Below are 57,324 nucleotides of genomic sequence, written 5' to 3' on the forward strand. Positions count from 1 at the left end.
CAGATGGGCAATTCCGAGGTCGGCCATACGAATATCGGCGCGGGCCGGGTGGTGGCGATGGATCTCGGCCAGATCGACCTCGCGATCGAGGACCGCTCGTTCTTCTCCAATGCCGCAATCTCGGCCTTCATCCAGACGCTGAAGGCCGATGGCGGCACCGCGCACCTGATGGGCGTGGTCTCAGACGGCGGCGTCCACGGCCATATCGACCATGTTCTCGCCGCCTGCGAGATGATCGCGGGCGCCGGCGTTCCGGTTGTGCTACACGCCGTCACCGATGGCCGCGACGTCGCGCCGAAATCGGCCGACAGCTTCGTCGCCGACCTGATCGAGCGCCTGCCCGACGGCGCGAAGGTCGGCACCGTGACCGGGCGCTATTTCGCGATGGACCGCGACAACCGCTGGGACCGGGTGGAGCGCGCCTATGCCGCGATGATGAAGGCCGAAGGTCTCACCGCCGCCTCCGCGCCCGAGGCCATCGCCGCCGCCTATGCGCGGGGCGAGACCGACGAGTTCATCCAGGCCACGGTGATCGACGGCTACCAGGGCGCGAAGGACGGCGACGGCTTCTTCTGCCTCAACTTCCGCGCCGACCGTGCCCGCGAGATCCTGCTCGCCGTGGGCGAGGACGACTTCGCGGGCTTCGCGCGCGGCATCCGCCCGCACTGGAGCGCGATCCTCGGCATGGTCGACTATTCCAAGACCCACGACGCCTTCATGGCCGCGGCCTACCCGAAGCGACCGGTCGCGAACACGCTCGGCGCCTGGGTGGCGTCGAAGGGGCTGAAACAGTTCCGCCTCGCCGAGACCGAGAAATATCCCCACGTCACCTTCTTCCTCAACGGCGGCAGGGAAGTGCCCGAGGAGGGCGAGGACCGCCACATGGCCCCCTCGCCCAAGGTCGCGACCTACGACCTTCAGCCCGAGATGTCGGCACCCGAGGTTTCCGACACGCTCGTCGAGGCGATCGGCAGGGGCTACGACCTCATCGTGGTGAACTACGCCAATCCCGACATGGTCGGCCACACCGGCGATCTTTCCGCCGCGATCGCCGCCGTCGAGGAGGTCGACCGCGGCCTCGCCCGCGCGATGATCGCGCTCGAGGCGGCCGGCGGGGCGATGATCGTCACCGCCGACCACGGCAATTGCGAGATGATGATCGACCCCGAGACCGGCGGGCCGCACACCGCGCACACGACGAACCCGGTGCCGGTCGTGCTGGTCGGCGGACCGGAGGGCGTGACGCTCCGAAACGGCCGCCTAGCCGACCTCGCGCCGACGCTGCTCGACCTGATGGGCCTCGACCTGCCGCCCGAAATGACCGGCCGGACACTCATCGAACGCGCATGAGGCTGCCCGCCCTCCTCCTCGCGCTTGCGTTTGCGCCCGGCCTGGCCCCCGCCGCCTCTGCGGAGGATCCCGCAATCCCGGCCGCCGAACAGGCCGCGGAAAACCTGCGCGGCGCGGTAGAGGCGCTGAACTCGGCGCAAGGGTCGCGTGACCGCGTGGCCGCACTCACCCGGACCATCCAGGCCTACGAGGACGGGCTTGCCTCGCTGCGCGACGCGCTCCGCCGTGCCTCGCTGCGGGAAGCGGAGATCACCGCCGATTTCGACGCCAAGCGCGACCGGATCGGCCAGCTTCTGGGCGTGATGTCGGCGATGGAGCGCGATTCGGCGCCGCTTCTCCTGCTCCATCCCGACGGGCCGGTCGGCACCGCGCGCTCCGGCATGATCCTTTCCGCCGTCGCCCCCGCGCTCGAGACCGAAGCCGACGCGCTTGCCGCCCAGCTCGCCGAACTTGCGCGTCTGAGGCAACTCCAGGCGGAGACGTCACAGATGCTGGCCAAGGGTCTCGAGGGCGCGCAGGGCGCGCGAACGGCGCTCAGCAAGGCGATCCAGGACCGCACCGACCTTCCACAGCGTTTCCTCGATGATCCCGAGGAACTTACCGCGCTGGTGGCCAGCGCCGACAGCCTCGACGCCTTCGCGACCGGCCTCGCCTCGATGGAGACTGACATCGGCGCGCCGATGGAGGATTTCGCCGGCGCGAGGGGCACGCTGCCTTTGCCTGTGCGCGGCACGCTTCTGCGCGGAGCCGGCGCGTCGGACGCCGCCGGCATCCGACGCCCCGGCATCCTTGTCGAGACAAGCCCCGGCGCATTGGTCACCGCACCCTGGCCGGCGACGGTCCGCTACCGCGGCCCTTTGCTCGACTACGGAAATGTGATGATCGTCGAGCCGGCATCGGGCTATCTTCTGGTTCTTGCCGGGCTGGGCACGGTCTACGGAGACACCGGTGACCTGCTCGAAACCGGCGCGCCGATCGGTCTCATGGGCGGCGGCGCGCCCGGTGACGGGCTCATCGCTGCCAATGCCGACAAAACCGGTGGCGGAGAACGGGCGGAAACGCTTTATATAGAGTTGAGACAGGGCAAGGAGCCCGTGGACCCCGGCCCTTGGTTCATTGAGACAAGGAAAGACTGAGCGATGAGGAAATTCGTGATGGCCGCGCTCGGCGGCACGCTTGCCGGCGCAGTGCTGACGACGCAAGTGGCGGGCCCCCTGGTCGCGCAGGAGGCCGACACCGGCGGCTCGGTCTATGAACAGCTCGACCTCTTCGGCGACATCTTCGAGCGGATCCGCGGGCAATATGTCGAGCAGGTCGACGAGGGCAAGCTGATCGAGGCCGCGATCAACGGCATGCTGACTTCGCTCGACCCGCATTCGAGCTACCTGCCGCCCGACGCCTTCGACGACATGCGGGTCCAGACCCGCGGCGAGTTCGGCGGGCTCGGCATCGAGGTCACCCAGGAGGAGGGCTTCGTCAAGGTCGTCTCGCCGATCGACGGCACTCCGGCCTTCGAAGCCGGGATCCAGGCTGGCGATTTCATCACCCATGTCGACGGCGAGAGCGTGCTTGGCCTCACGCTCGACCAGGCGGTCGACAAGATGCGTGGCCCGGTCGGGTCGGAGATCGTCATCACCGTCGCACGCGAAGGGACCGACGAGCCGTTCGATGTTTCGATCATCCGCGACACGATCAAGCTCACCGCCGCCCGCGGCCGGCTCGAGGGCACGACCGTCGTGCTGCGCGTGACGACGTTTAACGACCAGACCTACGACAATATGGCGGACAGCCTGAAGACCGCGATCGAGGAAGCCGGCGGCATCGACAAGATCAACGGCCTCGTCCTCGACCTGCGAAACAATCCCGGCGGGCTTCTGACGCAGGCGATCGAGGTTTCCGACGCCTTCCTCGACAAGGGCGAGATCGTCTCCACCCGCGGCCGCAACCCGCAGGACAGCGAGCGCTTCAACGCCGAGCCCGGCGATCTGGTGCAGGGCAAGCCGATGGTGGTGCTGATCAACGGCGGCTCGGCCTCGGCGTCCGAGATCGTCACCGGCGCGCTGCAGGACCACCGCCGCGCCATCGTCGTCGGCACCAAGTCGTTCGGCAAGGGCTCGGTCCAGACGGTGATCCCGCTCCGCGGCGAGGGCGCGATGCGGCTTACCACGGCGCGCTACTATACGCCTTCGGGCCGCTCGATCCAGGCGCTCGGCATCTCGCCCGACATCGTGGTCGAGCAGCCGCAGCCGAAACCGGAAGAGAGCGCGGAAGCAGAAGGCTCGGCCGCGAGCCGCAGCCGCTCCGAGGCCGACCTGCGCGGCGCGATCTCCAACGATTCGATGACCGAGGACGAGCGCCGGATGCTCGAGGAAGAGCAGAAGAAAGCCGAGGACGCGGCCAAGCTGCGCGTCGAGGACTACCAGCTCGCCTATGCGATCGACATCCTCAAGGGGCTGTCGGCCATCGCGGCGGCGGAATGACGCGGGAAGCGATTGCGCGCCTGCCTTACCGGCCCTGCGTCGGCGTCGTTCTGATCGACGCGCGGGGCCGGATCTTCGCCGGCCAGCGCAAGGACAGCGAGGTCGCTGCCTGGCAGATGCCGCAGGGCGGAATCGACGATGGCGAAAGACCCCGCAAGGCGGCTCTGCGAGAGCTCCGGGAGGAAACCGGGGTCACCGAGGAGCTCGTCGATTTCGTTGCCAAGTCGCCGGACTGGGTGACCTACGACCTGCCGGACCACCTGGTCGGAAAGGTCTGGGGCGGCAGGTTCCGCGGTCAGAAACAGCGCTGGTTCCTGTTCCGCTTTCTGGGCCGAGACGATCAGATCGACATTGCGACCGAGCACCCGGAATTCTCCGAATGGCGATGGGTTACGGCGGACGAGATGCTCGCCGCGATCGTGCCCTTCAAGCGCGCGGTCTACGAGGAAGTTGTTGCTGCCTTCCGGTCGCACCTCGCCTGACTGGAGCGCCATAGTTTCCCAAGGGAGTGCAAAAATCTTTGAAGATTTTTGCCAAGAAAATTGAATTTTCTTGGGCGGGCGGGACCGACGGGTCCACGGATCACGCTCGCACATACCCGCCGAAACGCTGGATTCGAGCTTCGAAATCGCGCACGTTCTGCACCGCCTGACCCGAACGTGCCGCCATCGCCGCGAGCAGCATCTCGATCACGATGAAGGCTGAGTTGAGCGAGGGCATGAACTGCGGCCCCGCCATCGGCAGCGGGATCACCTGCCAAGCGCCGCGGGCGATCGGGGATCGGTGGCTGTCGGTCAGCGCAAGGACCCGTCCACCGCAGTCGCGCGCGATCTGGCAGGCGCGCACCACCTCGGTCGAATAATGCTCGAAGCTGATCGCGACGACGATGTCGTCGGGACCAACCTGTGAGAGCTGGTCCATGATCGCACCCGGCTGGGCCGGCACGGTGGCGAAATTTCCGAACGCCATGCCGCCGACGTAGGAGAAATAGTGCGCGATCGAATAGCAACTCCGGACCCCGATCGAGTGCACCCGTCGCGCCGCCAGCATTGGCTCGATCAACCCTTCGAGAAGGCTTTGCATCTCGGCCGAGAACACCGCTTCGGCATTGGCGCGGTTGGCGGCAATGAGATCGCTGAAGACGTCGCTCCCGGTGCGGTTATGGAGGGCCGCGGCACGCGCCGAATAGTCGATCGTGCGGCTTCTAAGCGCGGTCTGTATCTCCGAGCGGAATGCGTCATATCCGTCGTAGCCCAGCTCCTTGGCGAGCCGGATGACGGTGTTGGAATTGACCCCGGCATGTTCGGCGAGCCCGCGAATCGAGTTGAAGGCGACCTCCGCATAATGGTCGAGCACCCAGGACGCGAAGCCCGCCAGCGCAGGCGTTCCCTCGCTGGCGATCCGGGTCAGGTCGGCATTCAGTTTTTCAAGCGATTTCATTGTCATGGCCGATCTAACGCTTTTCCAGCGGCGGCAACACCCCCGGCGTGACTGCCGCGTCGATAACTCATTTGCGTTACTTTGTTGACAGGCATAACACATATGCATCATTTCTAGGTAAAGCAAATTACAATGGGAGAGGAGATTTCGCATGAAACACGCAGCTTTCGCGGCCCTGGTCGCGTTGGGACTGGCCGCCGCTCCGGGCGTCGCCCAGGAAAGCTTCATCTCGATCGGCACCGGCGGCGTGACCGGCGTGTATTACCCGACCGGCGGCGCGATCTGTCGGATGATGTCCAAGACCCGCGCCGAACACGGCATCCGCTGCGGCGTCGAATCGACCGGCGGCTCGGTCTTCAACATCAACGCGATCCGTGGCGGCGAGTTGCAATTCGGCGTCGCCCAGTCTGACTGGCAGTTCCACGCGATCAACGGCACCTCGCAGTTCGAGGAGACCGGCCCGTTCGAGGACCTGCGCGCCGTGTTCTCGATCCATCCCGAGCCCTTCACCGTCGTCGCGCGCGCCGATGCCGGCATCGCGACCTTCGATGACCTCAAGGGAAAGCGGGTCAACGTCGGCAATCCGGGCTCTGGCCAGCGCGGCACGATGGAAGTGCTGATGGAGGCCAAGGGTTGGACGATGGGCGACTTCTCCCTGACCTCCGAATTGCAGGGGGCCGAGCAGTCCCAGGCTCTGTGCGACAACAACATCGACGCGATGGTGTACACGGTCGGCCACCCGTCGGGCTCGATCCAGGAAGCGACGACGGCCTGCGATTCCGTGCTGGTCGCCGTGACCGGACCCGAGGTCGACCAGCTCGTCGCCGACAACTCCTATTACCGCAAGGCCACCATTCCCGGCGGCATGTACCGCGGCACGGATGCCGATGTGGAGACCTTCGGCGTCGGCGCGACGCTCGTCACCTCGGCAGCCGTGTCCGACGAGACGGTTTACGCGCTGGTCAAGGCGGTCTTCTCCGACATCGACCAGTTCCGCGGCCTGCATCCCGCTTTTGCCAATCTCGACCCGAAGGAAATGGCCAACGACGGCCTGTCCGCGCCGCTCCATCCCGGCGCCGAGAAGTACTTCCGCGAGGCAGGCCTGATCGAGTGACCGGCTCAGCCTGACCGCAGCCCAGTACCGAGGCTGCCTCTCTCGGGGCGCCGCGCCCGGCCCGGCGCCCCGTCTGACTTCCCGCCACCAACGTCCTGCACGCGCGAAGGGGAACGACGATGAGCGAGAATACCGAAGCCAAGACCACCCAGCTCAGCGATGACGAGCTTCAGGATCTGGTCGCGTCGACCGATACCGGGGGGCGGGTGCCCGAAAGCCGCGCGGTGGCGCTTCTGATCTCGGGCCTCGCGCTCGGCTGGTCGCTGTTCCAGCTCTGGATTGCCCAGCCGCAGCTCTGGTTCGGCCAGTACCTGCCGGTGATGAACTCCACCCAGACCCGGCCCATGCACCTGGCCTTCGCGATCACGCTCGCGTTCCTCGCCTATCCGGCCCTGAAGTCCTCGCCGCGCGACCGGATACCGGTCTTCGACTGGATTCTCGCCGCCGTGGGCTTCTTTTGCGCCTTCTACATTTTCGCCTTCTCGAGCCACCTCGCCATGACCGCGCGCTCGGGCTTGCCGACGCAGACCCAGATCATCATCGGCGCCGTGGGCATCGTCGTTCTCCTCGAAGCCTCGCGCCGCGCGCTCGGCCCGGCGCTCACCATCGTCGGCTCGCTGTTCCTGCTGTACGCCTACATGGGACAAGGCTGGCTCATCCCTGACATCATCGAGCACAACGGCCTTTCGTTCACCTCGATCGTGAACGCCCAGTGGCTCGACACCGGCGGTGTCTTCGGCATTCCGCTCGGCGTCTCGACCGCCTTCGTCTTTCTCTTCGTCCTCTTCGGCGCGATCCTCGACAAGGCCGGGGCGGGCAACTACTTTATCCAGCTCGCCTTCGCGGGCCTTGGCAGCTTGCGCGGCGGCCCGGCCAAGGCGGCCGTCGTCGGCAGCGCGATGACCGGCCTCATTTCCGGCTCCTCGATCGCCAATGTCGTCACCACCGGCACCTTCACCATTCCCCTGATGAAGCGCGTGGGCTTCTCGTCGGAAAAGGCCGGCGCGGTCGAAGTGGCAAGCTCCGTCAACGGTCAGATCATGCCGCCCGTGATGGGCGCTGCCGCCTTCCTGATGGTCGAGTTCGTCGGCATCTCCTACGTCGAGGTCATCAAGCACGCCTTCATCCCGGCGGTGATCTCCTACATCGCGCTCGTCTACATCGTGCATCTGGAGGCCTTGAAGAAGGACATGCCGGCGCTCGGCGAGGCGAAGTCGCTTGCCCAGATGTTCCTCAAGATCTTCATCGGCTTCGCCGTCGCAGGTGTGGCTTTCACCGGCCTCATCTACGGGATCCAGGGCCTGCGCGCAGCAGCACCCGGCATCGGCGACTGGGTCGTGCTCGCCGCGATCGCCGTGGTCTACGTCCTCGCGATCCGCACCGCTGCGGGACGCGAGGATCTGGCGCTCGACGACCCCAACGCCAAGGAGTTCCACCTTCCGACCGTGGCGCAGGTCTTCCCGACCGGGCTCCACTTCATCCTGCCGATCCTCGTCCTCGTCTGGTTCCTGATGGTTGAGATGCAGTCGCCCGCGAAATCCGCCTTCTACGCGGTGGCGGCGATGCTCGTGATCATCGTCACCCAGCGACCACTCAAGGCGATGTTCCGCGGCGAGAACGTCGGAGAGGCCACACGCGCAGGTTTCGACGACCTTATCGAGGGCATGATCGCCGGCGCCCGCAACATGATCGGCATCGGGGTCGCCACAGCGGCGGCCGGCATCATCGTCGCCACCGTGACCAAGACCCCGATCGGCACCGAGCTCGCGGGCCTCGTAGAGGTACTATCGGGCGGCAACCTGATGCTGATGCTCCTCTTGATCGGGGTCTTCTCGCTGATCCTCGGCATGGGCCTGCCGACGACCGCGAACTACATCGTCGTCTCCTCGCTCATGGCCTCTGTCGTGGTGACGCTCGGTGCGCAGGAAGGGCTGATCGTGCCCCTGATCGCGGCGCATCTCTTCGTCTTCTACTTCGGCATCATGGCCGACGTGACGCCGCCGGTGGGGCTTGCGTCCTTCGCCGCCGCCGCGGTCTCGGGGGGCGATCCGATCCGCACAGGTTTCACCGCCTTCTTCTACTCGATGCGGACCGTCGCGCTGCCGTTCCTGTTCATCTACAACCCGACGCTGATCCTCTACGGCATCGACCTCGGGACCTGGGCAGGCATCCTCCAGGCGACCTTCGTCTTCATCGTCGCGACCTTCGCGATGCTTCTCTTCGCCGCCGCGACGCAGGGCTATTTCCTCGCCCGTTCGCGGATCTGGGAAAGTGCAGCGCTCCTTCTGGTGGCCTTCACGCTCTTCGTGCCGGGGTTCTGGCTCAACCGGGTCTCCGATCCGTTCCACGAAAGCCCGCCAACCGAGCTTGCCGCCGCCCTCGACGCGGCCGAGCCCGGCGAGCGCATCCGCTTCATCGTCTCGGGCCCCTCCTTCACCACCGGCGGATCGACCCAGACGACGCTGGTCCACACCGTGGCCGAGGAAGAGCCTGCGACCGGCCGCGCCGAGGCGGCGGGTCTGTTCCTTATGCCCGAGGGCGACAAGCTCTACATGGATGAGCCGATGTTCGGCACGCCCTATCAGGAAAAGCTCTCCGGCTTCGATTTCTACACCGAAGAGCGGGTGGAGGTAGTGAGCGTGCTGTCACCGGCCGACCGGCTGCCAAAGCAGGTTTTCTACATCCCGGCGCTCGCGCTTCTGGGGCTGGTGATCCTGCTCCAGCGCCGCCGCCAGACCAAACCCGCCTTCTGAGGCCCACAAACCGAGGAGTGACAGCCATGGCCAAGACGATCCTTCTCGCCGTCGACATCAACAACGAGGAGACGAGCAAGGCGCCGCTCGCCGCCGCGCTCGACCTCGCCCATGACGGCGGCGTGATCCATGTTGTCAGCGTCGTGCCCGATTTCGGCCTTCCGCAGGTCTCGGGCTTCTTCCCCGAGGGCTACGAGCAGAAGATGCTGCACAAGTTCGGCGAGGCGCTTGCCGGATGGATCCAGAGCCATGTGCCGAAGGGGATCGAGACCCATCCCCATGTCGCCCACGGCACCATCTACGACGAGGTCGTCAAGGCCGCCGACAAGCTGAACGTCGATGTCATCGTCATCGGCTCGCACCGGCCGGTGCTGAAGGACTACCTTCTAGGTCCCAACGCCGCGCGGGTCGTGCGTCACGCCCGCCAATCCGTCTATGTCGCAAGGAGCTGACTCTTGCCCAACCACATCTTCGGCCGGTCCACTAAGTGGACCCTGCCAACCGCCGTCAAGGGCGACGGCTGCTATCTGATTGACGACTCGGGGAAACGCTATCTCGACGGCTCGGGCGGCGCTGCGGTGTCCTGCCTCGGCCATTCCGACGCCAAGGTCCGCGCGGCGCTCCATGACCAGCTCGACCGCGTGGCCTTCGCCCATACCGGATTCTTCACCTCCGACCCGGCCGAGGCCCTGGCCGACCGGCTCATCGCCAAGGCCCCTGAGGGCATCGACCGCGTCTACCTCGTCTCCGGCGGCTCCGAGGCGGTGGAGGCGGCGCTGAAGCTTGCGCGCCAGTATTTCCTCGAGACCGGCCAGCCCTCCCGCCACCGCGTCATCGCCAGGCGGCAGAGCTACCACGGCAACACGCTCGGCGCGCTGGCGACGGGCGGCAACGAATGGCGCCGCGCCCAGTTCCGGCCGCTGCTGGTCGAGACCACCCACATCGCGCCCTGCTACGAATACCGCGACCGCACCGAGGTCGAGACGCAGGAGGCTTACGGCCAGCGCGCCGCCGAGGAACTGGAGGCGGAAATCCAGCGGCTCGGCCCCGAGACGGTGATGGCCTTCGTCGCCGAACCCGTGGTCGGCGCCACAGCCGGCGCGGTCCCGGCCGTGCCGGGCTACCTCAGGCGCATCCGCGAGATCTGCGACCGTCACGGCATCCTGCTGATCCTCGACGAGGTGATGTGCGGGATGGGCCGGACGGGCCACCTCTTCGCCTGCATGGAGGACGGGGTCGCGCCCGACATGATCACCATCGCCAAGGGGCTCGGCGCCGGTTACCAGCCGATCGGCGCGCTGCTCTGCACCGAGGCGATCTACGAGGCGATCAAGGCCGGCTCCGGTTTCTTCCAGCACGGCCACACCTACATGGGCCACGCGATGGCCGCGGCGGCGGCGAACGCCGTCCTCGGCCGGATTCTCGACGACGGCCTCCTGCCGCGCGTCCGCGAACAGGGCGCGAAGCTCGACGCCGCGCTCCGCGACCGGCTCGGCCAGCACCCCCATGTCGGCGACATCCGCGGCCGCGGCCTCTTTCGCGGGGTGGAACTGGTGGCGGACCGCGAGACCAAGGCCCCGTTCGATCCCGCGCGGAAACTAAACGCGCGGATCAAGGCCGAGGCCTTCGCCGAAGGGCTGATCTGCTACCCGATGGGCGGCACGATCGACGGCCAGCGTGGCGACCATGTCCTGCTCGCGCCGCCCTTCATCATCTCTGACGCCGAGATCGACGAACTGACGACCAAGCTCGCGACCGCAATCGACCGGGCGCTTGCGGCATGACCCTGCCGCGGATCATGGTCGCCCCGAACGGCGCCCGGCTGACCAGGAAGGACCATCCCGCGCTGCCGATGACGATCCCCGAGATCACCGCCACCGCCCGCGCCTGTCAGGCGGCCGGCGCGGGTGGCCTCCATGCCCATGTCCGCGATGCCGAGGGCGCGCATGTGCTCGACGCGGGTCTCTATGCCGAGCTCCTCGCCGAGCTCGAGCGGGAAACCCCCGGCCTCTATGTCCAGATCACCACCGAGGCGGTCGGCCGCTACAGCCCCGCTGAGCAGCGGGCGCTCGTGGAAACACTTCGCCCTGCTGCCGTCTCGATCGCGCTCCGCGAAATCACCGCCGAAGAGGACGACCGGCTCACCGCGCGCTTCTTCGCCACCTGCGCAGAGGCTGGGACCGAGGTCCAGCACATCCTCTACGATGCGGCCGACACCGAGCATCTCGCCCGGCTGGTCGCGAGTGGCACTATCCCGGCCAGGAACCTCGCCGTCCTGCATGTCCTCGGCCGCTACACGGCGGGCCAGGTGTCGAGCCCCGCCGATCTCGACGCGCCCCTGGCGGCGCAAGAGGCGGCAGGCCTCGCCCCGGACTGGGCGGTCTGCGCCTTCGGCGCGGCCGAGACCGACTGCCTCCTCGCCGCGCTCAGGCAGGGAGGCAAGGCGCGGATCGGCTTCGAGAACAACCGTCTGAACCGCGACGGCAGTATCGCCGCCGACAATGCCGAGCGTGTCCGCGACCTCGTGGCGGCCGCCCGTGCCGAGGGGCTTTCGCTATAGCCGCGAGATCCCCTGCGCCTCGCGCAGGAGTGCGGCGAGAACCGGGGTGTGCGGCTCGCGGTGCGGCGCGATCAATCCGATCGCATGGCGCGCCGCGACATCCTTGAGGGGAATGATCCGCACCGGTTTTCCGGCGCCGAGGAACTCGGCCATCTCCACCGGCAGGATCGTCGCCCAGCGCCCCGTCGCGACATGCGAGATCAGCACTACGGTGGAGTTCGACTCCACCGCGCCAGTGACCGTTCGCCCGGCCTCCAGGAAATTCTGATTGATGATCCGCCGGTTCTGCATGTCGGGGGTGAGAAGGCAGAGAGGCTCATCGGCGATCTCGTCCCAGCCGACCTCGTCCCGGTCGGCGAGCGGAGAATCTTCGGCGCAGACGAAGGTGTAGCTCTCGCGGTAGAGCGGCACGGTGACGACCCGGCCCAAGGGCTCGTTGTCGAGATAGGAGATGCCCGCATCGACCTCGAGGTTCTCGATCATCGACAGGATCTCGATCGAGGTCCGGGACAGGATCGTGAAGCGCACGTTGGGATGGGCGCGCCCGAACCGCCCGGTAAGGTCCGCGACCGTCGTGAGCGCGGTCGGGATCACGGCGAGCCGCAGATTGCCCGCGAGGCCCTGCCTGACCGCCCGCATCTCCTCGCGCATGGTGCGGGTGTCGGCGACGATCTGGCGCGCCCAGACCAGGACCCGGCTGCCCTCGGGCGTCAGCCCGCCAAAGCGCGAGCCGCGCCAGACGAGCTGCACGCCGAGCTGTGCTTCAAGCGCCTTGATCCCCGCCGAGAGCGTCGGCTGGGTGATCCCGAGGCTCTCCGCCGCGCGGCCGAAATGCCCCTCGCGCGCCAAGGCGATGAACATCTCCAGCTTGTCGATCATGCGCGACCGAGCCCCTCATCTTGCCGCAAATATCCCCGCCGGAGGCATCCGACCGCGCCGGCAAAGTCCGTCAATCCTCGTTGATGTCCCGGTCCCAGAGCTTCACCTGCCCCTTGCGCACGCCCACGACGCGTCTGAGCACCAGCCAGGCCACGAGAGAGGCGACCGCGAAGACCAGCACCAGCGCCGCCAGCGAGCCGCCGAGCAGGCCGAGCCAGAGGCCCAGCCCGGTCACCACCGCGCCGCAGGCGAAGCCGAGGAGGATGAAGCCCGGGATCACCACCTCGAGGATCGCGAGCACCGCGCCCGCGATCATCCAGACCCACCACGCCTGCCAGAGCATCACGCGCGTCCCTTCAGCATCCGGAACGCATCCCCGAACGCTTCGAGCGCCTGCGCCGGGACGATCACCACTTGCTTGCCCTGCCCCTGGCCGACCGAGGTCAGCGCCTCGACCTGTTTCAGCGCCACCTGGTACTGCGCCGCCTCGATCCCGTTGTCCTTGATCGCGCGCGCCACCACCTCGGTCGCATAGGCTTCGGCCTCGGCCGAGATGCGCCGCGCCTTGGCTTCCTGCTCGGCGGCGTAAAGCTCGGCATCGGCGGCAAGCTCCACCGCGCGCTTCTTGCCCTCGGCCTCGGTCACCTGCGCCCGCCGCGCGCGTTCGGCGTTGAGCTGCTGCAGCATCGCCGCCCGCGTCGCCTCGTCGAGGTTCACGTCCAGGACCTCGGCCCGGGTCACCTCGATGCCCCAGTCATCGACCATGGCCGCGACCTGCTCGCGCACCTTCGCGATCAGGTCCGAGCGGTTCGACTGCACCTGGTCGAGCTCCATCTTGCCGATCTCGCTCCGCACGATGCCGGCGACGGTCGTGGCGATCGCCGCATCGACGTCGCGGATCCGGTAGACGGTCTTTTCCGGCTCTGTGATGCGGTAGAAGACCGAGGTTTCCACCTTCACCAGCACGTTGTCGGCGGTGATCGCGTCCTGGAGCGCGTTCGGAAGCTGCCGCTCGAGGATCGAGATCTTGTGCGCTACCCGGTCGAGGAACGGCACGATGAAGTTGATCCCCGGCCCGAGCACCGCGCGCAGGCGCCCGAACCGTTCAACAACGTGCTTTTCCGACTGCGGCACGATCCTGACGCCGAGGAATACGCAAAGAATGATGAAGATCGCAAAGGCCAGCAACACGCCGTTGCCGCCGATCACCTCACCGATCACCTGTCCCAGATCCATGCCTGCCTCCTGCCGGTTTTGGAGCCGAACTATGCCCGTGGGCGGGGCCGGAGAAAACCCCCTTCGGTTGCGTCAGCCCGCGCGGTCGAGCCCCGCCGCCGCCGCACGCAGGAGCATGCCGTAAAGATCGCGCGGCTCGTCCGGATCGGCGACCATGTCGAGCGGCTGGAAGAGGCCGGTCGCGGCGACACGCTCGCTCAGGTAGCGCAGCGCGCTGAAATCCTCGATCGCGAACCCGACCGAGTCGAAGATGGTGATCTGCCGGTCCGATGTCCGCCCCGCCGCCCGGCCGGTCAAAACCTGCCAGAATTCGGTCACGGCATGATCCTCGGCAAGCTGCTGGATCTCGCCCTCGATGCGGGTCTGCGGCGGGTATTCGACGAAGATCTCCGAGCGCAGCAGGATCTCGCGCGCGAGCTCGGTCTTGCCCGGGCAGTCGCCGCCCACCGCGTTGATGTGGACACCCTCGGCGACCATGTTGTCCGAGAGGATCGTGGCATAGCGCTTGTCGGCGGTGACCGTGGTGATGATCTGCGCGCCGAGGACCGCGTCCTCGGCCGAGGGGCAGGCGCGGCAGTCGAGCCCGTGGCCCGTGAGATTGGCGATGCAGCGCCGCGTCGCGGAGGGGTCGACGTCATAAAGCCGGAACTTGCGGATCCCCATCAGCGCGTGGAAGGCGAGCGCCTGGAACTCCGACTGCGCGCCGTTGCCGATGATCGCCACCGTGTCGGCCCCGCGCGGCGCCAGCACCTTCGCGGTGAGTGCCGAAGTCGCGGCCGTGCGCAAGGCCGTCAGGATCGTCATCTCCGACATCAGGAGCGGGTAGCCGGTCGCCACGTCGGCGAGGACACCGAAGGCGGTCACGGTCTGGCGCCCGTCACGGGCATTGCCGGGATGGCCGTTGACGTATTTGAAGCTGTAGGTCTCGCCATCCGAGGTCGGCATGAGCTCGATCACCCCCTCGGCCGAATGGGCGGCGACGCGCGGGGTCTTGTCGAACCGCTCCCAGCGGCGGAAATCCACCTCGATGAAGGCCGCAAGCTCACGCAGGAAGGTCTCCACCCCGGTCTGCAGTACGATCTGCATCATGTGGTCGACACTGACGAAGGGAACGATGTTCAGGCTCATTTGTATATTCCGTCAACGGGTTGCGGCCGGGCGCAGATGCGCCAGCCATTTGCGGCCGCCGAGCCCGAAGGCCGCGGCGATCAGGAAGGTCAGGGCAAGATAGAGGAGAGCCGCGGTCACCAGCCCCTCGTAGGCGAGGTAGTACTTGCCATTCAGCGTCCGCCCGGCGCCGAGAATGTCCTGGATGGTGATGACGCTCGCCACTGTGGAGCCGTGCAGCATCAGGATCACCTCGTTACCGTATTGCGGCAGCGCCCGGCGGAAGGCGCCCGGAATGGTGATCCGGCGCAGCACCTGCAGGGGCGAGAGGCCGATCGCCTCGGCGGCCTCGATCTCGCCCTTCGGCGTCGCTTCGAGCGCGCCGCGCAGGATCTCGGCCGTGTAGGCGGCGGTATTCAGCGAGAACGCGATCAGCGCGCAGTTGAAGGGGCTTTTCAGCACCGCCCAGAAGACGCTGTCGCGGACGACCTCGAACTGCGCCAGCCCGTAGTAGATCAGGTAGGTCTGCACCAGCATCGGCGTGCCGCGAAAGGCGAAGATGTAGCCGCGCAGTACCTTGTCGATCACCGGCAGCCGCATCCCGCGCAGGACCGCCACCGGCAAAGCGATCACCATGCCGATGGCGAGCGACAGCACCGTGAGCTTCAGCGTCATCGAGATGCCGGTCACGAAGAGGTCGGCGTTCTCCGAGATCAGGTCGATCCGCATCGGTCACACTCCCACGCGGTGGCGCCGTTCGAGCCGGTGCAGGGCATGGCCCGAGACCGCCGTCAGCGCGAGAAAGAAAAGGATCACGGCCAGCATGAAGACGAAGGGCTCGCGGGTGGCCTTGCCGGCCTTGTCGGCGAGACCGACCATGTCCTGCAATCCGACGATCGAGACGATGGCCGTGGATTTCAGGAGCACCAGCCAGGTGTTGGTGAAGCCCGGCAGGGCAAGCCCGAGCATCTGCGGAAGGATGATCCGCGACAGGATGCGGTGGGACGGCAGGCCGATCGCCTGCGCCGCCTCGACCTGCCCCCGCGGCACCGAGAGATAGGCGCCGCGGAAGGTCTCGGCGAGGAACGCGCCGAAGATGAAGCCGAGCGTCAGGACGCCGATCACGAAGGGGCTGACCGAGATGCGCTCCAGCCCGAAGGCGGCGCGCACCGCGTTGATCGCCCGTTCGCCGCCGAAAAAGAACAGGAGCATCAGCACGAGGTCCGGCACGCCGCGCGCGATCGTTGTGTAGCCCGTCGTCACGCTGCGCAGGACCGCGCTGCCCCTGAGCGAGAGCGTCGCGAAGACGCCCCCGAGCAGCGTGGCAAGCGCCATGGACAGGAACGCGACCGCGAGCGTGACACCCATGCCGCCGATCAGGATCGGTCCGTAACCGACAATCTTGTCCATGGCGCCCGCCCCTTACCCGCCGTACTGGTCGGTCGTGAAGTACTTGTTGTTGATTTCCGCGTATTTGCCGTTGTCGCGGATGGTCAGGATCGCGCCGTTCAGCCGCTCGCGCAGGTCGTCCTCTCCGGGGCGCAGCGCGATGCCGGCGCCCTTGCCGAAATACTTCTCCTCGATATGCGGCGCGCCGAAATAGGCAAATCCCTCGCCCGCCTCGGTCTTGAGGAAGGCGGTCTCGCCGGTGCCGGCATCGACGAAGGCCGCGTCGACCCGCCCGGCCGCGAGGTCGAGATAGATCTCTTCCTCGGAACCATAGAGGCCAAGCTCCACCTCGGGGAACTCGCCGGCCATGAAGTCGTTGGCGACAGTGCCGCGCTGCACGCCGACGCGCTTGCCGGCGAGGCCCTCGGCGGTGTCGGTCATCCCGGCATCGGCGCGGCCGATGAACATGTTCGGCGATTGCAGGTATTTCTCGGTGAAGGCGACGATCTGGGCGCGCTCCGGCGTGATCGACATCGAGGCGATGATCGCGTCGCACTTGCCTTCCATCAGCGAGGGGATCATCGCGTCCCAGTCGGTCTTGACCAGAGCGCAGCTGGCGCCGATCTCGGCGCAGAGCGCGTTGGTCAGGTCGATGTCCATGCCGACGATCTCGCCCTTCTCGTTCATCATCGACATCGGCGGGTAGGCACCCTCGACGCAGACCTTCAGTTCCTCGGCGCCCGCAAGCGCCGTCGAGCAGAGCAGCATCGCTGCCGGAAGGAATTTCCTCATCGCTTTCTCCTTGTCTGAGGTGGTTCGTCGTGCGGTCGGCGCCCTATTGGCCGAGGCGCACATGGGTCAGGAATTGCTTCAGCCGCTCCGATTGCGGCGCGGAAAAGATCTGCGCGGGCGCGCCGCGCTCCTCGACGCGGCCCTTGTGCAGGAACACGACCTCGGTCGAGACGTCGCGGGCGAAGGCCATCTCGTGGGTGACGAGGAGCATGGTCCGCCCCTCGGTCGCCAAATCGCGGATCACCGCCAGCACCTCGGCCACCAGTTCGGGGTCGAGCGCGCTCGTCGGTTCGTCGAAGAGCATCACCTCGGGCTCCATCGCCAGCGTGCGGGCGATCGCCACCCGCTGCTGCTGGCCGCCCGAGAGATGGCCGGGATAGCTCGACTCGCGCCCCTTCAGGCCGACCCGGTCGAGCAGCTTCTGCGCCAGCGCCACCGCCTCGTCGCGGCGAAGGCCGCGCACCTGCATCGGCCCCTCGATCAGGTTCTCGAGAACGGTCATGTGGGACCAGAGGTTGAAGGACTGGAACACGAAGCCGAGCTTCGCCCGGAGCCGGCGCAGCTGACGCGCGTCGCGCGCCACCCGGCGACCCCGGCGCATCACCAGGTCGAGATGCTCACCGGCGACGGAAATCTCGCCGGCGTCGCTGCTTTCGAGCTGGTTGATGCAGCGCAGGAAGGTGGACTTGCCCGACCCCGAGGCACCGATCAACGAGATCACGTCGCCCTGCCGCGCCTCGACCGAGACACCGCGCAGCACCTCGACCGAGCCGAACGTCTTGTGCAGATCGCGCACCGCGAGGCGCAGATCGACGATCGGTTCCATGCTGGTCATGCCGGCTCTCCTCCACCTTGGCCCGTGGGCCTTCCCGGAGAATGGCTAGCACCGCAGCGCCCGGATGCGGCATGAGAATTTAGGTCGTCACATGAGTGGCACTCATGGTGTTCCGGCGCACGACATCCTTGATCCAGGCGACGAGGCGCTGGATGTCGGGCTCCTTTCGACGTTCGTATTTGATCTGAAGATCATAGGTCTGGCCGGTGGGCAGCGCCGCCCCCGGCAGCCGGCGCAATTCGCTCCGCGCGAGCGCCGGGAAGGCCATGAAATCCGGCACCAGCGCCGCCCCCATCCCGGCCCGCGCCATCTCGAGCGCGAGCAGGTAGTGCGTGCAGCAAAGCCAGGCGCCGTCGCGAATCGCCGGCAGGTCAAGGCCGTTCAGCGCCGCGAAGGCCTCCCAATCCGCCCCCACCATCACGGGATCGGTTTCGGAGGTGATGAGCGGCACCGGTCTGTCGAACCCGTCGCGGCAGGTCGTGGATGCCGCGACCGGCACCAGATACTCCGGAAACAGGCGCTGCGACCAGTAGCCGCGCCGCGTCGGCTCCGAGGTGATGAAGACATCCGCGACACGGTCGCTGATTTCGGGCGGGTCGGAGATCATCACCAGCCGGAGGTCGATATCGGGGTGGCGCGCCGCGAACTCCGGCAGGACCGGGATCATCCAGCCCGCCGCGAAGGACGAATAGAGCGCGACCCGGATCATCCGCCGGTTCAATCCGATCGTCGCGGCGGTCGACTGCTCGATCAGGTCGAACGCGCCGTCGAGCGCCTCTGCCAGACGCGCACCGGCCCGCGTCAGCGCGATGCTGCGGCCCTGGCGCTCGAACAGCTCCTCGCCGAGATAATCGGTGAGGTTGCGCAGCTGGTGGCTCACCGCGCTCTGGGTGATGCCCAGTTCCTCGGCCGCCTGGGTGACCGACAGATGCCGCGCCACGGCCTCGAACACCTGGAAGCCGCGCAGGTTCAACTGGAGACGACGCTTGGCCATACATGATCCTTGTTCATCCTTCGCGAGGGGAACTCATTACCCGCCCGCGCGTCAAGATCCTAGGTTTCCCCGGCAGAACGGAGGCGCCCATGCAGACCGAACATCTCCCGCTCACGCCCGGCCCGATCAATGGCGAGCGCCGGCTCACGCTGTATCGTTTCGGTACGCCGGGCGCGCGGCCGCGGGTCTATATCCAGGGCGGGCTTCATGCCGACGAGGCGCCAGGGATCGCGGTCGGCTTCGCGCTTCGCGACCAGTTGCAGCGCCTCGAGGCCGAAGGCCGGCTTCGCGGCGAGATCCTGCTCGTGCCGGTGGCGAATCCGATCGGGCTCGACCAGGGAATGATAGGTGGCAGCTTCGGACGGTTCGAGGTCACCTCCGGGCAGAATTTCAACCGCGCCTTCCCCGATGCGGCGGCGCTGGCCCTTGCCATCGACAACGCCGCGCCCGAAGGCGATCCGGTCGCCGCGCTGCGGGCCCGGATGGCGGCGGCGCTTGACCGGCTGGTGCCGCTCACGCCGCTCCTGGCGCTGCAAAGCTGCCTGCTGCGGCTTGCGATCGAGGCCGATATCGTGCTCGACATGCACTGCGATTCCGAGGCGGTCACGCATCTCTACTGCCATTCCGAGCAGGCCGACCGGGCCGTCGGCCTCGGGCGCGCGATCGGCGCCGGGGCAGTGCTCCATGCGCCGCTTCAGGGCGGCTATTCGTTCGACGAGGCCTGCACCCTGCCCTGGATGCGGTTTCGCGATCGCTGGCCGTCCGCTTCGCTGCCGATCGGCTGTTTCGCGGTCACGCTGGAATGGCGCGGCGTCCTCGACACCGACCCTGCGCTCGCCCAAAGCGATGCCGAAGCGGTGATCGCATGGCTTGCGGATGAGGGCGCGCTGGACGGGCCCTCCGGAGCCCCCCGCGCGGGATCGGTCGCGCCCACCCCGCTCGCGGGCGTGGAAGTTGTCAACGCCCCCGCAGCGGGCCTCTTTCACGCCGCGGTCGCTCCGGGCGAGTGCGTCGCGGCGGGTGCCACGCTAGGTTATCTGCGCCGCCTTCCCGAGGGCGACATCGTTCCGCTGAGTGCGGGAGTGGGCGGGGTGGTTTATGCCCGCGAGCAATCGCGGATCGTGCGGGCTGGAGCCGAACTCTTCTTCATTGCCGGCACCCGGCCGATCCGCGAGGGGCTGCTTCTGTCCGCCTGACCGCGATAGGCCGCCGGTCCGGACGACGTCGTCACCGCTCCTTAGTTGCTGGCTTTCGCCCGACTATTTCCGGCGAAACACCGCATTCGGAGAGCGTCCTGCCGTCGAGGTACGCGAGGAACACCTTCCCGACCGCAGCCCTTGGTCGGAGGAGGCCGCAAGATGGATCGCTCGCTTCCGATCGGTATTTGCGCTACCTGCCGAGCCGACCTACAAGAACTGAAAATGCCGAACCAGTGAATCGCAGCCCGCGCCCGAGCGGTTCAACCGGACGTGGAACATTGCCGGGGCAGTCGGATCGGAGGCCGAGGAATGTGCAAGGATCAGGACGCGCGCGCTCGGCCCGGCAGCTATGCCTCGCCGCCCTGTATGGCCACCGAAGTCGATCCGGCCTATTTCGACCCGCTGGCGGTGGATCCCGAACAGGCGCGCGACGTCGCCCGCTGGCGGCGGTCCGAACGCGAGCGTCTCCGCTCCGAACGCCTCGCTCTGAGCGCCGACTACCGCGCGGAACTCGCCGTGAGGGTAGCCGGACATCTGGACGAGTTTCTCGCGGCGCGCGTCGGCGCGATCCCGGGCCGGGTCGTTTCGGGCTACTGGCCGATCAAGGGAGAGTTCGACCTGCGCCCCTGGCTTGTGGCGCTGCACGAAAAGGGCGCCGTCATTGCCCTGCCGGTGGTCGAAGAACGTGCCGCGCCCCTCGTCTTCCGGCACTGGCACCCCGGCATGACGATGGAACGCGGCCACTGGAACATCCCGGTGCCCCCCGAGAGCGCCGAAAGGCTGGTCCCGGCGATCGCCCTCTCTCCGCTGGTGGGCTGGGATGGCGCGGGCTATCGACTCGGATACGGCGGTGGATATTTCGACCGGACCTTGGCCGCGATTGCCCCCCGCCCCCTCGTCATCGGCGTCGGCCTGCAGGCGGCGCGGCTCGCCACGATCTATCCGCAGCCGCATGACATCCCCATGTCGGCGATCGTCACCGAGGACGGTCTGCAATTCGCGGACGGCTCCGGCCGCTGACGACCACGGGCGCATGTGTCACGCGCGTTGCGCCGATTCACATAGAGAAACGCCCCGGGAGGTCAGACGATCGCCCGGAGCGTTGTGTAACTGCGGCACGCTGCATGCCGCGACGGGTTTAACGCCGCCGCATGCAGCCGGTAGCTGACGTCAGCCGATCATCCAGCCCGAAGAAGGACCTTGCTGGTCGCCAAGGTCGATCTCGATCAGCCGCCCGTCGTCGACGTGGCTCCAAGCGAAGTCGGCCACATAGAGATGCGTTTCGCCGGAGCCGTCGCTGGCCGGCGCAAAGGCCAGGTCCTTCACGTTGACCCGGTGGCCGGTGCCCTCGGCACGGGCGCCCTGCAGGATGTCGATCGTCTCGAGGATCCGGCCGGTATTGTCGACCTTCCAGATGAGGTCGCTGAAGCCGCCGCCCACATAGAAGACACCCGCATCGGGGTCGTAGGCCAGCGCCTCGGGATCCATGATCGACGTCGGCAACGAGAACGAGTTGAACACCTGCGTTCCGGCCTGATCCACCTCGATGATCGTTCTCTGGTCACCGTTCACGATGAAGAGGTGTCCGCTGACCGGATCGAAGGCCACGTCCTCGGGATCGAGGCCGCCGAGGGGTTTGGTATCGAACTGCCACAACACCTTCGTCGGATCGTTGGCGTCAACGACATACATGATGTAGTTGTCATCGTCGGTGACGAACATGCGCCCGTTCGCGGCGTCGATCGCCAGGCCGGTCGGCTCGACCGTGTAGGGCAGTGCGAAGCTCGACTGCAATTGTCCGTCCAGCGACACGCTGAAGAAGTTGTTGGCGCGCGAGAAAGGCGCCTCGTCGACCTCGGAGTCGGACATCATCAGCGTGCCGGTCAGCGGGTTGTAGACGATGCCGGACGGGTCCGTCATGCCCCAGGAGGTCGTGAAGTGATCGGCTACCACCTGCGCGCCCTCGTCCTGGATCTGTGCCGTGGCGGACCTGATGCCGATACCCAGTGCCTCTCCCGTCGACGCCACATTGACACTGTCGATCTTCAGCGAGAACCGCTCCACCCCTTCGGCGAGGTTGTCGTCCAGCAGCGCGACCGAGACATAGGCGCTGGTCGAGCCCGCCTTGACCGTGACGGTTTGACCGGACAGCCCAACATAGTCGGAGCCGCTCGTGGCCGTGCCGTCCCGCGTGCTCACCGTGAACACGACATCGTAGTTCAGCGCCTGCGAAAGCTGCACGACGAACACCTGGCTTCCGGCGTTCTCCGGCGTCCGACCGGTCGTCGCGGTCGCGATGGAAGCCGTTACACTGGCGGGCGCGCCGTAGGAGGAGATGTCGGCTGCCGTCAGGTTGACCCCCGAAGTGAACAGCGCAAGCGTGACCGCGGCCTGGGCGCCGGTTCCGTCAGGATCCCACTTCAACTCCGGCGTACCGGTCGACTTGAAGATGAACTGGCCATGCGCGGCGGTTGCGACCGTGCCGGTGGTGAAATAGGTCGGATCCAGCTTCCCCGCGATGAGGCCCGCACCTTCCGAGAGCCCGAACGCGGCGGCATAGATGCCGATCCGGTCACCCGCACCGTAGTCGTAAACCTTATCCCAGGCGCCGACTTCGGGGGCAAAGACGAACGTGTCGGCGCCCGCACCGCCATACAGGTAATCCTTGCCGAGACCGCCGATCAGTACGTCGTCGCCGCCATAGCCGTAAAGGATGTCGGAGCCACCACCACCGTAGAGGATGTTGCTCCCTTCATTGCCCTTGATCGTGTTCGACAGGTCGTTACCGGCGCCATTCAGGTTGGCAGTGCCGGTCAGGTCCAGTTTTTCGACATAATTGGGCAAAGTGTAGCTGATGGTGCTGACGACATAGTCCGTACCGCCGTCATCCACGCCGGGCGTGCTTTCCTCGCTGACCACGTCGCCGGGATCGTCCACGCGGTAAATGTCGTCACCCGAGCCGCCATACATCGTGTCGGCGCCGGTGCCGCCGTCAAGGAGATCATTGCCCGAGCCGCCATGAAGTTCGTCGTCACCTCCAAGGCCATACAGCCGGTCCTTGCCGGCAAGGCCGAAAATCCTCTCGTGAGCGCCGGTTCCGATCACGTCGTCATCACCGATCGTGCCGAATATGTCGCGAAATATCTTAGCTGGAATCGCCATAGCAAATACCTTCCGTCGAACAGAGCCCTCTCAGGGCACATTCTTGGATCCCACCCCACCCTAGGTCAGGCTTCCACCCCACCTAAGGATACCGTTTCGGGATCGGGGATGCGCGACCCCATCGGGCTTAATCGTTGTTACCACCAACGGCGTAGCCCAATTTTCACGCGCGTTGATTACGCCCTCGGCCCATCCGCGGCCGCCAGCGGGGCCAGGCCCTCGCGCCGGTCCTGCAGGATCGACTCGTAGAGCGTGGCATGCCTGTCGGCGATCGCCTCAAGGCTGAAACGCTTCCGTGTCAGCGCGTCCGCGTGCTCCGCCATCGCGGCTGCCGTCTCGCGATCCTCCAGCAGCCGCAGGATGCCGGCGGCCAGCTTCTCGGGTTCGCCCGGAGGTGTCAGCAAGCCGTTCCAGCCATCGCGGATCACCTCACGGCAGCCGGGCATGGCGGAGGAGACAATGGGCAGCCGGGCGAGCGAGGCCTCAAGCAACACACGCGCGACGCCCTCGCGATATTCGGTCGGGAAGGCAAAGACATCGGACATGCGCAGCAAGGCCGGCACGTCCCGACGCGCGCCGATTGCGACCACATAGGGCGCATGCGCCGCGATTTCCGCCTCGGTGACGGCAAGCGGCCCCTCGCTCTCGCGCGGGCCTACAAGAACGAAGCGTACGCCGGGGCGGGCGCGATTGACGATGGCGGCGGCTTTCAGGAGCGCGGGAATGCCCTTCTGCCGCGTCATGCGGGTGACAGTGACCACGACCTCGGCGTCGCCAAGGCCGAGTTCCTCTCGCAGCGCCTCGCGCGAGGGCAAATTGGCCAGCGCGCGCTCGAATCCTTCCACGTCCACGCCACCACCGCCGGCCGGAATCACCAGGCCGCGGCGTCCGTCCATGCCGTTGCTGCGGAAGAAATCGCGGTCGTCCTCGATCTCGAAGACCGTGGCGGCGGTGCTGCGCGCCGCAAGTCGATGCAGCGTTCGGTAGACAGGCCGCGCCGTCAGCGCCAGCGGCGTGCGGGAGGAGTAGACCCAAGCGCGCCCGCAGATCGTCCTGACCACCTGCGTGCCCGCACCCGAGGCGCCGGCGGCGAGGGGCAGGAAGAGGCAGGGCTTGGTGTCGAACCCCTGGGCGATATCCGGCTTGAGATCGCGCAGCATCGCCGAAAGCTGCCGCAAGGCCCGCAGGTCCGACATCGGGCTGATGAAACGGTCGAACGGGAACGGAAGGTAGTCGATGCCCTGTCGGACGAAAGGCTCCGGGTCGCCGCTTCCGGCCGCCGTCACGCGGAAGCCGCGGTCGCGCATCGCGAGGATGAAGGGGATGCGAAGATCATTGTCTTCGCCGCCGACATAGAGAACGTGGGCGGGCATGTTAGCTTCTCCTTTCATTTGTCTGGGCCGCGATCACGCTCGGGGGCGCCTCCGGCGCCGCTTCGGCGCCACGCCAGCGATCGATAAGGCTCTCGATCGTGCTCCATTCGAAGTCGCCCGCGATCGCGGCAAAGCGGTCTTCGCATCGGTTGAGACCGACCCTCTGCCGAAATCGGTTCACGGCGCTCATTCCGGGCGGGACCGGGTGATCGGGATCTATCTCCCAAGGATGGATGTAGAAGACATACGGTTGGCCCGACCGCCTGATCGCCGCCACGCCGCGCAACCACAGCGCGTAGGGCGCGAGCCGGAAGTAGCCGCCGCCGCCCCAGGGCAGCCCGCGGCTTCCGACCTGCAGGCAGGAGACGCAAACCTCGTCGAACCCCTCGCGAAGCCGGATGATCGGCTGGCGACCGTCGACCGCGTCGAGCCGGCCGTAGCGGTCATGCGCGAGCGCCGGCACCATGGAGCTGTCATAGGCGTAGCCCGCCTCCTGCAAGAGGTCCACGGCCCAGTCGGTGATCGAAAAGCACGGCGCCCGGTAGCCCAGCACCGTCCGCCCCGACTGGTCCTCGAGCAGTTTCCGGGAGCGATCGATGTCCGCGGCGAAAGCCTCGGGCGTCATCCTGTAGACCAGCTCGTGGCCGTAACCATGCGAGGCGACTTCGTGCCCGGCCGCAGCGATCGCGGGTACCAGGTGAGGGAATCGCTCCGCGACCCAGCCGAGAACGAAGAACGTGGCGGGGGTGTTGCGTTTCGCGAGGATCTCGAGCATGCGCTCGGTGTTCCTCGCCACGCGGGACACGCAACCGTCCCAACTGTCGCGGGGAACCACGGCCTTGACGTTCTCGCTGTGGAACCAGTCCTCGACGTCAATGGAGAGGGCGGCCGCGCCGGTGAGGTCAGTCATTGCTGCCGTTCGCGATTTCGAAGGCGCCACTCTGTCCGAAGTATTCGAAGAAGACCTTCTGGAGATCCGGGTATTCGCCGCCGTCCGCAGATTGCAGGGTCGGGCAGGCGGTGGTTCCCTGCGGTGCCCAGGAATAAGTCATGTCGAAGGCCCTTTTCTCGCGAGGGACGAGCTCGTCCCAGATGTGCAGCATCGTGACCAACTCGTCTTCTGTCGGCAGGCGGTACCACGGCTCCTTGACGCTGGCGCAGGACTGGCCGAAGGCCTGGAACACCGGCACGATCCGTTCCCGTTCGATGCCAGCATCGAGAGCAGCCTTGATCCGGGCACGCAGATGGCCAAGATCGCAACCCGTCTCGGCATTGCGGTGATTGCACGGATAGGGATCCACACCGATCAGGTCGGCGCTATTTCCCAAGAGCTGGAACTCCTGCGGCGCGGCGGATCCGTTCTGCACGATGATGAAGGTGCGCCCGTCGGGATCGAGCGAATGGATCAGCTTGGTGCGCTCCGCCACACGCGCCGGGCCGTCCGGGCAGGTCTCGGGATGCGGTTCGTCGGCGATGTAGTAGATGCCGCTGAACTTCGGATGGTCCCGCGCCGCCTCGACCTCGGCCGTGACGGCCGCATCGTCGAGACGCCACTCGCACTTGGTATTGTAGCCGTTGCCGAGCCAGAGCACACCCTTCAGGCCGTCAGGCAGCACTTCGAGCTTGGCGGCCGACCCGACATCGGCCAGATCGAATGCCATCGCCGACACCCCCTCGAAGTCGCCGCCGAGATTCACGACGTAGTGGAGACCTTCCGAATTGGCCGCCTTGCGTGTGGAGTGACTTCCCGCGAGTGCAGCGGCAGCCAGGCTCGCCGCCACGGCAGCGGCGGCGAGCAAGCGACCAGAGGTGAGTGGATAAACATGATCGGAGCGCCTCATGCTGATCTTCCTTTCCGAGCAGCGTCCTGCGCGACAGATCCTGCCGCACATCGCACCGCTCCTTCCGGCTCGAGGCGCGCAACGCGCGTGTCGCGTTGCGCGGTCATAGCAGTCGATGCCCAAGGCGCCGGAACGCGCGGGCATCCTCTGGTGTCGGGAAGCGGAAGTAGCCGGCTTCGCCCATGTCGAGCGGCGCACCCTTCGCCTTTCCTTCCCGCAGGTCGCGCAGCACTCGAACGAAGAGCCGCGCTCCCTCGCGCTTGGCGCCCCGCATGACGCGATCGAGTGAATCCCGCTCCCGCAGCGGAAACGGCGCAGTGGCCAGCACGTCACCGGCATCCAGTTCCTCGACCATACGGTGTACGGTGATCGTCACCGCAGATTCGCCGCGCAGGAGCTGCCAGAAGGTAGGCAGCATCCCCCGGTAGGTCGGCAGCCGGCCGGAGTGAATGTTGATGCAGCCCAGACGCGCCGACGACAACAGCCCGGCCGAGAAGATCTCCGGCCCCGCCACGGACATGATGACGTCGGGCCGCAGGTCGCGGATGCGCGCGAGGTATGCGGGATCGTTGACCGACGGCGTTTCAAGCAACGGCAGTCCCCGGCGCCGGGCCATCGCCGCGATCGTGTCCCCCCGCATCTTCGCCCAGACGTAGCGCAGTCCCAACCGGAACACACCGGTCCAGCCATATAGCGACAGCATCCGCTTCAGTGTCTTGAGAATGGGCTCGTGGAACGCCTGGTCCACTGTCACGCCGATCACCTCTGCGTCGCCTGCGGGCAGTTCGTCAAAGAAGACCTTGAAGAACTCGATCACATAGAGCGGGTCATCCTCCGTGATGACGAGCACGCGGAGTGGAAGCGTCCTGTCCTCCGACTGTTCGGCGAAATCGCTTGCAGGGGCATCTTTCATCAGGCGCTGGTCCTCCGATTTGTCGTCCCGGAGCGCCGAAGTGCACCGGGACTGGGCTGAGCTGGACGGCGGGCATCTCGCATGGGCCGTCCTCTCAGACCGGCTGCAGGGCCGCGGTCGCGTCCGAGGCATTGGTCTCGCCGTAGCGTCGACGCACTTGGAGGCGCATGTCGACCTGCGCGATCACGACCGAGACCGGCGGTGTGTTCCCCGCCCCCGACGCGCTCAGGCTATGCAGGGCGGCCTGGGCGGTGCGGGCATCCGTGACGCCCCATTTCACGACGAACAGGACGCGATCGATCATGGAGGCAAGAAGCCGCGTCTCGGTGGCCCCCGCAAGCGGGGCGCTGTCGATCACGATGCAGTCGTAAGTCTTGGTAAGGCGATCCAGCATTGTGGGGAACTCGTCCGAACACAGCACCGCCAGCGGATCGACCTTGCGCATCGGTGGCGGCAGATAGTCGATGCCGAGCGACTCGATCCTGCGGATGGCGTATTCCGGCGGCCGGCTCTTCGTGCCCTTTGCCGTCGCTTCGCCCCCTAGATCGGGATCCCCCAGCGCGGCGGCCACTCCTGGCCTGCGGAAGTTCAGGTCCATCAGCAGCACACGCTGGTTCAGGCGCGCAGTATAAAGAGCGAAGCCGACGGCCGTGGTAGTTGCCCCATCGCCGTCGGCGCTTGACGTGACGAGGAAACTGCGCGGCACCTCGGTCGACGCGCCGCGCTTGCGGGCGGCGACCGAAATAGACCTTACAGCCTCGACATAAGGTTCGAATGGATCCTGTGGCAGGATGTCGGCCGGATCATCGCTCGCCATGTACGACCGCTTCGGCACAAGCCCGATGCACGGAACACGCAGCATCAACTCTACATCGCGTCCGCTCCGCAGCCGCTGGTCGTTGCGCTCGAGCAGCAGGGCGATCATCGCGCCGATCGCACCCGATCCTACGAGAGCGGGGAACAGGAACAGGAGCGGATTGGGGGAACTCGGCCGCTCCGGCGTAGCCGCAAGCGAGACAACCCGCGCCGGCGGCTGTCCGGCGCCGCTGCCGATGAGTTTCGCACGCTGGCGCAGCAGGCCTTCGTAAGCCTCCTCGGCTGCAGCGGCCTCGCGTTCGAGTTCCTGCAGGCGGCTTTGCTGCTCGCCCGCCGCGGCAGCGGCGCCCTGAAGCGTTATGAGCCGCGCCTCGATATCACCGAGGCGCGCCGCCGCTTCGTCGCGCTCGCGCACTAGTTGGTCACGGTTCACCGGCAGCGTCTGCGCGCCGGAACGGCCACGCAGATTGCCCTCGACAACGACCGCGCCGGCCGCATCCGCATTCGCCACGCGCGAAGTGCTCTCAGCGGTTTCCTGGGATTCGCTCGCCAGCTGCTGCTCGCGCGCATCAAGCTCCGCCCGCGCGATGGCGAGCTGCCGGCTCATCTGACCGATCTGCACGTCGATCTCGTCCGCGCGGCCGGGATCGACCACCCCGTGGGCAACTCGGTAGTCACGCAGATTCGCGGTGACCAGATCAAGGTCTTGCCGCGCCGTCTCCAGTCGCCTGGAAACCGTGTCGAGTACATTGGCCTGCTCTGATTGCATCTGGTCCGAGACCCCGCCCAGATAGACTTGGACGGCCCGGTTCACGACGGTCGAGGCGATGTCCGGATTCGTGGACACGAAACTCACCGAAATGAGGCGTGATCGGCGTTCCTTGAAGACCATGAGATGATCTTCGAGATCGGCGAAGCCGGGCAGGTCGAGCGGGGTCTCGGAGTTTGCTTTGATCTCCGCCAGGTCTGTGGCCAGGCGCCGAAGCTGGCCGGGCGACATCAGAAGCTCGACGAGCGTATCGACCGCCGCCTCGTCCACGAATTCGACACCTTGGCGGACCTCGGCCTCGGGCAGGAGCTGCGCCTTGGCCGTATATCGCGGCGGCAGCAGGAAAGCGGCTCCGCCGATGAGTCCGCCGCCGATGAGCATGACAAAGGCAATCAGAACCCAGCGTCGTCTCAGCAGCGTCATTACCTGGCGGAAATGCAGGTCACCAGCACCGCGATGAATCATGACGCAACCTCCGAGCGTATTGAGCGGAATGGCGGACGCACCCGGTCCGCCTCGAGCAGGCACAGCACGATTGCGAACCAGAAGTTCGGATGCCGCACCACGAAATGGAACATGCTGAACACCGCCACGCCCATGATCATCGCGGACAGCGCCGGCAGACGGGACCGCCAGCCCTCCCGCAGGGTGGACACGCAGAGCCAGACGAAAGCCGCCATAGCCACGATCCCACCCTGCGTGAACAGATCGAGCGAGGTGTTATGCGCCTCGAATTTGTAGGGCGGAGGACGCTTCCAGGACTTGCTGGTCAGGTGCGGTCCCGGCCCGTAGCCGATCATGCCGGACTCCAAGCCTTTCTCGTAGGCTTCCTGCCAGAGGTGAAACCGCAGCTCACCCTGCCCGCCTTGGGCATAGACCTCCTCAGATCGCTGCTCGATCCGCTCCAGCGCGGCCGCCCAGAACGGGGCGACCGAAGCGGCAGCGAGCGGAAGCGACAGGAGGCCGATCGCCACGATCGTTCCTCGCACCGTCGGTGCCATCTCGTAGTTCTGGAGCCAGGTCGTCGACTTAAGCACTAGGAACACCGAACCGGCGGCCATCAGCGCGACGAGGAACGTGTCGCTCTTGCTCAACACGCCCGCTACAGCCGCCGGAACGGCGCAGACGAGCGCGGCAAGGGCTTCGCGCGGAGTGTCGGCCGTTTCGGCAAGATGCGCTGCAAGGAACATCAGGAACATAGCGAAGAAGCCGAGCTGGTTGGGATCGAGGGACCAGCCGCTCAGCCGGTCGTAGAACCACGGATCGACGCCCGGCATTGGAAACAGGCCGTATCCACTGGCGATCTGCAGGAACATCGAGACCGCACCGAACGCGACGACGCGCCAGATCACGGTTCGGCGGCGCGCTGGCCCGCCAAGGTCCAGCGAAAACATGCAGGCTAGCGCGAAAATCAGCGTGTAGGCGAACAGGTCGTGGAGGATGCCGGTGTAATAGTGAAACGGCTCGCGCGCGAGGCCGACGATCATCCCGGCGCATAGCGCCAGGAGCAGCACCACCCAGAACGTAACAACACGGCTCAGGGCCAGGTTGACCGAGATCGACGGCAGCAGGGTCTGGCGAAGCGTCGCGATACCCAACCAGATGATCAACAGCATCTCGCCCGGTCCAAGCGGCAGGCCGCTGATCCGCAACTGGGTCGATGGATAAAGAACCAACCCCAAAGCGAGCAGAAACGCAGTCATAGCATACGAGTCGTGAGTTTCAGCAGACCGTGGGGCGTCGACGGAAAGAGAACCCTAGGCTCAAAACACCGAAAGAAATCTCTGTTCATAATGACCATTCCCCTCGCACAAACCACCCGGCGAGGTTTGCCCCTCCGGAAAACACTTCGCTAAAAATCCGAGATGTGGACGGCCGCCGGACAACCCGGAAGGCATACGCGATAGCCCCATCTCGTGGACGCACGCCGGAAAATGCCCCGATATCGGAGGATCTCCGCCACGGCCCTAAACAGATTAATGCTCGCACAAGCCCGTTAGCGGTCGAAGTTCAACTAGGGAGTACGTCCGGCCTCATGCCAATGGAGTACTCCCCGTTCCCCAAAAAGCGTTCATCCCCCCCCAATGCATATACCTTGAATGGGCGACTGAATCCGTCGGGGGGGCTGCGCTAACATTAATCAAGCCGCGAGAACGTAGAAAGCTGAACGCATACTCGTCCAGTAACGGATCGCATGGTGCGATTGTCCTTGGGTGCGAGATTATTTGAAACGTCATTGAGCATGTGTCTTTGTAAGGAGCGAGTGAAATGAAGGTTGTTATCCAGTGCGGGGGTAAAGGTACCCGCCTGCGTCCCTACACGATGGTTCTTCCCAAGCCTCTGATGCCGGTACAGTCCCAACCCGTTCTCGAACTCCTGCTCAAATGGCTCCGCCGCAATGACGTCCGCGATGTCTACATAACGACCGGCTATCTCGGCCATCTCATCCGGGCCTTCTGTGGTGACGGCCGGCAATGGTCGATGAACATCCGCTACACGATCGAACGGCAGCCCCTGGGTACGATCGGCCCCCTCGGGATGCTGCGCGACGAGCTCGACAGCACCTTCATGGTCATCAATGGCGACGTGCTGACCGATCTCAGCATCGGCGCCTTCGCCGCCTGCCACCACCGCAGCGGCGGCCTCGTCACCGTGGCCACCGCGCTGCGCGAGACGCCGCTTGAGTTCGGCGTGATCGACGCGCCCGAGGGCCGCGTCAAGAGCTTCAAGGAGAAGCCCAGCCTCACCAACCTTATGAGCATGGGCATCTATTGCATGGAGCCCGAGGCGCTGGAGTATGTACCGGATGGCGTACCCTTCGGCTTCGATGACTTGATGTACTGCCTGCTTGCGCGCGACAAGCCCGTCTACACATACCGGCACGACGGACTTTGGCTCGATATCGGTCGCGTCGACGATTTCCAGAGCGCCCAGATCCTCGACTGGGATGAGCAGTCGCCTGCGCATGAGCGCCTCGGCGCCGTTTCCTGACGTTACTGCCAGTCGGCTCTGCCGGATTGGCAGCGGCGCGCGGAGCGAAGCGCCAGGAAAGGAGAACTCGATGCTGCTCGTGTCAGAACCCGTCCTTGGACCTGAAGAGAAAGCGGCCGTCGCTCAGGTTATCGAGGACGGCTGGATCACGCTCGGTCCGCGTGTGGCCGCGTTCGAGCGGGTCTTCGCGGAACGTCACGGTGCCGGTGATGCCGTGGCGGTCAATTCCTGCACCGCGGCACTGCACCTGGCGCTCGAGGCGCTGGGCATCGGCCCCGGTGACGAGGTGCTGGCCCCGTCGCTGACCTTCGTCGCCACGGTGAACGCCATCCACTACACAGGCGCGGAGCCGGTGCTGGTCGATATCGACAGCCTCGATGCGCCGCTGATGTCCCTGGAAAAGGCCGCGGAGCGCGTCACTCCGCGCACCCGTGCCGTGATGCTGATGCATTTCGCCGGCCATCTCGCCGAGCGCGCGGCGTGGCGCGCGTTCGCCGACCGCCACGGCCTTCTGCTGATCGAGGACGCCGCCCATGCAGTCGGCGTGCCTGAGGTCGGCAGTTACGGCGACGCGGCGGCCTTCAGCTTTTACGGCAACAAGAACATGACCACTGCCGAGGGCGGGATGATCCTCATGCGCGATCCCGCGCTGCTGGAACGCGCCCGCCGGATGCGGGCCCACGGCATGACCTCGAACGCCCATCAGCGGCTTCAGGCTCGGTCCGTGCAATACGACGTGGTCTCGCCGGGCTGGAACTACCGGATGGACGAGATCCGGGCGGCACTTGGTCTGGTGCAGATGTCGCGGCTCGACGCGTTCAATGCGCGGCGGTCGGAACTGGCGGCCCTCTACCGGGGTCGTCTGGCGCCCCTGCAGGCGCGCGGCACGCTCGGCGTACCGCATCCTCGCAGCGGCATCTCGGCCGACCACATCTTCCCCGTGGTCCTGCCGGCCGGCGCCGACCGCAACGCCGTCGCGGCGGCGATGGCCGAAGCCGGCGTGCAAACGACAGTCCATTACCCGCCGGTCCATGAACTCTCCTACTACCGCGACCGCTGGCCCGAGCTGCAACTGCCGGTGACGGAGGAGTTCGCACGCAGGGAACTGACCCTGCCCCTTCACCCGAAGATGACCGAAGCCGACGTCGAGCGTGCCGCGCGCGTGCTCGAGGCCGCTTTGCAGCCAATCGAGGGAGCCGCCGCATGACGATCCTCCACGTGTCACCACAGCCGGCGCCATCTCAGGCTCTGAACAGGGCTTTCGACATCGCGCTGGCCACCGCGGGCCTGATCGTCCTCGCACCGCTTATGCTCCTGATCACGCTCGCGATTCTTATTGAGACGGGCCGACCGATCCTGTTCGCGCAGGTGCGTCTCGGCAAGGGCGGGAAACGCTTCCGGATGTTCAAGTTCCGCAAGTTCGGCCCCGCCCCCGCGACACAGGGCTGCCCGCTGACGGTCAAGGGCGATCCGCGGATGACGCGGGTCGGGCGGATCCTCGAAGCGACCAAGCTCGACGAACTGCCGCAACTGTTCAACATCCTGCGTGGCGACATGGCCTTCGTCGGCCCAAGGCCAGAAAGCCTGGATTTCGCGGACTGCTTCAAAGGTGCCTTCCTCGGGGTACTCGACCACCGGCCCGGCATCTTCGGCCCGAGCCAGGTCGCATTCCGCAGTGAAGCCGAACTGTATCCGGCGGAGAACGACCCGACGGTCTTCTACAGGCGCGTGCTGTTCCCGACCAAGGCGAACCTCGACCTTCAGTACTACCCGAACCGGACCGCGCTTCGGGACGTCGGCTGGCTGCTGCGCGGCGTTCTGGCGGTCCTTGGTGCCCCGGCGTCAGACGCGCCGCTCGCCGAGCAATCCGCCACGAAAGCGGCGCGGCGCCGCGTTCGGGGCCGAGGCACGGGGCGCCACAAGGGCGGCAGTGTGAGCCCCGTAAATCGTACAACAGTAAAGAGATCTTCATGAGTATGATACGCACGCCCACCCAACCTTCCTTCGACGGGCGCAACGTTCTGGTGACAGGCGCGGACGGCTTCATCGGCTCGCACCTGACCGAGGCGCTGGTCGCGGCCGGAGCCAACGTCACGGCGCTGTGTCTCTACAACTCATTCGACTCTCTAGGCTGGATCGACGATCTGCCCGCCGCCGTGCGATCCTCCGTCAACGCCGTGCGCGGCGACGTGCGGGACGCGGCACTCGTAAGCCGGATCTCGGCACGGCAGGAGGTTGTCTTTCACCTCGCCGCGCTGATCGCGATCCCGCATTCCTATGTCGCGGCGCAGTCCTATGTGGACACCAACGTGACCGGGACTCTCAATGTGCTCGAGGCCGCCCGTGCGCATGACGTGCAACGCGTTGTCCACACCTCCACGAGCGAGGTCTACGGAACGGCCCTCACGGTGCCGATCAATGAGGACCATCCGCTGCAGGGGCAGTCGCCGTACTCGGCCACGAAGATCGCCGCCGACATGCTGGCGGAATCCTTCGCGCGCTCGCACGACATGCCTGTCGCGATCCTGCGACCCTTCAACACCTTCGGCCCGCGCCAGAGCGAGCGCGCGGTGATCCCGACGGTGCTGCGCCAGGCACTCGATCCCGAGATCCGCGCCATCCGCGTCGGCGACGTGACACCGGTGCGCGACTTTACTTATGTCCAGGACACCGCCTCCGCATTCCTCGCGCTCGGCGGCACGCCAGAGATCCTTTACGGTGTTCCTTACAATGCCGGCACAGGACGTGCCGTTTCGGTCGCCGACGTCATCGACATGATCGGCGGCATTGTCGGCTGCACCAAGCCCGTGGAGACCGAGGCCGCTCGCTTGCGCCCCCCGCGCTCCGAGGTCCGCGAGCTTCTCGCCGACAACGACCGCCTGCGCCAGGCGACCGGATGGCGGCCGCGCGTCGATCTCCCGGACGGACTTGCGCGCACGGTCGAGTGGTGGCGCACCCGTCTCAAGCACGGGAAGGTCCGGCAAGAGAAAGGATACGCGACATGACCTGCAGCAAGAAGCACATCGCTATCGCATCGGCCGCTGGGATCACCCTCGCTTCGATGCTAGTCGGCACCGGAGCCCGAGCCGACGAAGCCTACCGCCTGCTTGCCGGCGACGTCGTCGCCATGAGCGTAGCCGGCGTGCCGGAACTCTCGCAAGAAGCGCAAGTGCAGCTTGACGGCAGCCTCAGCATGCCGCTGGTCGGCGAGGTCAGCGCCGCCGGGCGCACGATGCCCGACCTGCGCGAAAGCATCCGCGCCGCGATCGCGAGCCGGCTCGTTCCGGTCTACACGCCGAACGGGCAGGAGCATCTGCGCTCCTTCGCACGCGATCAGGTCAGCGCCTGGATATCCGAGTATCGCCCGGTGTTCGTCAGCGGCGACGTGGCGCGGGCCGGTGAGTTCAAGTTCCGCCCCGGCATGACCGTACGGCAGGTCATCGCGGCCGCGGGAGGCGTGGCGCTGGCGCCGGCGATGGGGCCCATCGTCAACACGGCGGGGCTGGAAGCCGATTACGTCGGAGCCTGGCATTCGCTCGCGGCGATCGAAGCCCGCGTCTGGCGGTTGCGCACGGAACTCGGAGAGGAGATCGGCTTCGAACCCGTCGAATTGCCCCCGCCGCCGCAGCGCAACACGGCGCTTGAGGACATCCTGCGCGTCGAAACGGACCTGCGCGAAGCGCGCGCGCTCGATCACGAGCGCGAACGCAGCTTCCTGGAACGCTCCCTTACCCAGATCGACCAGCAGACGGCCGTTCTGGTGCGCCAGCTCGAAGTGGAGAAGGAGACCGAGATCGCCGACGCCGCGGATCTTGAACAAGCGCGCGAACTGAGCGGCAAGGGCCTCTACACGCAGTCCCGGATATCCGACATTCGCAGCGCGGCACTCATCTCCGCGACCCGCCGGTTGCAGACGGAGACCAACCTGATGCAACTGGAGCGGCGCAAGACCGAGATCGCACGCGAATTGGAACGGCTGGACGACCGGCGCCACGTCTCGCTGCTGGACGAGATCCAACAGGCGCGGGTCAAGCGGGCGGGCGAAGCCGCCAAGCTCAATGCGCTTGTCGCCCGGATGGAAGCGGCAGGTGTGGCGCCGCCAGCCGTTACCAAGGGGGAAATCGTCGTGACCCTCGTGCGCGCCGACGCTGTAGAGCCGTTAGCGGCATCGCTCGACCTCGTGCTGCAGCCGGGGGATGTGGTCCAGGTGGCCCGGCATGCCGTCGGCGAGGCGCAGGAGTTCGGTGCGGAACAGTCGTCCGGAACCGCGTCCTTCCGGACGGTCGCGGAGTTGCGCTGACGGTCGGGAGCGCAGGACATTGCATACTTCTTCTCCCACCACGCTGCGAACGGACGCCGCTGCACCGGCCCTGATCGTGGAGCTGGTGGGACCCTCCGGTTCCGGCAAGACCACGCTCGCCCAGGCGATCGTCTCGGCTCTCGGCCCGGCACGTCTCGCGGCAAGCTCGCGCCCCGCAGAAGCCGGGGCCACAGGGCGGTTCCGCCTGCCTCCGGCAGCGGCGAGGGCCGCAAAGATTGCGCGCGTCTTCCCGCGTATCGGCGACGGCACACAGGAGGAGGACAGGGCGGCGCGGCTTCTGGCGCTGCTGCCGCCCACCGGCCCGCTCTGGCGGCTGCGCTACAGGCGGTATCTGACGGAACTGTCGAAGCGCCTCGCACGCGAGCGGACAGCGGGCGGTATCGCCGTCTTCGACCAGGGCTTCGTCACCGCGGTGGGAACTCTCGCCTCCTTCAGCCGCACCATTGACCGGGAAACGCTGGCGCGCGCTCTGGAGATCGCGCCGAAGCCGGATCTCGTCATCCGGATCGAAACCCCGCGCGAGACCGTCGCCGCGCGTCTGCATGACCGCCTCGGCGCCCAGTCGGCGGCAGAACGCATGTTCGAACTCGGCATTCCGACGACGCTGCGCCAGATCGACGTCTTCGAGGCGCTGGACCCGTTGCTCGATCACTGCGGAATCCCGGTAATGCGAGTGGCTTGCCCCGACCGCGCGTCGCTGGGGCCCGCAACAGAGGCTGTACGGGCCCGAATTGCCGGGTTCGGGCGGGAGGTCGAAGCGTGACGCGAACCATGGAACAGCAGCCGTCCGCAGCGATGGTCGAGGCAAAGCCGCGGCCGCGCTCTCTTCTCGATCGCCTCAGGGATCGCGGCCTCGCCGCCGCGGGCCTGTCCTCCAGCAGCGCCGGCGCGTTCCTCGTGCTCGTCGGGGGGGCGGGTGTCAGCTACCTCGCCCAGGTCGCGACCGCCCGGATCGTCGGCGTGGAGAGCTTCGGGCTCTATATGTACGCCGTGGCCTGGATGGTGGTCGCGGCCACCCTCTCGACGCTCGGCTTTCACGTCTCGCTGCTGCGTCTCGTGCCATCCTACCGCGCCAAGGGAGACTGGGGCGCCATGCGGGGCGTGATTCGCTTCTCTGTTAGTGGCGTCGCCGTCACGGGCGTGCTCGTCGCGCTCTGCGGGGCGGCGCTCGTGCTTTATGCGGATCAGGTTGCAGAACTGCGGATCGCGCTGCTGATCGCGATGGCAGCGGCGCCGCTTTTCGCTCTCCAGCTCGTCGGGGCGGCGCTGGTGCGGGCGTTCGGCGGCGTCGTCTCGGCGCTCGCACCAGAACGGCTGGGCCGCGACGCCTTCGCGGTGATCGTGCTGGCCGGGCTGGTCGGGCTCGGCCTCGCCCCGGCCACCGCCACGACGGCGATGACCGCCATGCTTGCGAGCGGCGCGGCGATCCTCGCCATCGTTACCGTGCTCGGATGGCGGTTCCGCCCGGCGGAACTCCACGGCGCGAGCCAGCAGACCGCCTTGCGCGACTGGATACGCCCGACGCTGCCGCTGACCGTAATCATGGGGGCGGACGTGGTCATGGCGCGGTCCGGCATCATCGTGCTCGGCCTTCTGGGCGATGCGCGCGGCGCCGGGATCTTCGCGGTGGCGTTCAGCCTTTCGATCCTCACGGCCCTGCCCCGCATGGCGGTGGCGGCCGCCTTCGCACCCACCGTGGCGTCGCTGCACGCGCAGGGCGACCGAGATGGCCTGCAGGCGCTGACGAGACGGGCCGCCCGGCTCACGCTCGCGGGGGCGGTTTGTGTGGCGGTTCCGATGCTTGTCGCGATGCCGATGCTCCTTGGCTTCTTCGGCCCTGGCTTCGCCGCGGGTGCGCCCGCCGCGACCGTTCTGGTGGCAGGACAACTGGTCGCCGCCGCTGCGGGCCCGCAGCAGCACCTGATGACCATGACCGGCCGCGAGACTGCCGGTGCCGCCATGCACTCGGGCGGGGCGCTCGTCGGCCTTCTGCTGTGCTTCCTACTGGCCGGACCCTTCGGCGTTCTTGGCGCGGCCGTGGCGATCTCGGCTGGGGTCGTCGTTTGGAATGTGGCGATGGCGTGGTTCGCCTACACTCGGCTCGGCCTGCGGCCGGGCCTTCTCGCGGCCAAGACCGCGCCGTCGCAGATTTGAGGAAAGCTGAAGCATGCATCAGGATCTGAACTTCACACCGACGCCAAACGGGAACATCGCGCCGGCAAACCGGGCGGACCCCTTTCGCGACCTGATCGAGAAGCTGAATTCCGCCGGTGTCCGGTATTGCCATTGGAAAAGCAACATACGCCTGCTCGAGAGCCTGATGGGCGAGGAGGATCTGGACATTCTCGTCCACCGCGAGGATGCCGAAGCCTTCGATGTCATCCTCGCGCAATGCGGTTTCAAGCCCGCCGTGTCGCGCGGCGGGCTGACCCATCCTGGCGTGTTCCACGCCTATGCGCTGGACGCCTCCGCAACCCGCCTGCTGCATGTGCACGCCTATTTCCGCGTCGTGACCGGCGACAGCCTGGTCAAGTGTTACCGGCTGCCGATTGAACGGGACCTGCTCGGCGTCGGCGCCGTTTCGGACGGAGTTCCACTGCCGACGCCGGAGGCCGAACTCGCGCTCTTTGCGTTGCGCATCCTGCTCAAGCATCTCCACCCGGTGGAGATCTGGATGGTCCGGCGCGGCTATGAGGAAGTGGTGCGCGAGCTCGACTGGCTGCGGAACCGCGCCGACCTGCAGGGCGCGGCCGAGCTCTGGCGCGAATGGATGCCCGCGAGCGAGCCTCCCTCACTCGAATCCGCGCTCGCCGCCATCGCCGAGCCCCGCGCCTGGCTGCGCCGTGTCGGCCTCGGCCTGCACCTGGCATCGGGCCTGCGCAACCACCGGCGGATCGGCACGATCGCCGCCGAAGTCGAGCGGCTGCGCCGGGTCGGACGGATGGCGGTCGGCCGTTTCCGCAGCCGTCGCGATCTGGTTCCCCGGACCGGCGGGCTCATCGTCTCGATGGTCGGGCCGAAGGCGGTGGGCAAATCGACGCTAAGCGGCGAACTCGCGCGCCGCCTCGGACGGGAACTCGACGTGCGGCGCGTGCATGTGGGCAAGCCGCCTCCGACACTCCTGAGTTTTGCCCCGCGGCTGCTGCTGCCGCTCGCCCGCCGGCTGTTCAAGCGCGAGCGCGCCGGCGAGTATGAAAAGCCCGAACGCCGTAGCGAGGGACGCTATTCGCTGCTCTATGTGCTGCGCATGACGTTCGCCGCCTACGACCGGCGGGCGCTGATCCGGAAGTGCTGGAAGGCCGCCGCGAGCGGGACGATCATCGTCACCGACCGCTACCCCTCCGAGACGCCCGGCGCCATTGACAGCAGCTGCTTCGACGATGCCGCGATCGACGCCTGCGACTCTGGCCTGAAGCGTTGGTTGATGCGGCGGGAGCGCGCGCTCTACCTGGGCCTGCCGCGGCCCGATCTGGTGATCCGCCTGACGGCATCGCGCGAAACCGCGGTTCGCCGCGATGCGACCCGGATGAAGGAGGGAGGTCCGGATGCGGATGCCGTACTGCGGCGCTGGCGGATGGAGACGTCGGCCGGTTTCGGGTCTGTGCCGGTGGTCACTGTCGATACCGACCGCACCATCGAGGCATCTGCGGCCGATGTGACCCGCGCCGTGTGGAGGGCTATCTGAATCGGTCGGGGGAACAGTCCGTCGGCGCGATCAATGCTCGCCGACGCCGACCTCCCGAGCCCAGAGCGCGACTTCGGTGCGGTTGGTCGCGCCGGTCTTTCTCAGGATCGACTTCACATGCACCTTCACGGTGGCGTCGGATATGTCGAGATGGCGCGCGATCACCTTGTTGGGGGCCCCCTTGGCCAGCCCGTCCAGGACCTGCCGCTCGCGCACCGACAGTTTCTCAAGGAGCTCCGGACCGGACGACTCCGTCTCGTCGGTTGCTTGCGAGCCGACGTCATCCCAGCCGAAGGGCATCGGGAAGAAATGCTCGCCGAGCGCGATGAGCTCCAGTGATTTCACGAGATTGGCCGGGGTGCTCGAACTTAGGAGCACGCCATCGACACGCGCCGCGGCCGCCATCGGTGCGACGCTCTCGCAATTCTGTTCGACCATCAGGGCGATGTGCGCGGACGGATACCTCTGGCGCAGCAGTTCGGCCTCGTCCGGCTCCAGCCTGCCTTGCCGGACAAGACTCACAAGGATCACGTCGAGCGCGTCCGACGGATGCGGGGCGGCGGACGCCTCCTCGACGCTGGACCATGCATCGACCATCTTGAGAGGGCGCCGGCTGAGCACGCGCATCAGCCCTTCGCGCATGATGCAATCGGTTTCTATGATGGCTACTGAGAAGGCTGCCGTCATACTTTCGCCCCCCCAAATTCGCCGGAAATGCTTCGTTGGAAAGCGGGCATCAACAACATATGCACTTGGTACCCCTACAAATATGTGACAAATATAACACTTATTTGACACTACTTTTCGATTCACCACAAGAGGATATGCCTCATCCAAAAGTGGCAACCCGACGGTTCGCCTTGGTCAGTCTGAAGGTTTGGTTAAGTCACTTATACTTCCGGGCACTGTAGGCTAGGAAATATCGCCCCGCACAATCCGTGATGAGCGAACAATCACCCAAAATGGCAGCTATTGCGCCCAAACCGCACACATCAACGCGCAGAAGTCAGCAAGGGAGATCGAATCGGGCGCATGACATGGCAGCTGATTCCGATGGGGTCCCGCACCGCCAAAACGCCTCCTCTTCGCATCCAGGCATGTCCGGGCGCGGAAACCGGGCGGCAGGTTGCGCACGGGTTCCATCTGCCACAATCCGCTTCGACTGCGGCCGGATCGTCACACTGCTCGTCGCCGGTTCGCGCCCGGGTCGGCGACCGTGTTGAGACGCCGAGACCCATTGCGGCTCCCCAACATGTCCGCCGCCCGAGAGGGAATGGCCGTTCGCCTTCAGCTTTCGCGAAACGCCCGGTTGAAGTAGTTGACCATGGGTTTGGTCAGGTAAGAAAGCGGCGTTCGATCTCCTGTTTGCAGGAAGCTTTCGACCGGCATCCCGGGGAGCAGCACCAGGTCGGGCCGGTTCTCGAACGCGTCAGGATCGGGCGTCAGGATCGCCTCGTAGTACTGTATGCCGGTCTTTTCGTCGGTCACTGCGTCGGCAGAAACGCGGCTCACCGTTCCGTGCACTTCCGGCGTTGTGCGGCTGTCGAAGGTCGTGAAGCGAAGCGTCACGTCCTGGCCTGCATGGACCTGGTCGATATGAACCGGGTTGATGCGCGCCTTGACCTGCAAAGGCTGGTCGCCCTGCACGATGTACATCATCGGCTCGGCGGCGCGGATCACGGACTGAAGCGCGAAAACACGTGACTCGAAAACCACACCGTCGACCGGTGCCCGGACATCGAGGCGGGTGAGCCGCACCTTAAGGCTCAGTCGCCGTTCCTGAAGCTCGATCTCGGCGTATTGCAGGTCGCGTATCTGGGTGATCGCGTCTTCGCGCCGGCGATCGGAGATTTTCAGGATCTCGATCCCGGTGGCCGAGATCTTCGTGCGCGCCTCGGCTGTTGCCGAGGTGAGGCGCCCGATCTCGCCCTGAAGCCGCGCTTCCTCTCGGCGCAGCTCAAGCACTCGTGACGCCGAAACAAGGCCCTTGTCGAAGAGCGAGTTCTGGTTGTGGAGCTCTTCCGCGATCAGGCCGAGCTGTTGTGTCAGCGCCACGAGCTGCGCCCCAACGCCCTCAATCTGGTTCTCGATCTGCTGGATCTGTTCCTGAAGCCCGTCGGTTTCCTTGGCGATCGAGTCCCGGCGCGCGAGGAACAGCGATCTCTGTCCATTTATCTGGCCTTCGACCCAAGCCGGATCGAGCGAAGCGAAGCTGTCGTCGATGTTGAAGACCGGCTCCTCCAGGTTGTCGCGCTCCGCCTCGAGCCGAGCCTTTCGCGCAAAGATCTCCAGCAACTGGCGCTCGACCGTCGCCAGCTCGGAGCGCAGGAACGTGCCGTCGAAGCGAACCAGGACGTCTCCCTTTCGCACCGTATCGCCATCGTGTGCCAGTATGCTGCCGACGACACCGCCGTCGGGGTGCTGGATCACCTGCTGGTTTGACGGCACCTCCACAATTCCGGGCGCAACCACCGCGCCGGCGATGCGCGTCCCGACACTCCATGCCCCGATCCCCCCGGTCAGCATCACCAATGCGGCGAAACCGATGGCGAGCGGGAGACGCGCGCTCCACCTGGCGCGGTTCGGTTCCGGCGTCATGACTGCGTCCTCCGGGCGATGACACGTTGCACGTCCCCGGCGTTGCGGATCATCGACTTGATGATCTCGTCGCGCGGTCCGTAGGCGGCAACCCTGCCTCCATCGAGGATCAGGAGCCGGTCGCAGGCCGAAATGGCCGTGGGCCTGTGCGTCATGATGATGACCGCGCGCTGGTCGGCCTTCATGGCCTCGATCACGGCGTTCAGCGCCTCGGAGCCTTCGGCGTCGAGCGCGGAATTCGGCTCGTCGAGAACCAGCAGAACCGGGTCGGCATAAAGGGCGCGGGCCAGTGCGACACGCTGCTTCTGACCGCCGGAAAGCTGCGCATCGGCTTCGCCGATCCGGGTATCGTAGCCGTTGGGCAACCCGAGAATGATCTCGTGCGCGCGCGCCTTCATCGCGGCGGCCAGCACCCTGTCGGTGTCGGGCTCGGGCGCCATATGGGCGATGTTTTCCGCCACCGTCCCTTCAAAAAGCCTGATTTCCTGCGGCAGGTACCCGATGAACTGGCCGAGCCGCTCGGGCCCGTACTGGTCGAGCGTCGCGCCGTCGAGCCTGACGATCCCCGCCTGTGGCGCCACGAGGCCGAGGATCACCCGCGCCAGAGATGTCTTTCCCGCCCCGCTCTTGCCGATAACCCCGATCGCTTCGCCGGGCGCGACGTCGAGGCTGACCCCTTGCAGGACCGGCCGGTCCGATCCGCGCACAGCAACGTTGACGCCGCGGACTTCAAGCCGCGCCGCCGGCGCCGGAAGTTGGGTCGGTTCGTCGCGCGCCGGAACCGCAGCGAGAAACCCGCCGAGCGCTGTCCATCCCGAGCGCGCCCGCTGCACCACCGGCCATTGCGACACCGCCAGTTCAATCGGTGCCAGCGCCCGGCCAAGCAGGATCGACCCCGCGATCATCGCGCCGGCCGTCAGCTCGCTGTGCAGCACCAGCCAGGCGCCGAGCGCCAGGATCGCCGATTGCAGGAATAGCCGGAACGCCTTGGTGAAGGCGCTGAAACTGCCGGTCCAGTCGTTCGCTCGGATCGTCCCGTCGAGTGCGGCATCCTGAAGGCCGGTCCACCGCCGGACCATGTTGCCAAGCATTCCCTGTGCCCAGATGAGCTCGCCCGCCCCCTCGGATTGCTTGGAGAAATTCAGGGCCGCGATGGACTGCTTCTGTGCCTCGGCGACCTTTTTCGCGGTGATGAACTGGTTCAGAAGCGTCGCCACGATGAGAAGGGTTCCGCCCGCGACCGCGAGCCAACCGAGATAGGGATGAAAGACGAAGATCGCCGTCAGGAAGACCGGCGTCCACGGCAGATCGAACAGCGCGAGCAGGACCGGCGCGGTGAAGAAGGTCCGGATGGAGTCGAGATCCTGCGTCGCCCTGATACCACCCTTGCCGCGGTGATGAAGCGCGACGTCCTCGAGGACCGCGCGGAAGACACGGTCGTCGAGCGAGGCCTGGAACCGGGCGCCGACCCGGGCCATAACCCGGCCGCGCGCGAACTCCAGAAGACCGTATAGGGCGAAGAGAGCTGCAACGAGGATGGAAAGTGCGACCAGCGTCTCCTCCGACCGCGATCCGAGTACCCGGTCATAGATCTGAAGCATGAAGAGCGGACCCGTCAGCATCAGGAGGTTGGTGAACACGCTGAAGATGAGGGTCGCAAGAAAGAGCCCCCGGCTGCCGGCCCGCGCCAGCGAGGGTTCGCGATGTGAAATCCTTCCGGCCATACATAACACCCGTTAATCGCGTCGGGCCGATTTGCGGCCGCGACATAGCTACTTGGTCACGCGTATCGCTCGTCTTTTCGCGTCCAGCGACGATCGTTCCGAAAAGAACCCGCCCCCTCCCGCTATGCAGCAATCAAATTAATAAATGGGCCATCAGAACATTACTAACCGGACAATTACATAGGCTGTCCCAAAGGCGCCCGTGAGTCAAATGATCACCGATTCGCCAGCAGGGCCGATCCGGCGAGTCCTTCAGGTGCGGCGGCCCGATTGCCTCGCTCCCGGAAAACCGGGGGCGCGGGATCCTGGCCGCCGTCCCCGGTCGAATTTCCAGACGGGGCTCAATAACGATGGGCATCCGCCGCAAATGCTGTTAGAGAGTCTGGTCTCGCGCGGCCTAGACTGCGCCCAATGGCGGTCTCCGCCACAGCTCCACGGACCCTTCCTGCATGATCGCCCCCCTTTCCGACGCGCTCTCCGAGCGAGGCTATGACAAACTTACCCCCGTGCAGCAGGCGGTCGCCGATCCCGACCTTGCCGCGTCGGATCTGCTGGTCTCCGCGCAGACGGGTTCGGGCAAGACCGTGGGCTTCGGCCTTGCGATCGCCCCGACGATCCTCGGCGAGGCGGAGCGTTTCGGCCCGGCCGCCGCGCCACTTGCGCTTGTCATCGCGCCCACGCGCGAGCTTGCCTTCCAGGTGATGCGCGAGCTTGGCTGGCTCTATGCGAAGACCGGTGCGCGGGTCACGTCCTGCGTCGGCGGGATGGACACGCGCGAAGAACGGCGGGCGCTGGACCGGGGCGCGCATATCGTGGTCGGGACGCCGGGACGGCTGCGCGACCACATCGAGCGCGGCTCTCTCGACATGAGCAGCCTGCGCGCGGTCGTGCTCGACGAGGCCGACGAGATGCTCGACCTCGGCTTCCGCGAGGATCTCGAATTCATGCTCGGCCAGGCGCCGGAGGACCGGCGCACGCTGCTGTTCTCGGCCACCGTTTCACCGGGGATCGCGAAGCTCGCCGGCCAGTACCAGCGCGACGCGCGCCGGATCAGCACCATCGGCAGCGCCGAGCAGCACGCCGACATCAGCTACCAGGCGGTCCGCGTCGCCGCCTCGGACAGCGAACACGCGATCTTCAACCTTCTCCGGTTCCGCGACGACGAAAGCGCCATCGTCTTCGCCAACACGCGGGCCGCCGTGAGCCACCTAACCGCGCGGCTCGCCAATCGCGGCTTCGCCGTCGTGAGCCTTTCGGGCGAGCTGAGCCAGAGCGAGCGCACCCACGCGCTTCAGGCGATGCGCGACGGCCGTGCGCGGATCTGCGTCGCCACCGACGTGGCCGCGCGCGGCATCGACCTGCCCAACCTCAACCTCGTGATCCATGCCGACCTGCCGACCAATACCGAGAGCCTGCTGCACCGCTCCGGCCGGACCGGCCGCGCCGGACGCAAGGGCATCTCGGCGCTCATCGTGCCGCCCAAGGCGGTGAAGAAGACCGAACGCCTCCTGCAATACGCCAAGATCAAGGCGGAGTGGTGCGTCGCCCCCTCCGCCGAGGACATCTTCCGCCGGGACGAAGAGCGGCTTCTGGCCGATCCCGCATGGGACCAGCCCGCGACCGAGGCCCAGGCCGCCTTCGCCGCGCGACTGCTTGCGCGCCACAGCGCCGAGGCGATCGCGGCGGCCTACCTGCGGCTTTACCATTCCCGCCAGTCTGCGCCCGAAGAACTGCTTCCGCCCGACACGAAATCCGCGCCGCGAGACCGCGCTGATTTTGGCCCGCGGCGCTGGTTCGCGCTTTCGGTCGGTCGTGACAATCAGGCCGAGGCGCGCTGGATCCTGCCGCTCCTGTGCCGTGCGGGCAACCTCGACAGGTCGGCCATTGGCGCGATCAGGGTGCAGGCCACGGAGACATTCGTCGAGCTCGCCGAGCGGAGCGTCGGTGTGTTCCTGGCGGCCATCGGCCCGGAGGCCGTCCTGGAAGAGGGGATATCGGTCCGGCAGGTCGACGGCGCGCCCGATCAGCAAGCAGCAAGCCATGCGCCGAGAAAGGAGCACGACTCGTTCCGAGAAGATCGCAAGGAGCGCAAGCCCAGGTTCGGCGACGCCACGGCCCGGTCGGGCAAGGCGGGCGCGCCGCGTGCGGAGCGGCACCCCGGCTCATTCTCGGACGGCGACCGCGCAGAGCAGGAAATGACAGCGGCGGCACCGGCGCGCAAGTCCGGCGAAGGGAAGCCGGCTCCAAAATGGGACGGCAAGCCGACGGCGCCCAGGGGCAAACCGCACAAGACGCATACCGAAAAGGCAGGGCCGAAACCGGCCGGCAAGACGAAGGGCAAATCCGCCTCGACCTCCGCAGCCTCGCGCGACGCTTCGGAACGGCCTGCGAAGCAGTGGCAGGCCAAGGCGGATACGCGGAAGCCTGGCAAGCGGGCCCCGACCCGTGATGGCGGCCACAAGCCACCTCATCGCGGCAAGCGGTAAGACCGCCGGAACCTCGGGCACGAAATGCGTCCCGGTCTTTACTCACGGCCGAGTTGCCACCGGCCGTGCCCCGTCAGGCCAATACCGGAGCCAAGCGCCTAGCCCTTGCTGACGGCCCTGAGTTGTGACGACGCCGCCGCCAGCTTGGCGACGCTCAGGGCGCCGCTTGCACGCAGTTCGGACATCATCCGGTCGGCGCGCTCGGCGGCCTCGGCGTTCGCCTCGATCCATTTGGTGATGCTCGAAGCGCCGGGCTTGATGCCTTCGACGGCCAGTGCGGCCGCGCCGATCGCCGATTGCTGGGTGCGCAGTTCGGCCATCAGGCGACCGAGCGCAATGCGCTCCCAATGATCTGCGGGCTCGATCTGGCGCGAGACGGACCGCAGCCAGTCGAGGCCGAAACGCGCGCCGGCCGCAAAGTAGTTCGCGGCCACGTCCGCAACGTCGCGTCCGAGCGTCGCGGCCACCTCGACGATGTCCAAGGCTCCGCCGAGAAGCTCCAGCCGCGCGATCTTTTCGGCCAGCGCCTTCGGCGCGTCCGCCTTGGTCAACTCCTTCGTGCGCTGGGTCAGGCGTTCCTTGGAGAATTGGGCGATCAGGTCATGCGCCGTCGCGGCGACTTCGATGACGCCGGGGCCGTAGAGCTTGATCGCGTCATGAACCGGCCCGTCGCCGCCCTGCAGCAACCGCAGGCTCTGGGCGGCAACCATATCCGACAGCGCCAGATGCATCTGGATCTGGGTCAAAGCCGGCGCCTTGTTGTCCAGCGCATTGACCTCGGCGGCGATGTCGGGAAGGCCGAACACCTCGCGCGCGATGATGAAGGCGCGCACGATCTGCCCGACCGACGCCCCGGTTTCCTCGTTCAAACGATGATAGAGCGACGGCCCCGCTTCATTGACGAAGGCGTTCGCGGCGACGGTCGCGATGATCTCGCGCCGGAGCCGGTGGGTTTCGAGCACCGCCTTGTACTTGGCGCGGATCGGGCCCGGCATGTAATTGGTCAGCAGCCGCTCCATGAAAGGATCGTCCGGAAGATCCGAGCCGAGCAGTTCCGAAAAGACGTTGATCTTGGCGTAGGCGACCAGAACCGCGATTTCCGGTCGCGTCAGCCCCCGGCCGTCCTTGCGACGCTCGGCGAGATCCTCGTCCGTCGGCATAAGCTCCACCACCCGGTCGAGCAGTCCGCGCCCCTCCAGCGCCCGCATGAACCGCGCATGGTCCTCCAGAAGCGCCGGCGCCCGCGCCTCGACGAGCGAGATCGCCAGCGTCTGGTTGTAGTTCGTCTGCAGGACGAGCTCGGCCACCTCGTCGGTCATCTTTGCGAGGAGCGCGTTGCGCTGCTTGTCGGTCATGTCGCCGGCGCCGACGACCGCGCCCAGTGCGATCTTGATGTTGACTTCGTGGTCCGAACAATCGACTCCGGCGGAGTTGTCGACGGCATCGGTGTTGATCTTGACGCCGCGGCCCGAAAGCTCGATCCGCCCGCGCTGCGTGACACCGAGATTGGCGCCCTCGCCGACGACGCGGGCGCGCACTTCGTCCGCGTCCACCCGGGTCGCATCGTTCGCGCGGTCGCCGGCATCGGAATGGGTTTCCTCGGACGCCTTGATGTAGGTGCCGATACCACCGAACCACAAGAGGTCCGCCGGCGCCTTCAGAAGCGCATGGATCAATTGGAACGGCGTGAGCCGGTCGGACTTGAGGCCGGTCAGCTCCCGGATCTCGGGCGTGAGCGAAATCGACTTCGACGCGCGCGAGAAGACCCCGCCGCCCTTCGAGATCAGCTTGGCATCGTAGTCCTGCCAGCTTGACCGCGGCAGCGCGAACAGGCGCGTCCGTTCGGCAAAGCTCTTGGCCGGGTCGGGGCTCGGGTCGATGAAGATGTCGCGGTGGTCGAAGGCCGCGACCAGCTTGATCTGGTCGCTCAGCAGCATGCCGTTGCCGAACACGTCACCGGACATGTCGCCGCAGCCGATGACGGTGAAGGGTTGCTTCTGGACGTCGTGGCCGAGCTCGCGGAAATGGCGCTTCACGGCTTCCCAGGCACCCTTCGCGGTGATGCCCATGCCCTTGTGGTCGTAGCCGTTCGAACCGCCCGAGGCGAAGGCGTCGCCCAGCCAGAACCCGTATTCCGCCGCCATCCCGTTGGCGATGTCCGAAAAGGTCGCCGTGCCCTTATCGGCCGCGACCACCAGGTAGGGATCGTCGCCGTCCCGGCGCACGACCGCCTTCGGGGGCACGACATCCTGGCCGTCGAGATTGTCGGTGATGTCCAGAAGCCCCGACAGGAAGGTCTTGTAGCTGCGGATCGCCTCGGCGAGCACCTCGTCGCGGCTGCCGCCCGCCGGCAGGGCCTTCGGCAGGAAGCCGCCCTTGGAACCGAAGGGCACGATGACCGCGTTCTTGACTTGTTGCGCCTTCACGAGACCGAGCACCTCGGTGCGGTAGTCCTCCTTGCGGTCCGACCAGCGCAGCCCGCCGCGCGCCACCGGGCCGCCGCGCAGGTGCACGCCTTCGATCCACGTCGAATAGACGAAGATCTCGCGCCACGGGCGCGGCTGCGGAAGCTCGTCCAGCGCCGCGCTGTCGAACTTGAACGAAACGTAGCCCTTCGGCTGCCCGTTCGCGTCAGGCTGGTAGTAGTTGGTGCGCAGAGTCGACTGGATGGCGTTGCGGAACCGACGCAGGATGCTGTCCACGTCCAGGCTCGCGACGGCCTCGAGGGCCGTCTCGATCTCGCCCGCGATGCCTGCCGCCTTGGCCTCGCGTTCAGCGGCGTCGCCACCCTCGGCGGGGTCGAACATCGCATGGAACAAGGCCACCAGCGACCGCGCGATGGCCGGGTTGTCGGCAAGCGCGTCTTCCATGTAGTCGACGGAATAGGAAATGCGCGCCTGGCGCAGAAACCGGCTGTAGGCGCGCAGCGCCATCGTTTCGCGAACGCCAATCCCGGCCAGAAGCACGAGCCGGTTAAGGGGGTCGTCGTCGGCCTCGCGCGACCACACCGCCGTGAAGGTCCGCTCCAGCTTCTCACGCAGGTCGGACAGGACGAACGTGCTGCCATCGGCCGACTGCATGAAGAAATCGTGCACCCAGATATCCTGCTCGGCGCGGGTGACCTCGAATGGGTGTTCCTCGAGAACCCGGAAACCCATGTTCTCAAGCACGGGAAGGCAGTCCGAAAGGGGCACCGCCGGTCCGAGGTGATAGAGCTTGAACCGCACCGACGTGTCCGGGTCCTCGAGGCGGCGGTAGAACTTCAGCGCCAGCGGCCTGTCCCCGGTCAGCTCTTCCATCTTCGCGATGTCAGCGATCGCGGTCACGGTGCTGTTGGCATCGCGATAGCCGTGGGCAAAGCCCTGGTGGTAGAGTGCATGGAGCCTGTTGCCCTCATGCTCGCCAAGCTTCTCGATCAGGCCGTCGCGCAGGACATCGCCCCAGCTTCGCACCGCGCCGACGATCTGTTGTTCGATCGCGGCGATATCATAGTCGGGCGCGCCGCCGGGCTTCAGCGCGACGACGAAATGCACACGTGCCAGGGCCTCGTGGCTGAATGACGGCGTCCAGGTGGCCACCCGGCCGTTGAGCGTCTCGGCCAGGATATCGCCGATCTTGATCCTGAGCTCGGTATTGTAGCGCTCGCGCGGCACGTAGACGAGGCACGACACGAACCGGCCGAAACGGTCGGGCCGCACGAACAGCCGGGTCCGCGGCCGGGTCGCCAGATGCAGCACGCCGACCACGTTGTTCTGGAACCGCTGGTCATCGGCGCTCTGGAACAACTCGTCGCGCGGAAACGTTTCCAGCACATTGGTCAGGGCCTTCGCGTCGTGGCTGTTCGGGGCGAAGCCGGCACGGGCGACGATCCTTTCCACCTTCTGCCGCAGCAGGGGAATCGAGCGCGGGCTGCGGTTGTAAGCCGCCGAGGTGAAATGGCCAACGAAGAGATGCTCGCCGATCACGCGCCCCTTGGCGTCGTAATGCTTGACCCCGATCAGGTCGAAATGCGCCGTCCGATGCACCGTCGAGCGCCGGTTCGCCTTCAGGATGAGAAGCGGCGAGTCGTCGGTGACGAAGGCGTCCATGTCGGGCGACCAGTGCGCGTAATTGCCGCTGGCATCGCGCAGGACCGAATAGTCCGGATCGCGCATCAACCCGAGGCCGGAGCCTTCGACCGTATCGGACCCGAGCTCGCGCCCCTCGCCGATCCTGTATTCGCGGTATCCCAGGAAGGTGAAATGGTCCTGAGCGAGCCATTCCAGGAACTCGATCACCTCGCCGGTTACGCTGGCGATGCCCTTCGGAGCATCCTTGCGCAGTGAGTCCACCACGTCGGAAAGTTTGCCCAGGATCGGCTTCCAGTCGGAGACCGCGACGCGCACATCGGCCAGGACCTGCAGCAATTCGGCTTCCAGCCTGGCCAGGATCTTGGGGTCGGCGATCTGATCGACCTGGACCTGGATCACCGACTCGCGCATCGCACCCTTGGTATCCGGGCCGACCAACCCGGTCAGCGCGCCCTCGGCATCGCGGGTAACCGTCAACACCGGGTGCAAGAGCGCATGGATGCCGAGGTTCCGCTCGGTCAGGAAGGCTGTGAGCGAGTCGACGAGGAACGGCATGTCGTCGTTGACGACCTCAAGCACGCTGTGGGGCGACGACCAACCATGCTCGGTCATGCCCGGATTGTAGAACCGGACATGAGGCGCGCCCGGCTTGCGGACGGCGCAGAATTTCCAAAGCGCCAGCGACGCTGCATAGAGCTGCTCTGAGCCGGTGCCGATCACCTCGTCGAGCGAGACATTGGCGTAAAGCTGATCCAGCGCGCTCAGGAAGCTCTCGCGTTCCGCCTTGCCGAGCCGCGCGGTCGCAATTTCGCGAACCGCCTGAAGTTTTTCGGTCAGAAGGCTTTGATTTTTCTGGCCCAAGGCTTGTCCCCCGCTGCTTGCATGTCCGTGCCGCAGCAAGGACTTTCACCCTGTCTGGGGTCCGGGATTGCTGCGACCTTTCCGGGCAGGCTCAGGTTGGGCCGCAAATGCGTCTGGCGTCAAGTTCCCCGTTCTGGCGAGGCCGGCCATCGCCCTCGACGCCTCTGGCCACGGACGCAGCCGCGCGGGCGGCCGGAGCCATCGATCGCCCCGGCGAACCCACGGATGGAGGACCCTCAAGCTCGGAATCCGGACCCCTTCGGCTCCGGCAACTTGACGCCAGACGCATTTGCGGTCCAACTTTAACCGACCCGAAAGATCGCATGGCGCCCGGACCGGAACCGGTGCGAGGTCCCGAGGGGATCAGGTCCGCCCGCTCGGTGGACCATAACATTGGGGCAGGCCGTCGCTTTCAGAACACGTTCGCCGACACACAGCATCAGATCACGCCAAGCCAGAGCCTCCGTAACGAAACGGAACGCCGCCTCCGAAATACAATGATGACGGACAAGGCAAAGCCCGACGGGTCTTCCTGCCGGCCGAGAACAGGGAAGATTGTGAGAGCAGAACAGCTTGTTGCGACGATATCGCGCCTGACGCTCGCGGTTTCCACATGCCTCCTCGTGGCCTGCGGACCCAAGATCTACGACGAGGTCGATCTCATGCCGTCGCCAACACTCTATGCGGAGGCCAATGTCGACCCCTTCGAAGACATCAGCGCCGGAACGGTCTACGACCGCGCCAAACTGTTCTACGTGACGGACAGAGCCCCCGTGGAGCAGGACGATCCGCAAGCCTATTACTCGAACGAGCGCGGGCACCTGCTGCGGGGCGGCATCGCCCGGGTGAGAATCGACCCGCCGCTCGACACCTGGGAAGATATTCGGCGGATCACCCTGCAGGGGAATCGCAAGGAAACCTACAAACTGCGACTGTCCGAGGTGCACGAATACGGCGTCTTTCCCTTCAGCCTCACGCGCTATTTCGCGAAGGTGCCGTCCCAGGAGGAGATGCAGTCCGCAGGCCGCCAGTTCGCCGCTCAAATCGATGCGCAACTGGCGCGGTCCCGCAACAAGGACATCTTCATCTATACGCACGGGTACAACGTGGACTTCGACTACTCGATGCTTGTCTCGAAGGAGTTGCAACACTTCCTGGGGTATCAGGGCGCCTTCGTCAGCTACAACTGGACCGCGACGCCAAGCCGGCTCGCCTATTTTCGGGATCAGGAATCCGTTCTCTCGACCCGCCGAAATCTGCGCTCCCTGATCGAATACCTGTCGGCGAACACCAGTGCCCGTCGCATCCACCTCGTGGGCTACAGTGCCGGCACGCGGCTCGTGTTCGAAGCCGCCTATCAGATCGCGCTCCAGCCCGAACCAAGAGCCCGTTTGGGACGCCTTATACTGATCGGCAGCGATCTGGATACGTCATTCGTCCTTCAGTCCCTTGATGACGGCCTTCTGGATGCGGTCGAAGACGTGACATTCTATCAGTCCGAGACGGACTCCGCGCTTGCCATGTCGCGCTTCATATTCGGACGTGAACGCATCGGTCAGACGCGACAGAAAGGTACGCTTGCTCCGTCCATCGTCGAGGGTTTGGCAAGAACCGAGGGCCTCAACATAGTCGATGTAACTGATGCCAAAGCTGCCAACACGGGCAATGGCCACTGGTATTTCCGGTCCTCGCCATGGGCAAGCAGCGACCTGTTCATTTCGCTGCTGACGAACCGCGACCCCATCCAGCGCGGACTGGTGCGCGCGCCCGGAGAGGTGGTATGGCGCTTCCCGCCGAACTATCCCGAATTCCTGAAGTCCCAGAAACTGATCGGACCTGCGCCTGTGCTGGCTACAGCACAATAGCCATAGAGTCACGCCCGCCGCCGGAACCACGGATTTCGAACCCCGAATGCCGCCATTCCCGTCAAGGCTTTAGCGAAATTCACGACGCAGTAATGTGAGGTGGCGCACCCGAAGAGATTCGAACTCCTGACCCCCAGATTCGTAGTCTGGTGCTCTATCCAGCTGAGCTACGGGTGCGTGGCGTTGGCATTTAGCGGCCTGTTCGAGGCAATGCAAGGGCAAACCGCGCGAAATCGACAGGAAGATTGCACGCGCCTTTGAACCGCACGGCGGTCAGTGCGCCGCGGGGGTCGCAAGCTCGCGCGGAAGGTGGATCATGAACTCCGAGCCTTCGGAATCGGAGCGCACCAGCTCCAGCCGTCCGCCATGGCCGCGCACGAGCTCGGCCGAGATCGCGAGGCCGAGACCGCTGCCGCCCTTGCGGGTGCCGCCCTGGAACGGCTGGAACAGATGCTCACGGGCGCGCTCGGGCAGACCCGGACCGGTGTCACCGACGCGGATCCACCAGCCCTGGTCGTCCTCGCCGGCAGCGATCTCGATCGTGCCCGCGCCCGTCGCCTCGATCGCCTGGCGCGCATTGCGCACGAGATTGGTGAGAACCCGGTGCAGCTGCTCGTGATCGGCGCGAATCGAGAGATTGCCGGGAACGTCCGTCACGAACTCGGCGCCGGATGTTTCAGACGCCAGCCTCTCGCTTTCGACCACATCCCTGACGAGCGGCGAAAGCATGAAGCGGGTCAGCACGGGCGGCGGCTCTTCGGCCTTGCCGAAGGCGAGCGTAGATTCGCAAAGGCCGACGGCGCGGCTGATCGAGTTCACCAGTTTCGGCGCGGCGCGCTTGACCATAGGATCGGCGCTCGCCTCCATCCGGTCGGCCAGGAGCTGTGCGGTCGTGAGGATATTGCGCAGATCGTGGCTGATCTTCGCCACCGCCCCGCCAAGCTGGGCAAGCCGGTCCTTCTGCCTGAGCGCACCGGTCAGATGGCGCTGCATCGACTGCAGCGCCTCCTCGGCCTCGCGCAGCTCGACCACGCGCGCCTGCGGCTCGATGAAGCGGCGGGCATCCTCGGGGGCCTCGGCATAGACGCTCATGTGGCTGACGACCCGATGGATCGGTGCGACCAGAAGCCTCCGGACGGCTAGGAACAGAAGCACGGCCGTCACCACCGAGATCACCAGCGACAGCAGGAAGATGCGGAACCCGTAGTCGATCATAGCCGCCCGCAGCGGCGCGGTCTCCATCGTCGCCTCGATCAGGAGGCCGGCTTGGCGCACCGGCGCGCCGATCACCCGGATGATTCGGTTCCGGGGATCGACGAGGGTCATCACCGCGTCGCGGATCAATTCCCAGGCCGGGGCGTCGCGCAGGTCGTAGCTCGCCTCGATCGGCGCCGGGATCGGCGAGGAGAGGACGAGCTGGCGCACCTCGTCGCGGCGCAGGACGACGTTGAACACCTCGGCATTGTCGAGAAGCTCGCGTTCGAGGTTCGCGTCGATCATCTCGTCCGTGGCCAGAAGCGCGAGCGAGGCGATCTGCGCCCGTTCGAGGCGCGACAGGATGTAGTCCTCGCGGAACCGCGCGACCGAGGGCACGAAGATCAGCACTTCGGCCAGCATGACGAAGAGCATCGTCAGGAGCAGGAAACGGCCGGACAGTGTGTTGAACAACATCAAACGATTCCGTTCCCGACGTCCGCTATCCATGCCCCAGGGTGCAATTTCCGATTGTGCAATCCTTCGTCCGATCCGAAGATAGTCCTTCGCTGCGGCGTATTAAACCTCCGATTGCCGAAGTCGTTCTGGCGACAGGCGAAATCCGCTTCGACGAATCGGGGCCCTCGAAGAGGAAAAAACTCCGCCGCCCGAGTTGACTTGATGCGCAGGCCCGTCTAATAGCCGGGCTTCGAATGATAGCGGCCTTCGAATCCCGAAGGGTTTGGGCCGCCCCCAACCGGAGTTGAAGCGATGAAGCGCACGTTCCAGCCGTCGAACCTCGTTCGCGCCCGCCGTCACGGTTTCCGTGCGCGCATGGCGACCAAGGGTGGCCGCAAGGTGCTGAACGCCCGCCGCGCCAAGGGCCGCAAGGTCCTGTCGGCCTGAGGCCAGCCCGACCGCAATCGGCATGACACCGCCGGAGGCACCCGTGCAAGGCCAGATCGGCCGGGGCACGGAAACGCCGCCGGCGGTTTCCGTTTGCCTGACGCTGACCAAGCGCGCGGATTTCCTGCGCGCCGCGCAGGCGCGCCGGCAGGGCATGCCTGGCTTCCTCCTCCAGGCCCGCCAGCGCCGCGAGAACGAGCCGGGTGGCGCGGCGATCCGCATCGGCTACACCTGCTCGAAGAAGCTCGGTAACGCGGTGGCGCGCAACCGCGCCAAGCGGCGCTTGCGGGAAATCGCCCGCGCCGTGCTGCCCACGCAGGGCCAACCGGGCTGGGACTACGTTCTGGTCGGCCGCCCCGAAGCCACTGCGACCCGCGACTTCGCGCTGATGCGGGCGGACCTTGAACGCGCGCTCCGCCAGATCCACGGAACTGGCCGATGACGCCGCTCGCCCATCTCCTCGCCCTGCCCGTGCGCGCCTACCGGCTCTTGCTCAGCCCATGGGTCGGCCATTCCTGCCGCTACCAACCGACTTGCTCGGCCTATGCGCTCGAAGCGCTCGAGAAACATGGCGGATTGAAGGGCGCATGGCTCGCCGCGCGTCGGATTGGCCGTTGCCATCCCTGGGGCGGTTCGGGCTACGATCCGGTGCCGGAACGCAAGAAGTAACAGGGCGGCGCCTCGCGCGGCCGCCCCGACGGAGAGGAAGGCAATGCGGCCATGGGTACATGAGGCGATCAACAGGATCGAGGCGGATTTCCAGCGCTCGGCCGACACCCATCTCTTCCGGCTCGAGGTGCCGGGGATAGAGGGGGTGGATATCTACCTCAAGGACGAAAGCACCCACCCGACCGGCAGCCTCAAGCACCGGCTGGCGCGGTCGCTGTTCCTTTACGCGCTCTGCAACGGCAAGCTCCGCGAGGGCCGGCCGGTGATCGAGGCCTCCTCGGGCTCGACCGCGGTCTCGGAGGCCTACTTCGCCCGCATGCTCGGCCTGCCTTTCATCGCGGTGATGCCGAAGAGCACCGCGCGCAGCAAGATCGCGCTCATCGAGCTCTACGGCGGACGTTGCCATTTCGTCGACAGCGCGCCGGAGATGCACGACGCCGCCGTGGCGCTTGCCGCTGAGACCGGTGGCCATTTCATGGACCAGTTCATGTATGCCGAGCGCGCCACCGACTGGCGCGGCAACAACAACATCGCCGAAAGCATCTTCTCCCAGATGGAACGCGAACCACATCCCGTCCCGACTGCCATCGTGATGAGCGCCGGCACCGGCGGCACCTCCGCCACGCTCGGGCGCTATGTGCGCTACCGCGGCTACGACACCGAGCTGGTCGTCGTCGATCCGGAAAACTCGGTCTTCTACGACAGCTACATGACCGGCGACCGGACACTGAAGCGCGCCTGTTCGAGCCGGATCGAGGGCATCGGACGGCCGAAGGTCGAGCCCTCGTTCCAGCATGACGTGATCGACCGCATGATCCAGGTGCCCGACGCCGCGAGCGTGGCGACGATCCACTGGCTCGAGGACCGCATCGGCCGCAAGGCCGGGGCCTCTACCGGCACCAACCTCTGGGGCGCGCTCGCGGTCGCGCGCGAGATGATGGAGGCCGGGCGC

The 57,324-nt window shown here is 66.3% G+C and carries 47 protein-coding genes and 1 tRNA gene (2 of these 48 cut by a window edge); 25 read left to right on the forward strand and 23 right to left on the reverse strand.

The window, feature by feature from the left end:
* The 4 genes in view from gpmI to R5H32_RS10125 are tightly spaced (at most 3 nt apart) and all read left to right on the forward strand, a layout consistent with a single transcriptional unit that may run on beyond the window.
* Positions 1 to 1,350 carry the 3' portion of a 2,3-bisphosphoglycerate-independent phosphoglycerate mutase gene (gene gpmI, locus R5H32_RS10110; RefSeq protein WP_318338556.1) on the forward strand. 174 nt of this gene lie to the left of the window's left edge, so only the last 1,350 of its 1,524 coding nucleotides appear in the window; its start codon lies beyond the left edge, outside the window; the stop codon is at positions 1,348 to 1,350.
* Complete coding sequence (locus R5H32_RS10115) at positions 1,347 to 2,486, forward strand: murein hydrolase activator EnvC family protein (protein WP_318338557.1); 1,140 nt, start codon at positions 1,347 to 1,349, stop codon at positions 2,484 to 2,486. Before gpmI ends, R5H32_RS10115 begins: the two co-directional genes overlap by 4 nt.
* A gap of 3 nt (positions 2,487 to 2,489) precedes the next feature.
* Positions 2,490 to 3,830: a S41 family peptidase gene (locus tag R5H32_RS10120; RefSeq protein WP_318338558.1), complete on the forward strand. Its 1,341-nt coding sequence runs from the start codon at positions 2,490 to 2,492 to the stop codon at positions 3,828 to 3,830.
* The gene (locus R5H32_RS10125; protein ID WP_318338559.1) at positions 3,827 to 4,312 is read left to right on the forward strand and encodes an RNA pyrophosphohydrolase; all 486 of its coding nucleotides are present in this window, start codon (positions 3,827 to 3,829) and stop codon (positions 4,310 to 4,312) included. The genes R5H32_RS10120 and R5H32_RS10125 overlap by 4 nt, the downstream gene beginning before the upstream one ends.
* Positions 4,313 to 4,412: 100 nt before the next feature.
* Here the strand turns inward: R5H32_RS10125 and R5H32_RS10130 are convergent, their stop codons facing one another.
* Positions 4,413 to 5,270 (reverse strand): MurR/RpiR family transcriptional regulator, encoded by an 858-nt coding sequence (locus R5H32_RS10130; protein WP_318338560.1) that lies wholly within the window; start codon positions 5,268 to 5,270, stop codon positions 4,413 to 4,415.
* Positions 5,271 to 5,421: 151 nt separating this feature from the next.
* Here R5H32_RS10130 and R5H32_RS10135 point away from each other — a divergent pair, with 151 nt between their 5' ends.
* From R5H32_RS10135 to R5H32_RS10155, 5 genes are all read left to right on the forward strand, one after another.
* Positions 5,422 to 6,384, forward strand: coding sequence for a TAXI family TRAP transporter solute-binding subunit (locus R5H32_RS10135; RefSeq protein WP_318338561.1), 963 nt, complete (start codon positions 5,422 to 5,424; stop codon positions 6,382 to 6,384).
* A 119-nt stretch (positions 6,385 to 6,503) separates the two neighbouring features.
* Complete coding sequence (locus R5H32_RS10140; RefSeq protein ID WP_318338562.1) at positions 6,504 to 9,137, forward strand: TRAP transporter permease; 2,634 nt, start codon at positions 6,504 to 6,506, stop codon at positions 9,135 to 9,137.
* Between the two features lie 26 nt (positions 9,138 to 9,163).
* Positions 9,164 to 9,589 (forward strand): universal stress protein, encoded by a 426-nt coding sequence (locus R5H32_RS10145; protein ID WP_318338563.1) that lies wholly within the window; start codon positions 9,164 to 9,166, stop codon positions 9,587 to 9,589.
* Between the two features lie 3 nt (positions 9,590 to 9,592).
* On the forward strand, positions 9,593 to 10,921 hold the full coding sequence (locus R5H32_RS10150) for an aspartate aminotransferase family protein (RefSeq protein ID WP_318338564.1): 1,329 nt from the start codon (positions 9,593 to 9,595) through the stop codon (positions 10,919 to 10,921).
* On the forward strand, positions 10,918 to 11,697 hold the full coding sequence (locus tag R5H32_RS10155) for a 3-keto-5-aminohexanoate cleavage protein (protein WP_318338565.1): 780 nt from the start codon (positions 10,918 to 10,920) through the stop codon (positions 11,695 to 11,697). The genes R5H32_RS10150 and R5H32_RS10155 overlap by 4 nt, the downstream gene beginning before the upstream one ends.
* Here R5H32_RS10155 and R5H32_RS10160 read toward each other — a convergent pair.
* From R5H32_RS10160 to R5H32_RS10200, 9 genes are all read right to left on the reverse strand, one after another.
* Positions 11,692 to 12,576 carry a LysR family transcriptional regulator gene (locus tag R5H32_RS10160; protein WP_318338566.1) on the reverse strand — a complete coding sequence of 295 codons (885 nt, stop codon included), beginning with the start codon at positions 12,574 to 12,576 and terminating at the stop codon, positions 11,692 to 11,694. The genes R5H32_RS10155 and R5H32_RS10160 overlap by 6 nt on opposite strands.
* 70 nt (positions 12,577 to 12,646) lie before the next feature.
* Positions 12,647 to 12,919 carry a hypothetical protein gene (locus R5H32_RS10165; protein WP_318338567.1) on the reverse strand — a complete coding sequence of 91 codons (273 nt, stop codon included), beginning with the start codon at positions 12,917 to 12,919 and terminating at the stop codon, positions 12,647 to 12,649.
* A complete protein-coding gene (locus tag R5H32_RS10170) occupies positions 12,919 to 13,812 on the reverse strand; it encodes an SPFH domain-containing protein (RefSeq protein WP_263335576.1) in 894 nt (297 codons plus the stop codon). The genes R5H32_RS10165 and R5H32_RS10170 overlap by 1 nt, the downstream gene beginning before the upstream one ends.
* Before the next feature lie 72 nt (positions 13,813 to 13,884).
* Positions 13,885 to 14,940 (reverse strand): ornithine cyclodeaminase, encoded by a 1,056-nt coding sequence (locus tag R5H32_RS10175; protein WP_318338568.1) that lies wholly within the window; start codon positions 14,938 to 14,940, stop codon positions 13,885 to 13,887.
* A gap of 12 nt (positions 14,941 to 14,952) precedes the next feature.
* The gene (locus R5H32_RS10180) at positions 14,953 to 15,648 is read right to left on the reverse strand and encodes an ABC transporter permease (protein WP_318338569.1); all 696 of its coding nucleotides are present in this window, start codon (positions 15,646 to 15,648) and stop codon (positions 14,953 to 14,955) included.
* 3 nt (positions 15,649 to 15,651) lie between these two features.
* On the reverse strand, positions 15,652 to 16,329 hold the full coding sequence (locus tag R5H32_RS10185) for an ABC transporter permease subunit (protein WP_318338570.1): 678 nt from the start codon (positions 16,327 to 16,329) through the stop codon (positions 15,652 to 15,654).
* A 12-nt stretch (positions 16,330 to 16,341) separates the two neighbouring features.
* The gene (locus R5H32_RS10190) at positions 16,342 to 17,100 is read right to left on the reverse strand and encodes a transporter substrate-binding domain-containing protein (RefSeq protein WP_318338571.1); all 759 of its coding nucleotides are present in this window, start codon (positions 17,098 to 17,100) and stop codon (positions 16,342 to 16,344) included.
* A gap of 43 nt (positions 17,101 to 17,143) precedes the next feature.
* Positions 17,144 to 17,926 carry an ABC transporter ATP-binding protein gene (locus R5H32_RS10195; RefSeq protein ID WP_412099014.1) on the reverse strand — a complete coding sequence of 261 codons (783 nt, stop codon included), beginning with the start codon at positions 17,924 to 17,926 and terminating at the stop codon, positions 17,144 to 17,146.
* A gap of 88 nt (positions 17,927 to 18,014) precedes the next feature.
* A complete protein-coding gene (locus tag R5H32_RS10200; RefSeq protein WP_318338573.1) occupies positions 18,015 to 18,929 on the reverse strand; it encodes a LysR substrate-binding domain-containing protein in 915 nt (304 codons plus the stop codon).
* A gap of 89 nt (positions 18,930 to 19,018) precedes the next feature.
* Here R5H32_RS10200 and R5H32_RS10205 point away from each other — a divergent pair, with 89 nt between their 5' ends.
* Positions 19,019 to 20,125, forward strand: a complete 1,107-nt coding sequence (locus R5H32_RS10205; RefSeq protein WP_318338574.1) for a succinylglutamate desuccinylase/aspartoacylase family protein — start codon at positions 19,019 to 19,021, stop codon at positions 20,123 to 20,125.
* Between the two features lie 312 nt (positions 20,126 to 20,437).
* Positions 20,438 to 21,148, forward strand: a complete 711-nt coding sequence (locus R5H32_RS10210; protein WP_318338575.1) for a 5-formyltetrahydrofolate cyclo-ligase — start codon at positions 20,438 to 20,440, stop codon at positions 21,146 to 21,148.
* Between the two features lie 150 nt (positions 21,149 to 21,298).
* Here R5H32_RS10210 and R5H32_RS10215 read toward each other — a convergent pair whose 3' ends face one another.
* The 7 genes from R5H32_RS10215 to R5H32_RS10245 form a co-directional block, all read right to left on the reverse strand.
* The gene (locus R5H32_RS10215) at positions 21,299 to 23,290 is read right to left on the reverse strand and encodes a Calx-beta domain-containing protein (protein ID WP_412099010.1); all 1,992 of its coding nucleotides are present in this window, start codon (positions 23,288 to 23,290) and stop codon (positions 21,299 to 21,301) included.
* 176 nt (positions 23,291 to 23,466) lie between these two features.
* Positions 23,467 to 24,663 (reverse strand): glycosyltransferase, encoded by a 1,197-nt coding sequence (locus R5H32_RS10220; protein ID WP_318338577.1) that lies wholly within the window; start codon positions 24,661 to 24,663, stop codon positions 23,467 to 23,469.
* A 1-nt stretch (position 24,664) separates the two neighbouring features.
* A complete protein-coding gene (locus tag R5H32_RS10225; RefSeq protein WP_318338578.1) occupies positions 24,665 to 25,573 on the reverse strand; it encodes an XrtA system polysaccharide deacetylase in 909 nt (302 codons plus the stop codon).
* Complete coding sequence (locus tag R5H32_RS10230) at positions 25,566 to 26,504, reverse strand: hypothetical protein (protein WP_318338579.1); 939 nt, start codon at positions 26,502 to 26,504, stop codon at positions 25,566 to 25,568. The genes R5H32_RS10225 and R5H32_RS10230 overlap by 8 nt, the downstream gene beginning before the upstream one ends.
* A 103-nt stretch (positions 26,505 to 26,607) precedes the next feature.
* Complete coding sequence (locus R5H32_RS10235) at positions 26,608 to 27,354, reverse strand: methionyl-tRNA formyltransferase (protein WP_318338580.1); 747 nt, start codon at positions 27,352 to 27,354, stop codon at positions 26,608 to 26,610.
* Positions 27,355 to 27,511: 157 nt separating this feature from the next.
* Positions 27,512 to 29,467, reverse strand: a complete 1,956-nt coding sequence (locus R5H32_RS10240; RefSeq protein ID WP_318338581.1) for a GumC family protein — start codon at positions 29,465 to 29,467, stop codon at positions 27,512 to 27,514.
* Positions 29,464 to 30,705 (reverse strand): O-antigen ligase family protein, encoded by a 1,242-nt coding sequence (locus R5H32_RS10245; RefSeq protein ID WP_318338582.1) that lies wholly within the window; start codon positions 30,703 to 30,705, stop codon positions 29,464 to 29,466. Before R5H32_RS10245 ends, R5H32_RS10240 begins: the two co-directional genes overlap by 4 nt.
* 565 nt (positions 30,706 to 31,270) lie before the next feature.
* On the opposite strand from R5H32_RS10245, the gene R5H32_RS10250 reads away from it, so the two are divergent.
* The 8 genes from R5H32_RS10250 (at position 31,271) to R5H32_RS10285 (ending at position 39,999) form a co-directional block, all read left to right on the forward strand.
* Positions 31,271 to 31,993 carry a nucleotidyltransferase family protein gene (locus R5H32_RS10250; protein WP_318338583.1) on the forward strand — a complete coding sequence of 241 codons (723 nt, stop codon included), beginning with the start codon at positions 31,271 to 31,273 and terminating at the stop codon, positions 31,991 to 31,993.
* A 70-nt stretch (positions 31,994 to 32,063) separates the two neighbouring features.
* Complete coding sequence (locus R5H32_RS10255) at positions 32,064 to 33,200, forward strand: DegT/DnrJ/EryC1/StrS aminotransferase family protein (RefSeq protein ID WP_318338584.1); 1,137 nt, start codon at positions 32,064 to 32,066, stop codon at positions 33,198 to 33,200.
* The gene (locus R5H32_RS10260; RefSeq protein ID WP_318338585.1) at positions 33,197 to 33,967 is read left to right on the forward strand and encodes a sugar transferase; all 771 of its coding nucleotides are present in this window, start codon (positions 33,197 to 33,199) and stop codon (positions 33,965 to 33,967) included. The genes R5H32_RS10255 and R5H32_RS10260 overlap by 4 nt, the downstream gene beginning before the upstream one ends.
* Positions 33,964 to 34,998: an SDR family NAD(P)-dependent oxidoreductase gene (locus tag R5H32_RS10265; protein WP_318338586.1), complete on the forward strand. Its 1,035-nt coding sequence runs from the start codon at positions 33,964 to 33,966 to the stop codon at positions 34,996 to 34,998. The genes R5H32_RS10260 and R5H32_RS10265 overlap by 4 nt, the downstream gene beginning before the upstream one ends.
* Positions 34,995 to 36,293 (forward strand): polysaccharide biosynthesis/export family protein, encoded by a 1,299-nt coding sequence (locus R5H32_RS10270; RefSeq protein ID WP_318338587.1) that lies wholly within the window; start codon positions 34,995 to 34,997, stop codon positions 36,291 to 36,293. Before R5H32_RS10265 ends, R5H32_RS10270 begins: the two co-directional genes overlap by 4 nt.
* 76 nt (positions 36,294 to 36,369) lie before the next feature.
* Positions 36,370 to 37,077 carry an AAA family ATPase gene (locus tag R5H32_RS10275; RefSeq protein WP_318338588.1) on the forward strand — a complete coding sequence of 236 codons (708 nt, stop codon included), beginning with the start codon at positions 36,370 to 36,372 and terminating at the stop codon, positions 37,075 to 37,077.
* Positions 37,078 to 37,085: 8 nt separating this feature from the next.
* Positions 37,086 to 38,468 (forward strand): lipopolysaccharide biosynthesis protein, encoded by a 1,383-nt coding sequence (locus R5H32_RS10280; protein WP_318338589.1) that lies wholly within the window; start codon positions 37,086 to 37,088, stop codon positions 38,466 to 38,468.
* Between the two features lie 13 nt (positions 38,469 to 38,481).
* Entirely contained in the window at positions 38,482 to 39,999 is a 1,518-nt protein-coding gene (locus R5H32_RS10285) for an AAA family ATPase (protein WP_318338590.1), read from the forward strand.
* Between the two features lie 30 nt (positions 40,000 to 40,029).
* On the opposite strand, the gene R5H32_RS10290 is transcribed toward R5H32_RS10285, so the two are convergent.
* From R5H32_RS10290 to R5H32_RS10300, 3 genes are all read right to left on the reverse strand, one after another.
* A complete protein-coding gene (locus R5H32_RS10290) occupies positions 40,030 to 40,686 on the reverse strand; it encodes a response regulator transcription factor (protein ID WP_318338591.1) in 657 nt (218 codons plus the stop codon).
* A 600-nt stretch (positions 40,687 to 41,286) separates the two neighbouring features.
* Positions 41,287 to 42,597 carry an HlyD family type I secretion periplasmic adaptor subunit gene (locus R5H32_RS10295; protein ID WP_318338592.1) on the reverse strand — a complete coding sequence of 437 codons (1,311 nt, stop codon included), beginning with the start codon at positions 42,595 to 42,597 and terminating at the stop codon, positions 41,287 to 41,289.
* Positions 42,594 to 44,321, reverse strand: a complete 1,728-nt coding sequence (locus R5H32_RS10300) for a type I secretion system permease/ATPase (protein ID WP_318338593.1) — start codon at positions 44,319 to 44,321, stop codon at positions 42,594 to 42,596. The genes R5H32_RS10295 and R5H32_RS10300 overlap by 4 nt, the downstream gene beginning before the upstream one ends.
* A gap of 449 nt (positions 44,322 to 44,770) precedes the next feature.
* Here R5H32_RS10300 and R5H32_RS10305 point away from each other — a divergent pair, with 449 nt between their 5' ends.
* Positions 44,771 to 46,807, forward strand: coding sequence for a DEAD/DEAH box helicase (locus R5H32_RS10305; protein WP_318338594.1), 2,037 nt, complete (start codon positions 44,771 to 44,773; stop codon positions 46,805 to 46,807).
* 98 nt (positions 46,808 to 46,905) lie between these two features.
* Here R5H32_RS10305 and R5H32_RS10310 read toward each other — a convergent pair whose 3' ends face one another.
* On the reverse strand, positions 46,906 to 51,738 hold the full coding sequence (locus tag R5H32_RS10310; RefSeq protein ID WP_318338595.1) for an NAD-glutamate dehydrogenase: 4,833 nt from the start codon (positions 51,736 to 51,738) through the stop codon (positions 46,906 to 46,908).
* A 500-nt stretch (positions 51,739 to 52,238) separates the two neighbouring features.
* Here R5H32_RS10310 and R5H32_RS10315 point away from each other — a divergent pair, with 500 nt between their 5' ends.
* A complete protein-coding gene (locus R5H32_RS10315) occupies positions 52,239 to 53,603 on the forward strand; it encodes an alpha/beta hydrolase (RefSeq protein WP_318338596.1) in 1,365 nt (454 codons plus the stop codon).
* 100 nt (positions 53,604 to 53,703) lie between these two features.
* Here R5H32_RS10315 and R5H32_RS10320 read toward each other — a convergent pair.
* Positions 53,704 to 53,780, reverse strand: a tRNA-Arg gene (locus R5H32_RS10320).
* 96 nt (positions 53,781 to 53,876) lie between these two features.
* On the reverse strand, positions 53,877 to 55,274 hold the full coding sequence (locus tag R5H32_RS10325) for a HAMP domain-containing sensor histidine kinase (RefSeq protein WP_318338597.1): 1,398 nt from the start codon (positions 55,272 to 55,274) through the stop codon (positions 53,877 to 53,879).
* A 294-nt stretch (positions 55,275 to 55,568) separates the two neighbouring features.
* On the opposite strand from R5H32_RS10325, the gene rpmH reads away from it, so the two are divergent.
* The 4 genes in view from rpmH to R5H32_RS10345 are tightly spaced (at most 43 nt apart) and all read left to right on the forward strand, a layout consistent with a single transcriptional unit that may run on beyond the window.
* Positions 55,569 to 55,703 carry a 50S ribosomal protein L34 gene (gene rpmH, locus R5H32_RS10330; RefSeq protein WP_128186791.1) on the forward strand — a complete coding sequence of 45 codons (135 nt, stop codon included), beginning with the start codon at positions 55,569 to 55,571 and terminating at the stop codon, positions 55,701 to 55,703.
* Positions 55,704 to 55,725: 22 nt separating this feature from the next.
* Positions 55,726 to 56,145 carry a ribonuclease P protein component gene (rnpA, locus tag R5H32_RS10335; RefSeq protein ID WP_318338598.1) on the forward strand — a complete coding sequence of 140 codons (420 nt, stop codon included), beginning with the start codon at positions 55,726 to 55,728 and terminating at the stop codon, positions 56,143 to 56,145.
* Positions 56,142 to 56,372: a membrane protein insertion efficiency factor YidD gene (gene yidD / locus R5H32_RS10340; RefSeq protein WP_318338599.1), complete on the forward strand. Its 231-nt coding sequence runs from the start codon at positions 56,142 to 56,144 to the stop codon at positions 56,370 to 56,372. Before rnpA ends, yidD begins: the two co-directional genes overlap by 4 nt.
* 43 nt (positions 56,373 to 56,415) lie before the next feature.
* Positions 56,416 to 57,324, forward strand: partial view of a PLP-dependent cysteine synthase family protein gene (locus tag R5H32_RS10345; protein ID WP_318338600.1) — the 5' portion only. 144 nt of this gene lie beyond the right edge of the window; the window shows 909 of its 1,053 coding nt (coding positions 1-909); it begins with the start codon at positions 56,416 to 56,418; the stop codon falls past the right edge of the window.

Origin of the sequence: Defluviimonas sp. D31 (genome assembly GCF_033436765.1) — a bacterium.
In the GTDB taxonomy this organism is placed as follows: domain Bacteria; phylum Pseudomonadota; class Alphaproteobacteria; order Rhodobacterales; family Rhodobacteraceae; genus Albidovulum.

What these genes read in the sequence shown, in the direction of transcription:
- R5H32_RS10305 (WP_318338594.1), top strand. Translation starts at nt 44,771, where the DNA reads ATGATCGCCCCCCTTTCCGACGCGCTCTCCGAGCGAGGCTATGACAAA.
- R5H32_RS10125 (WP_318338559.1), top strand. Translation starts at nt 3,827, where the DNA reads ATGACGCGGGAAGCGATTGCGCGCCTGCCTTACCGGCCCTGCGTCGGC.
- R5H32_RS10180 (WP_318338569.1), bottom strand. Translation starts at nt 15,648, where the DNA reads ATGCGGATCGACCTGATCTCGGAGAACGCCGACCTCTTCGTGACCGGC.
- R5H32_RS10300 (WP_318338593.1), bottom strand. Translation starts at nt 44,321, where the DNA reads ATGGCCGGAAGGATTTCACATCGCGAACCCTCGCTGGCGCGGGCCGGC.
- R5H32_RS10135 (WP_318338561.1), top strand. Translation starts at nt 5,422, where the DNA reads ATGAAACACGCAGCTTTCGCGGCCCTGGTCGCGTTGGGACTGGCCGCC.
- R5H32_RS10155 (WP_318338565.1), top strand. Translation starts at nt 10,918, where the DNA reads ATGACCCTGCCGCGGATCATGGTCGCCCCGAACGGCGCCCGGCTGACC.
- yidD (WP_318338599.1), top strand. Translation starts at nt 56,142, where the DNA reads ATGACGCCGCTCGCCCATCTCCTCGCCCTGCCCGTGCGCGCCTACCGG.
- R5H32_RS10115 (WP_318338557.1), top strand. Translation starts at nt 1,347, where the DNA reads ATGAGGCTGCCCGCCCTCCTCCTCGCGCTTGCGTTTGCGCCCGGCCTG.
- R5H32_RS10240 (WP_318338581.1), bottom strand. Translation starts at nt 29,467, where the DNA reads ATGATTCATCGCGGTGCTGGTGACCTGCATTTCCGCCAGGTAATGACG.
- rnpA (WP_318338598.1), top strand. Translation starts at nt 55,726, where the DNA reads ATGACACCGCCGGAGGCACCCGTGCAAGGCCAGATCGGCCGGGGCACG.
- R5H32_RS10245 (WP_318338582.1), bottom strand. Translation starts at nt 30,705, where the DNA reads ATGACTGCGTTTCTGCTCGCTTTGGGGTTGGTTCTTTATCCATCGACC.
- R5H32_RS10250 (WP_318338583.1), top strand. Translation starts at nt 31,271, where the DNA reads ATGAAGGTTGTTATCCAGTGCGGGGGTAAAGGTACCCGCCTGCGTCCC.
- R5H32_RS10190 (WP_318338571.1), bottom strand. Translation starts at nt 17,100, where the DNA reads ATGAGGAAATTCCTTCCGGCAGCGATGCTGCTCTGCTCGACGGCGCTT.
- R5H32_RS10130 (WP_318338560.1), bottom strand. Translation starts at nt 5,270, where the DNA reads ATGAAATCGCTTGAAAAACTGAATGCCGACCTGACCCGGATCGCCAGC.
- R5H32_RS10225 (WP_318338578.1), bottom strand. Translation starts at nt 25,573, where the DNA reads ATGACTGACCTCACCGGCGCGGCCGCCCTCTCCATTGACGTCGAGGAC.
- R5H32_RS10170 (WP_263335576.1), bottom strand. Translation starts at nt 13,812, where the DNA reads ATGGATCTGGGACAGGTGATCGGTGAGGTGATCGGCGGCAACGGCGTG.
- R5H32_RS10285 (WP_318338590.1), top strand. Translation starts at nt 38,482, where the DNA reads ATGCATCAGGATCTGAACTTCACACCGACGCCAAACGGGAACATCGCG.
- R5H32_RS10270 (WP_318338587.1), top strand. Translation starts at nt 34,995, where the DNA reads ATGACCTGCAGCAAGAAGCACATCGCTATCGCATCGGCCGCTGGGATC.
- R5H32_RS10205 (WP_318338574.1), top strand. Translation starts at nt 19,019, where the DNA reads ATGCAGACCGAACATCTCCCGCTCACGCCCGGCCCGATCAATGGCGAG.
- R5H32_RS10160 (WP_318338566.1), bottom strand. Translation starts at nt 12,576, where the DNA reads ATGATCGACAAGCTGGAGATGTTCATCGCCTTGGCGCGCGAGGGGCAT.
- R5H32_RS10120 (WP_318338558.1), top strand. Translation starts at nt 2,490, where the DNA reads ATGAGGAAATTCGTGATGGCCGCGCTCGGCGGCACGCTTGCCGGCGCA.
- R5H32_RS10140 (WP_318338562.1), top strand. Translation starts at nt 6,504, where the DNA reads ATGAGCGAGAATACCGAAGCCAAGACCACCCAGCTCAGCGATGACGAG.
- R5H32_RS10165 (WP_318338567.1), bottom strand. Translation starts at nt 12,919, where the DNA reads ATGCTCTGGCAGGCGTGGTGGGTCTGGATGATCGCGGGCGCGGTGCTC.
- R5H32_RS10220 (WP_318338577.1), bottom strand. Translation starts at nt 24,663, where the DNA reads ATGCCCGCCCACGTTCTCTATGTCGGCGGCGAAGACAATGATCTTCGC.
- R5H32_RS10325 (WP_318338597.1), bottom strand. Translation starts at nt 55,274, where the DNA reads ATGTTGTTCAACACACTGTCCGGCCGTTTCCTGCTCCTGACGATGCTC.
- R5H32_RS10195 (WP_412099014.1), bottom strand. Translation starts at nt 17,926, where the DNA reads ATGGAACCGATCGTCGATCTGCGCCTCGCGGTGCGCGATCTGCACAAG.
- R5H32_RS10290 (WP_318338591.1), bottom strand. Translation starts at nt 40,686, where the DNA reads ATGACGGCAGCCTTCTCAGTAGCCATCATAGAAACCGATTGCATCATG.
- R5H32_RS10215 (WP_412099010.1), bottom strand. Translation starts at nt 23,290, where the DNA reads ATGGCGATTCCAGCTAAGATATTTCGCGACATATTCGGCACGATCGGT.
- R5H32_RS10280 (WP_318338589.1), top strand. Translation starts at nt 37,086, where the DNA reads ATGGAACAGCAGCCGTCCGCAGCGATGGTCGAGGCAAAGCCGCGGCCG.
- R5H32_RS10315 (WP_318338596.1), top strand. Translation starts at nt 52,239, where the DNA reads ATGACGGACAAGGCAAAGCCCGACGGGTCTTCCTGCCGGCCGAGAACA.
- R5H32_RS10255 (WP_318338584.1), top strand. Translation starts at nt 32,064, where the DNA reads ATGCTGCTCGTGTCAGAACCCGTCCTTGGACCTGAAGAGAAAGCGGCC.
- R5H32_RS10230 (WP_318338579.1), bottom strand. Translation starts at nt 26,504, where the DNA reads ATGAGGCGCTCCGATCATGTTTATCCACTCACCTCTGGTCGCTTGCTC.
- R5H32_RS10295 (WP_318338592.1), bottom strand. Translation starts at nt 42,597, where the DNA reads ATGACGCCGGAACCGAACCGCGCCAGGTGGAGCGCGCGTCTCCCGCTC.
- R5H32_RS10175 (WP_318338568.1), bottom strand. Translation starts at nt 14,940, where the DNA reads ATGAGCCTGAACATCGTTCCCTTCGTCAGTGTCGACCACATGATGCAG.
- R5H32_RS10185 (WP_318338570.1), bottom strand. Translation starts at nt 16,329, where the DNA reads ATGGACAAGATTGTCGGTTACGGACCGATCCTGATCGGCGGCATGGGT.
- R5H32_RS10210 (WP_318338575.1), top strand. Translation starts at nt 20,438, where the DNA reads ATGTGCAAGGATCAGGACGCGCGCGCTCGGCCCGGCAGCTATGCCTCG.
- R5H32_RS10145 (WP_318338563.1), top strand. Translation starts at nt 9,164, where the DNA reads ATGGCCAAGACGATCCTTCTCGCCGTCGACATCAACAACGAGGAGACG.
- R5H32_RS10260 (WP_318338585.1), top strand. Translation starts at nt 33,197, where the DNA reads ATGACGATCCTCCACGTGTCACCACAGCCGGCGCCATCTCAGGCTCTG.
- R5H32_RS10265 (WP_318338586.1), top strand. Translation starts at nt 33,964, where the DNA reads ATGAGTATGATACGCACGCCCACCCAACCTTCCTTCGACGGGCGCAAC.
- R5H32_RS10200 (WP_318338573.1), bottom strand. Translation starts at nt 18,929, where the DNA reads ATGGCCAAGCGTCGTCTCCAGTTGAACCTGCGCGGCTTCCAGGTGTTC.
- rpmH (WP_128186791.1), top strand. Translation starts at nt 55,569, where the DNA reads ATGAAGCGCACGTTCCAGCCGTCGAACCTCGTTCGCGCCCGCCGTCAC.